The following is a 57,509-nucleotide window of genomic DNA, read 5'->3' as shown; positions in this document are numbered from 1 at the left end:
GCGGCCGGCGACTACGAGTCGGCGCTCCTCCGCGACGCCGACGGCACCGAGATCGTCATCCGCCGCCCCCGGAACCAGCGTGCCGAGGCGCGGCAGTCGGCCGACCTCGTCGCCATCCGCGCGCTGAGCGCCGGCATCCGCACACGCCTGCCGTTCGGCGTCGCCGAGTACCGCGGCCAGGCGCCGATCGGGTCGACGCGCGCCATCGTCACGACGCGGCTGGCCGGGGCTCACCCGACCCTCGCGTCGCTCGTCGAGCGCCCCGACCTCGCCCCCAGCGTCGGCCGTGCCCTGGCCGCGATCCACCAGCTGCCGACGAGCTTCGTCTCCGACGCCGGCCTGCCGTCGCTCACGCCGTTCGAGGTGCTCCGGTCCGCCGTCTCGGTGATGGACCGCGCCGTGGCGACCAAGCTCGTCCCCGCCGCGCTCGTCGAACGCTGGGAGGGTGCCGCCCGCGACCAGCAGCTCTGGCAGTTCACGCCGACCGTCGTGCACGGTTCGCTCGGCACCGGCGCCCTGCTCGTCGACGGCGACGCGGTGACCGGGGTCCTCGACTGGGGCGAGCTGCGGCTCGGCGACCCGGCGAAGGACCTCGCCTGGGTGCTCGCCGGCCGCCGCGACGCCTTCGACACCGTCCTCAGCGCCTACGAGGCGAACGGCGGCGGACGCGACCGCCAGCTCGCACAGCGTGCACGCGTGCACCACGAACTCGAGACGGCGCACTGGCTGCTGCACGGCGTCCAGGCGAAGAGCACCGAGGTCGTCGACGACGCCGTCGCGATGATGCACCGCCTGGTCGACGCGGTGCACGCCCCGAGTGCGGAACCACTGCAGTCCGTGTCACCCGAGACGATGGAGATCGGCGAGGTGGAGCAGCTGTTGTCCTCCACCGAACGCCGCCACGGCTGACGCTTCGTGAGCAGGAATGGTCGGGTCGCTGCGGCGCACCCGACCATTCCTGCTCATCAACGTGCGGCAGGAGTCGTGGACGCGACCGCCTGGAGGCCCGGCGCGGGTCCGGCGGACCGGCACCGGGCCTCCAGGGCGGAGCACGACACGGGCGCGGAGCACGACACGGGGGCGGAGCACGACACGGGCGGAGCACGACACGGGCGCAGCGCGCCCGCAGGACGTCAGCCGATGGCCTCGGACCACGCACGCTCGAGTCCGGCGCGGTCGAGCAGCTCGGTCGGACGGACCTCCAAGTCGTCGGCGACGAAGTAGAACACCGCGTCGACCTGGTCGAGCGGTCGCCCGGTGAACTCGGCGTAGGCGACGCGGTACAACGCGAGCTGCAGGGTTCGGCGGGCCAGGTCGTCCGCCCCCGACGGCGCCTTGCCCGTCTTCCAGTCGACCACCTCGGCGCGCCCGTCGATCTCGTACACGGCGTCGAGCTTGCAGACCACGCTGTGGCCGAGGAACGGGATGTGGATCTCGCGCTCGACCTCGATCGGCGTCAGCCCCGCCCACCGTGAGCCGGCGAACGTCGCCTGGAAGTCCGCGAGTCGACGGGCGTCGTCGTCGGTGACCACGGCGTCCGGCGACGAATCGGCCAGGTCGTCGGCATCGAGGTCGAGCTCGCCGTCCCACACGTCGAGCGTCTCGAGCGCGCCGCCGCTCCGTGCCCGCTGTTCCACCCACTGGTGGAACAGCGTGCCGAGCCGGGTGGCGCGGTACGGGCGCTCCGGCATCGGCCGGCGGAGCCGCTCGGCCACGGAGTCGGGTTCGGTCAGGTAGTCCTTGAAGCCCGACGCCGGGACCCGGTGCGGGACGGCGACCGCGTACTTCGCGTTCCGGGTGGCGTGCCGTTCGGCGAGCAGCAGGTCGATGTCCGCAGCGAAGCGCCCCGCGGCACCGGGGTTCGCGTTCCGCACCCGCTCGGCGGCAGCCAGGACCCGCGGCGCACGCTGCCCGAACGGCACGTGCGGCCAGGTCTGGGTCGCGCCGCTCTCCCCCATCGGGTTCTCGTCGTGCACCGTCGTCTCCGGGATCGCCGCACCGTCGATGACGCCGGCGTCCACCAGGTCGCGCAGGTAGCGGCTCGGCTCGGTGGGTCGGACCCCGCCCGCCCAGAACGAGCCGGACACCAGCAGGTCGTGCTTGGCACGGGTCAGGGCGACGTAGGTGAGCCGGCGTTCCTCGTCCTCGTTGCGGGCCTTCACCTGTTCCTTGAAGGCGTCGATCGCCGTGGTGACGTCCTTCTGGGTCTCCTGCCCGCGCCATGCGAGTCGCGGCAGCTCGGCGGCGTCTCCACGGAACTCGTACGGCAGTCGGCCGAACCCGAGCCAACCCGACGAGCCCTCCTGCGGACGCGCCGGCAGGCCGCCCTCGACCATCCGGGGCACTGCGACGGCGTCCCACTCGAGCCCCTTGGACCCGTGGATCGTCAGGATCTGCACGGTGCCGGCCTCGGGCTCCTCGGACCGCGGGCCCATGTCGTCCCGTCGGGCTGCGGCGTCGATCCACCCGCGGAACGAACCGAGGTCGGCGCGGTCGTCGGTCGACACGAAACCGGCGAGCTCGTCGATGAAGGCGTCGAGGTACGCGCCGCTGCCCTGTTCGTGCGCGGCGACCTCGATGTCGAGTCGCATCTCCTGCACGACGAGCGTCACGAAGTCGACCAGGTCGCTCCCCGCGCGTGAGCGGAGCATCGCGAGCTGCCCGCCGAGCGCACGCATTCGGCTGCGACCCGCGGGGGTGATGCCCTCGAGCGCGCCGTGCTCGTCGGGTGCGGTCGCGACGAAGTCGAGCGCGTCGACGATCGACCCGTGCTCCCCGGCAGCAACCGATGCACGGAAGGCCGCGGTCAGGTCGTCGTCGAGGCGCTGCTGGGTGTGGTCGCGCTGGAACAGCCACCGGGCGAGCTGGTGCAGGGCGACGATGTCCGCCGCCCCGACCCGCCACCGTGCACCCGCGAGCAGCCGGATCAGGTCGTTGCCGGCCGCCGGGTCGTGCAGGACGCGCAGGCACGCCACCAGGTCGACGATCTCCGGACGCTGGAGCAGTCCGCCGGTGCCGAGCACGTGGTACGGCACCCCACGCGCACCGAGCGCCGCCGTGAACGCCGCGAGGTCCTTCCGGGCCCGCAGCAGCAGCGCCATCGAGCCCGCCGGGTTCTGCCTGCGGTGGTCCTCGAACCACGCCGCGACCTCGTCGGCCTCTTCCGGCAGGGTCTCGGGGAACACCACCCGCACGGTGCCGGCGTCCGCACCCGGCCGGGGCGAGAGCCGCTCGACGTCAACCTCGGACGCCTCGGACAGCGGTGACACGATCGCGTTCGCCCCCGCGAGCACGTCCACCGGGTTCCGCCAGCTGGTCGACAGCGCGAAGGTGACGGGTTCGGCCACGCCGGGTTCGTCGCCGCCGAAGTCGTGCGGGAACCGGGCGAGGTTCGCGGCACTCGCACCGCGGAACCCGTAGATCGACTGGTGCGGGTCGCCGACCGCCATCACCGAGTGCCCGCGGAACAGCCGGGCGAGGAACCGGGTCTGCACCACCGAGGTGTCCTGGTACTCGTCGAGGAGCACCACGCCGTACCGGCTCCGCAGGTCCGTGACGACCCGCGGCGCCGACTCCGCCGCGGCGAGCGCCAGGGCGATCTGGTCGGAGAACTCCACGAACCCGCGGTCGACCTTCTGTCGTCGGAACTCGGCGACCAGGTCGGCCAGGGGTTCGAGGGCGCCGATCGCGGCGACCGCGTCGGTGATCGCCTTGTACGGCTTGCCGCGGTTGCCGGGGAGTTCGAGCAGCTCCGAGAACTCGATCGCGAACCGGCGCAGGTCCTCTGGCTCGACGAGGTGTTCCGAGGTGGCACCGGCGAGCGCGACCACGGCTGCTGTCAGGGTGTCGACGTCGCGGTCGAGTCCGGCGAGCCGGTCGTCGCGGGCGGCCACCACCACCCGACGGGCGAGCTGCCAGGCCGACGGTTCGGTCAGTACCTGGGACTCGCCGTCACGCCCGACGAGCAGGGCGTTCTCGCGGAAGACCGCGTTGGCGAAGGCGTTGTACGTCGAGACCGTGGGTGCCTCGAAGGCGTCCCCGGGGGTGATCAAGCCCACGTCCTCGAGCGCACGGATGCGGTCGTTGATGCGGACGGAGAGCTCGCCGGCGGCCTTGCGGGTGAAGGTCAGGCCGAGGACCTCGTCGGGGCGGACGAGTCCGTTGGCCAGCAGCCAGACGACGCGCGAGGCCATCGTCTCGGTCTTCCCGCTGCCGGCACCGGCGACGACCAGCGCCGGCACGAGCGGTGACTCGATGACGGCGCGCTGTTGGGCGGTGGGACGGGGGCGGCCGAGGGCGTCGGCGATGGCGTCGGCGCCGTGCTGGATGACGGGCGGAGCAACAGCAGTCGTGTCGGCAGCAGTAGCCGTGCCGGTCGTGTCCGCCGTGTCGGTCGTGTCCGCCGTGTCGCTCACCAGGTCACCTCCGCCACCACGTGGATCCGGCACTCGACCCCGGTCCGGGCCTTCTCGCAGTGGTCGTCCACGTTCGCCACGAAGGTCCGGCCGGCCATGCCCCGCGCCACTCCGTGCAACCGCTCGCGGTAGGCCTCGCGCGCCTCGGCGTCGAACGCGTGCTGGGTCCGCTCGGAGTACGCCTGTCCGCCGCGGGGGTTCTGGACGAAGACCAGCCGGGCGTCGGTCATCGGCGACCCCGCCGGAACGCCCTCGACCGCGCCGTCCTCGACCGCGAGTTGGTAGGCGCCGAGCTGCGGGTGTTCCGGCATGTCGTTCTTCTCGCTGGGCATCGAACGGCCGGTCTTCAGGTCGACGACGCTCACCCGCCCCTCGGGGTCGACCTCGATGCGGTCGATGCTCCCCCGGATCCGGGCGGGCCCGGTCACGAGCGCGAACGAGGTCTCGGCGCCGAGCAGTCGGCGGCCGGCGCTGGCGAAGGTGCGGAGGTAGTCGCTCAGCCCCTCGATCATCCGCCGGGTCCGGGCACGTTCGCGGTCGGCGACCCAGGGCGACTCGAACGTGAGCTCGTCCCACCGCGCCTCGACCCGCTCCCACAGCGACTCGACGTCGATCTCGGTGGCGTGCTCCATCGCTTCGTGCACGATCGTGCCGATGCCCATCGCCGGGCTCGGGGCACCGCCGCCGAAGGTCTGCGCGAACCAGTGCACCGGGCACTCCTCGAAGGTGCCGATCCGCGACGGCGACACGGATACTGCCGGGGCGACGGGCTCGCCGCCCTCGACTTCGGGCGCGGGCTCGGCGTCGAGGTCCACCAGGGGGTCGTCCGTGGTCGGCTCGGCGAGCCCGTACCACTCGTCCGGGTCCGCCCCGGGGACCTCGGCCTCGGCCAGGCGGGCCAGCGCGGACGCGGCCTCGTGGTCGCCGGAGCCCACCACGCGGCGGCGCAGCGACCCGGCGAGCCCACGCAGGGACAGCGGGTGGACGGTCGGCTGACGGTCCGGCGGCACCGGGACGAGCCGGACGAAGGGTGACGGCGACTCGTCGTCGTTCGCGACCGTGCCGATGACGACCTGGGTGGTGGCGCGCGAGACGGCCCGGGCGAACAGCCGGAGTTCGTCGGCGACCACGGCGGCACGGTCGTCGATGGGCGAACGCTCGACCCCGGCGGCAGCGCGGACCAGTCCGTCCGGGTCGAGCAGACTGCCGCGCACCCGGGTGTTGGGCCAGACGCCGTCCTGCAGACCGAGCACCACAACCACGTCGCACTCGAGCCCGATCGTCGCCGACGGCGTCAGAACCCGCACCCGGCCGGCGGTCCGGTCGGGTCCGATCGAGTCCTCTGGCAGGTCGGCGCCGAGTAGGTCGTCGACGAAGACCCGCGCGGGGGCGTCCGGCGTACGCTCGACGAAGCGCTTGGCGGCGGTGAAGAGGCCGACGACGGCGTCCAGGTGCCGATCGGCTTCCCCGGCGCCGACCCCACCGGCGGCGGACTGGGCGCCCCATGACTTCGCGAGACCGCTGCGTTCCCAGAGGCCCCAGAGGATCTCCTCGATGCTCGATCCCGCCTGGGCGTCGGCACGCGCCTGCACCAGGCTCCGGGCCAGCCGGGTCGCTCGTCGTGCGAACCCGGCGTCCACCGTCGCCAGGCGCTCCGGTGCGCCCAGGGCATGGACCAGCAGTTCGTCGGCGGTGCGGCTGCCGTCGCCCGCGAGTTCCTCGCGCCGCAGGGCGAGCCGGAGCCGACGCATCGCCAGGGTGTCGAGGCCGCCGAGGGGCCCCGTGGCGAACGCGGTGGCCAGGGCGGCGTCGAGCGGCAGGACGTCGAGCGCCACCGCGGCCGCGTCGAGCAGCGCCCGCGCCGCCGAGTCGTCGCGCGGACGGACGGGCGCGGCACCGGCGGTCGCCGGGACCTCGGCCACGGAGAGTGCCCGGACGAGTTCGGGGATGGCAGCACCGCTGCGGGTGACCACGGCCATCCGGTGCCACGGCACACCGTCGAGCAGGCGGTGTTCGCGCAGTCGACGGGCGATCGCCACGACGAGCGCGGAACGGCTGGCGGCTTCGAGGTGCACGACGGCGTCGGACCGCGCATCCTGGTCGCCCGCCGACGCGCTGCGCTGCCGACCGGCCGCCGCGGTGCCGATGCGACCCGTGACGCCGGTGATCAGGGCACGGATCGGGGCGGGGTGCCGGTGCACGGCGCCGAGGAACAGCTCGTCGACGCGGTCCACCCCGAGGCGCACGGCCAGCCGACCGAGCACGTCCGGTTCGGCGCCGCGGAACGCCGAGGCGGCGATGTCCGGATCCCCGAAGGCGACGACCTGCACGCCGGAGCGCGCGAGTGCCCCGAGCAGCGCGATCTCACCCTCCACCAGTTCCTGCGTGTCGTCGACCACGACCAGGCGCAGGGCGGCGATGCTCGCGGGGAGCTCGTGCCGCAGCACCGCGGCGGTGGCGTACGCCACGAGTTCGCCGGAGTCGAGTCCGGTCGGTCGGAACGCGGTGACCGATGCGCGGTAGTCGTCCACGAAGCCCCCGACGGCCCGCCACTCGGGCCGTCCGAGCTCGTCGCCGAGTTCCCGCATGTCGTCGGGTTCGACGCCGGCGGCCACGGCACGCATCATGACGTCGCGCAGGGCGGTACGGAACCCCGCTCGCTCACGGACGACGGCGGTGATCGGGTCGGGCCAGGCCGGTCCGGCTCCGTCGAGTTCGTGGCCCGCGAGCAGGTCGGCGATGATCCGGTCCTGCTCCCCACCGGTCAGCAGCGTCGGGGGTTCCTGCCCCTGCACCGACGCCGCGTGGGTGACGATCTGGAACGCCAGCGAGTTCACGGTGCGTGCAAGGGCACCCGGCACGACCCGGTCGACCGCCCGAGCGAGCCGGTCACGCAGCGCCGTCGCGGCCGTCCGCGCCGAGGTCAGGGCGAGCACCGTCGCGTGGCCGTCGGGGGTGATCGCGTCGGGACGGGACAGCCGGTCGGCGACGAGCCGCGCGAGCGTGGTCGTCTTGCCGCTGCCCGGCGCACCGATCACCGCGGCGTGACGGCCGTCCGGCAACGCGAGCACCGCGGCCTGCGAGGGGTCGTCGACCAGTGCGCGCGCGAACCCGGTGTCCTCGGGAGCGGGCATCAGCGTGGTCTGCGGCACGCTCGTACGGTACCCAGGACCACCGACAGCACCGCAGCGGACGCGCGGGGCACCGGTCGTCACGCCGTCGAGTGCGCCCGCGGCGAACGCCCGATGCCGCACGGGACCGCTCGGATACGCTGTGCTCGTGGACATCAAGATCGGCATCATCAACAGCCCCCGCGAGATCGCCTTCGAGACCGCCCAGACCGCGGACGAGGTCGAGAAGGCCGTGTCCGAGGCGCTCACCGCCAAGTCGACGCACCTGTCGCTGCAGGACGACAAGGGCCGTCGCTTCATCGTCCCCGTCTCGGCCCTGGCGTACGTCGAGGTCGGCGCGGAAGAGGCACGGCGCATCGGCTTCGTCGCCTGACGACGTGGAACTGCTCTTCGCCGTCCTCGGCGGCGTCATCATCGGTGCGGTCGCGCACGTGATCCTGCCGTGGCGGTCGAACCGTGGCGTGCTCGTCGGCCCAGCGGTCGGCGGCATCGCCGCAGCAGTGCTCTGGGAAGCGCTGACCTGGGCCGGGTGGCGGTACGACGGCACCTGGATCTGGGTCGTGGCCCTCGTGGGGTCCGGCGCGATCGCCCTCGTCCTCGAGTGGCTCCTCGGCACCCAGCGCGACAAGCACGACGCCGAGTACTACGAGCAGCTCAAGACGCGCGGCGCCTGACGCTCGAGCAACTCAGACGCGCGGCGCCTGACGCTCGACCGCTCAGGCCGTCAGCCCGAGCGCGTCCATCCGTCGGGTGTGCGCGGCGATGAGTTCAGTCCAGACCGGCTCGAGCCGCTCCTGGTCCTCGCGGGCGTGCGACGCCAGCGCCGACCGGGCGACGAGCAGGGTGTCGCCCACCAGACGTCGTCCCCACATCGCCAGGCGCGAACCGATCTGCGGGTCGTCCTCGATGTGAGCCGTCAGCTCCTCGACGACCGCCGCTTCCTCGCGCGCGTCGAACACCGACCGCAGCCGCTGCCGCACGTCGAGCGGCAGCGAGCGGAGCAGGTTGCCGAACAGGTCGTTCAGGATGCCGGCCGTCACGTAGCCGGTCAGCATCGACTCGTACCAGTCGGCGCCGCTCGTCCGTTCGAGGAACAGGTCGATCGCCTCGCGGTGCGGGGCCATCAGCGCCGCCGGGTCTCCGCCGCTGCGCTCGATCTCGGCCACGATCGTGCGGTGCCGCTCGAGCGCCGTGGTCGCGAGGACCCCGGTGACCAGACGGCCGGAGAGCGTCGGTGCCGAAGCACCGGCTCGTCCCATCGTCTCGTAGACGGAGAGCTGCAGGTACGCGGCCTGCCCCAGGTAGACGTCGAGCTCGGGGGTGACGTCGTCGAGCGCGAGCCGCTTGACCTGCGCAGCTCCGCGCGGGTTCCGTGACGCGAGCCATGCTGCAGCGAGCTGCGCCGCGCGCTTCCGGTTCCACCACGACACCACCCGACCAGCATAGAGGGCGCGCCCCGTGGGACCCGCCGGTCGCCCCGCTCGGCGCCCGGACCGGACCACCCGACTCCCCGAAGCACCCCGCCGCGCCCCGGAGGACGGCCCCGTCGGTAGACTGGCCCGGACTTCCACCAGAACTAAGGTGATTCTTTGACTTTCTCAGACCTCAACATCGACCAGGACATCGTCGATGCACTGGCCGGCAAGGGCATCATCGAGCCCTTCCCGATCCAGGAACAGACCATCCCGCTCGGCCTGACCGGCCAGGACATCATCGGCCAGGCCAAGACGGGTACCGGCAAGACGCTCGGCTTCGGCCTGCCGCTGATCCAGCGACTCGGTGCCGACCCGGCGCACGGCGTGAAGGCGCTCGTCGTCGTCCCGACCCGTGAACTCGCGGTGCAGGTCACCGAGGACCTCGAGCTCGCGGCCTCGAACCGTCCGACCACGGTCGTCTCGATCTACGGCGGCAAGGCCTACGAGGGCCAGGTGGAGCAGCTCAAGGCCGGTGCCCAGATCGTCGTCGGCACGCCCGGGCGACTCATCGACCTGCAGCGGCAGCGTCTGCTCGACCTCTCCCACGTGCAGGAGGTCGTGCTCGACGAGGCCGACCGCATGCTCGACCTCGGGTTCCTGTCGGACATCGAGCGCATCTTCCAGGCCGTCCCCGAGGTGCGGCACACGATGCTGTTCTCGGCGACGATGCCCGCGCCGATCGTCGCGCTCGCCCGCCGGTTCATGAGCCGTCCGGTGCACATCCGGGCGACCGATCCGGACGAGGGCCTCATGCAGGCCAACATCAAGCACCTCATCTACCGTGCGCACTCCCTGGACAAGGACGAGGTCATCGCCCGCATCCTCCAGGCCGAGGGCCGCGGCAAGACCGTGATCTTCACCCGTACCAAGCGTGCCGCGGCGAAGCTCGTCGAGGAGCTGAAGGACCGCGGGTTCAACGCCGCAGCGGTGCACGGCGACCTCAACCAGGAGCAGCGCGAGCGCGCGATGGCGGCGTTCAAGGCCGGCAAGCGCGACGTGCTCATCGCCACCGACGTCGCCGCCCGCGGCATCGACGTGGACGACGTCACGCACGTGATCAACCACACGATCCCGGACGACCCGGACACGTACCTGCACCGCGCCGGCCGCACCGGCCGCGCCGGCAAGACCGGCATCGCGGTCACGTTCGTCGACTGGGACGACCTGCACAAGTGGACGCTGATCGACAAGGCGCTCGAGTTCGGCATCCCCGAGCCCGTCGAGACCTACTCGTCGTCGCCCCACCTGTTCGAGGAACTCGACATCCCCAAGGGCACCAAGGGCCGTCTGCCCGGCTCGTCGTCGCACGCCGCCTCGGCTGGCGCCCCCGTCGAGAAGCGCAGCAGCGACCGCCCGGCCTCGGGTTCGCGTGACGCGTCGCGTTCGCGGTCGCGCAGCCGCACCCGGTCAGGAGGCTCGGAGCAGTCCGCCCCGCAGGCTCCAGACACCGAGTCGGTCGCCTCCACCACCGCGGCGGGCACCGAGGACGGCTCGGCCGTCGAAGGTGGTTCCACCGACGGCGCCGCGAAGCGTCGTCGCCGTCGCCGCCGTCGCGGAGCCGGCACCGGCGATGCCTCGGCGACCGCCTCGGCACCGCAGGGCACGTCGGACGGCGAGTAGCGCCTCCAGACCGAAGGGCCCGTCGCTGACGCGACGGGCCCTTCGTCGTCCCCGCCCGCCGACTGCCCCGCGAGGGCGACAGATCGCCGCCAACTGTCAGCGGGAATCTGTCGCTTTCGCGGATGGGTCAAGCCGCGCCGACCGAGATCTGTCGCTTCGGTGGGACGACGCGACGCGTCAGGACAGGCGCGAGCCGGGTCCGACCACGGGAGCGCTGCCCGTCGCCTCGGACACGATCGCGTCGAAGGAAACGCGTGCCGTGCGGTGCTCCCCCAGCCGGTTCGGCTTGCCGGTGCCGTGGTAGTCGCTCGAACCGGTGACGAACAGGCCGTAGCGCGTCGCCCAGTCGAGCAGGGTGCGCTTGCCGTGTGCCAGGTTCTCGCGGTGGTCGACCTCGAGCCCGCCGAGCCCGGCGTCGACCAGGTCGCGGAGCATCGGCTCGTCGATGACGATCCCGCGCGAGGACGCCGCGGGGTGCGCGATGACGGGCACGCCGCCCGCATGCCGGATGAGTTCGACGCCGCGCAGGGGCGACGGTGCCTCGTGGGGTTCGTAGTAGCCGGACGCCGGGTGCAGGATGCCGCGGAACGCCGCGGACCGGTCGGACTCGAGCCCGCGGGCGACCAGGGCGTCGGCGATGTGCGGACGGCCGATCGTGGCACCGGGGCTGGACTGGGCCAGGACGTCCGCCCAGGTGATCGGGTGGTCCTCGGCGATGCGGTCGACCATGCGGTGCGCGCGGGAGAGCCGGCCGTCGCGGATCCGGGTCGTCTCCTCGACCAGTCCGGGGTGCTCGGGGTCCACCAGGTAGCCGAGCACGTGGACGCTGCGGTAGCCGATCCGGGTGCTCAGCTCGAGGCCGGGCAGCAGGGTCAGGGGCAGCTCGCGCGCCGCGGCGGTGGCGTCCGCCCACCCCGCGGTCGTGTCGTGGTCGGTCAGCGCGACGGCGTCGAGTCCGGCGGCCGCGGCCGCTCGGACGAGCTCCGCGGGACGCTCGGTGCCGTCGGAGACACTGGAGTGCGCGTGCAGGTCGATGAACGGGTCTGGCACGTGGCCAATGCTATCCACAGGTGAGCGGCCGCACAGGCCGGGTGTCGCCCAGCGGTGCGATGATGGACGCATGGCCGACACGACTCCCCGCGCGACGAGCAACCGATCCACGACCCCCGGGTCCTCGACCTTCAAGGACTTCATCGGGTCGCAGTGGGCCGAGCGCTCGGAAGCGCAGCCCGAGCCCCGCGAGCAGGCCGCGTTCGCCGCCGAGCGTCGCGCGCGCATCTCCGAGCTGCACCCGGGCCGCACGATCGTGGTGCCGGCCGGGCAGGCCAAGGTCCGCTCGAACGACTGCGACTACCCGTTCCGCCCGCACTCCACCTTCGCGCACCTGACCGGCTGGGGCACCGACACCGTCGTCGGCTCGGTGCTCGTGATGACGCCGAACGGCTCCGGCCACGACGCCACGCTGTACTTCCGTGCCACCGCGGGCCGCGACTCGGAAGAGTTCTACGCCAACCCCGAGATCGGGGAGTTCTGGGTCGGGCCGCGCCCCTCGCTCGACGCCGTCGCCGCCGACCTCGGACTGGCCACCGCCGACCTCGGGGCGTTCACGGCCGTCGCCGATGCACTCGACCCATCGGCGCTGCTCGTGCGTGAAGCCGACGACGACCTGACCCGTTCCCTCGACGCCCGCATCGGCGCGGCCATCGGTGGCGCGGACGAGACCGAGGGGTCGCCGGCCACCGACGACCTGCTCGCCCGCGACCTGTCCGAGCTGCGACTGGTCAAGGACGCGTACGAGGTCCGTGAGCTCCGCAAGGCCGTCGACGCCACGAAGCACGGGTTCGACGACGTCATCGGCGACTTCGACGCCGTGCTCGCGCACCCGCGCGGTGAGCGCATCGTCGAGGGCACGTTCAACCGCCGGGCGCGCGCCGACGGCAACACCGTGGGCTACGACACGATCGCCGCCTCGGGCCACCACGCCTGCATCCTGCACTGGACGCGCAACGACGGTGCCGTGCAGCCGGGCGATCTCATCCTCATCGACGCCGGGGTCGAGGTCGACTCGTTCTACACCGCCGACATCACCCGCACGCTGCCGGTGAGCGGCACGTTCTCCCCCGTGCAGCGGATGGTCTACGAAGCCGTGCTCGAGGCAGCCGACGCCGCGTTCGCGATCGTCAAGCCGGGCATCACGTTCCGCCAGGTGCACGCCACCGCGATGGAGGTCATCGCGCGCAAGACCGCCGAATGGGGCTTCCTGCCGGTCTCCGCCGCCGAGTCGCTCGAGCCGGACAACCAGTTCCACCGCCGCTACATGGTGCACGGCACGAGCCACCACCTCGGGCTCGACGTGCACGACTGCGCGAAGGCTCGCCGCGAGATGTACCTCGACGGCACCGTCCAGGCCGGCATGGTCTTCACGATCGAGCCCGGACTGTACTTCCAGCAGGACGACCTGACCGTGCCGGAGGAGTTCCGCGGCATCGGTGTCCGCATCGAGGACGACATCCTGGTGACCGAGGACGGCGCCGAGAACCTGTCGGTCGGCATCCCCCGGACCCCCTCGGAAGTGGAGGGGTGGATCGCCCGCTCGGGCCGCTAGCCTGATCGGGTGACCATGCCCGAGGCCTCCCCGAACACCATCTCGATCGAGGTCGAGCACTTCGACTCCCCCGACGCCCAGCGACTCCGTGCCGCCCAGCGCCTGGAGATCGATCGGGCGCACGGCGGCGACACCGAACCGGGTGAGAAGCCGACCGCCGAGTCGATCGCGGTGTTCTTCGTCGCACGCGACGAGTCCGGGACTCCACTCGGGTGCGGGGGGCTGCGCATCGTCGACGACGGCATCGCCGAGATCAAGCGCATGTACGTCCGGCCGGAGTCCCGCGGGTCCGGCGCCGCGGCTGCTTTGCTGCGCCGGCTGGAAGAAGCGGCGCTCGACCTCGGGTCCCCGGCGCTCGTCCTCGAGACGGGCACGGAGCAGCAGCGCGCCGTCGGGTTCTACCAGCGCGAGGGGTTCCGGCGGATCGCGAACTTCGGGCCGTACGTCGGGGCACCCCTGTCGGTCTGCTTCTCGAAGGTCCTCTAGCCGGCCCGAGCCTGCCCGCACCGCGCCGCGCGCAAGCCCGGCCCGCGCGCGCCCGAGCCCGCTCGGCTCTCGGTCACGACGTGCCGTCTGCCCGAAGTCGAGCGGTCACGAACCGTCGTCTGGGCCGGCGCCGAACGACGATCTCCGACCGCTCGACGCCGTGGGCGCGGGGTGTTGCGACCACTCGGACCACCCGGACGACCGCCGAGGTCGCACGAAGTGCCGCCCGCGCAGCTCGGCGGCGACAGCTCCTGCGACCTCGGCGGACGTGAACGGCGTGTCGAGCGACCTCGCACGACCCGACCTCGCGCGACCCGATCGCGCACGACCCGAGGACGAAGCCCGGTCGCGCGAGCCGGAGCGCGGCTAGCGGCGGTCGCTGTCCCTGTCGCCCTCGCGCGGCGCATCCGGCGAGGACGACGACGAGGGCTCCGGCGGCGTCGCACCGGCGACCCGCTCGCCGTAGCGCGGCGGCTCCTCGGGTCGACGCTCCGGCACCGGCGGGGCCGCGGGGGCGGCAGCCGTCTCGGGGGTCTCCCCGTACCGGGGTCCGTCGTTCGTGCCGTAGCGCGGCGGGCCCGAAGGCGCACCCGTCTGCGCGCCGGGGGCCGACGTGCCGGGGTGGTGCGGGCCTCCCGGCTGCTGGTGCGGCGTGGCGTGCCCGCCGTACGGCGACTGCTGCTGCGGCGGGACCCCACCGGGGCCCGGACGCCACTGCTGCTGCTGCTGCTGCTGCTGCTGGGGAGCGTCGTTCCAGTGCGTGGACGGGGTCGCCCCGTGCTCGCCGAGGATGCGCTGCGCCTGCCCGGTCAGCTGCGGGTTGACGACGATCTGGTAGTTCGTGGCGAGCACCTGGTGCACGCTCGTGAAGTCGCGCTGCCGCTTCGTGATCGCGAACGAGACGATGCCGTAGAGCATGCCGAACGCGGCACCGATGATCGCGGCCGCCAGGATCAGGCCGCCGGCGCTCGGCGAGAAGAGCGTGAGCACGATGCCGAAGAAGATGCCGAGCCACAGGCCGGACAGCGCACCGGCGATGGCGGCACGGCCGTAGGTCATCTTGCCAGTGACCCGCTCGACCGTCTTCAGGTCATTGCCGACGATCGAGAGCTGGTTGACGGGGAAGTCGGCCTCGGCCAGCTTCGCCACCACGCGCTGCGCGTCGGGGTAGCTGTCGTACGTTCCCAGGACGTCGCCCTTGGGCAGCGTCGGGAACGCCTGGGCGGTCCTGCCGGCGAAGGGGCTCTGATTGCTCACACAGCCATCATTCACCGCACACCTTGCAATCGCACGTGCACTCTCAGGGAAGCAGCCGATCGCAAGCAGCCGATCGGAAGCCGCCGACCGGTGCCGTCGGCGGCGCGGGCGAACGCCCGCACCCGAGCGACTACGCTGGGTCGGGTGAGCGCCACGAAGGTCTTCGTCGCCCGCCTCGCCGGGTGCTCCGTCTTCGACCCCGCGGGCGACCGCGTCGGCAGGGTCCGGGACGTCCTGGTCGTCTACCGCCGGGCCGATCCCCCGCACGTCGTCGGGCTCATCGTCGAGGTGCCCGGCAAGCGCCGCATCTTCGTGAGCATCGGCCGCATCACCTCCATCGGTGCCGGGCAGGTCATCACGACCGGTCTGGTCAACATGCGCCGCTTCGAGCAGCGCGGCGGCGAGGTCCGCGTCATCGCCGAGATGCTCGGCCGCAAGGTGCTCATCAAGAACCAGCGGATCCGCGCCACGATCGAGGACGTCGCGATCGAGGACCGCGGGCAGGGCGACTGGGAGGTCGCGCAGCTCTTCCTCCGCAAGCCGAAGACCACGCCGTCACCGTTCGGCAAGGGCCCGACGACGTTCGCGACGTGGAACGAGGTCACCGAGGACGAGCTCCCCGGCGAGGCCCAGTCCGCCGAGCACGTCATCGCCGCCTACTCCGACCTGCTGCCCGCCGACCTCGCGTCGACGCTGCTCGACCTGCCCGCCGAGCGCCGGTTCGAGGTCGCCGAGGAACTCCCCGACGACCGCCTCGCCGACGTGCTCGAGGAGATGCCCGACCAGGAGCGCATCGAGATCCTCACCCGGCTGGTGGACGCCCGCGCCGCCGACGTCCTCGACCAGATGCAGCCGGACGACGCGGCCGACGTCCTCGCCCAGTTCTCCGACGAGCGGAGTGAAGCCCTCCTGCAGCTCATGGAGCCGGAGGAGGCGCAGGACGTCCGCATGCTCCTGGAGTACGAGCCGGACACCGCCGGTGGTCTGATGACCACCGAACCGGTGATCGTCTCGGCCGACGCCACCGTGGCCGAGGGTCTCGCGCTGGTCCGCCGCCACGAGCTCGCACCGGTGCTCGGCGCCGCCGTCTGCGTCACCCTGCCGCCGTACGAGCCGCCGACCGGTCGGTTCCTCGGGCTCGTGCACTTCCAGCGGATGCTCCGCTACCCGCCGAACGAGCGGCTCGGCACGCTCATCGACCAGCAGACCGAACCGGTCCGGGTCGACGCGAGCGCCGCCGAGGTCACCCGCATCATGGCGACCTACAACCTGCTGTCCGTCCCCGTGGTCGACGACGCCCACCGTCTCGTCGGGGTGGTGACGATCGACGATGTCCTCGACCACGTCCTGCCGGACGACTGGCGAAGTCAGGGCGAGGGGGAACCCTCACCGCTTCCACGCCAACGCCCGCGCAGGACACCCGTGACGACGGGAAGGAGGACCACCCGTGGCCCGAACGGATGACAACCGTCGCGACCGTGACCGCCAAGAGGTCCGGCTCGACTCCCCGAAGGGCATGCGCACGCGTGTGCTCCCCAGCCGCCGCCGTGGTCGCGGGGACACCTTCGGTCGTGCGACCGAGGGCATCGCCCGCGGGATGGGCACGCCGTGGTTCCTCATCGGCCTCACGCTGTTCTGCGTGGTCTGGATGGGCTACAACACCCTGGCGCCGAAGCCGTGGCAGTTCGACTCGGCGGCGATCGGCTTCACGGCTCTGACGCTCGTGCTCTCGCTGCAGGCCTCGTACGCCGCCCCGCTGATCCTGCTCGCGCAGAACCGGCAGGACGACCGCGACCGCGTGCAGTTCGAGCAGGACCGCCAGCGCGCCGAACGCAACCTGGCCGACACCGAGTACCTGGCCCGCGAGGTCGTGGCCCTGCGCCTGGCGATGCGGGACATGGCGTCGAAGGACTTCATCCGCGCCGAGCTCCGCTCCCTGCTCGAGGAGCTCGACCGCCGCGACGCCGACGAGGCCGGCTACGCGGACGAACACGACAGCTCCACCCGTGGCTGACGCCGTCCCCACCGACGAACAGCTCGGCACGGCGGTCCTCGCCGCGCTCGGCCGCGTCATCGACCCCGAGATCCGCCGCCCCGTCACGGAGCTCGACATGATCCGTGGTGTCGACGTGCAGCCAGGAGGCGCGGTGCGCGTCGACCTGCAGCTCACGATCGTGGGGTGCCCCGCCGCCGACACCATCGAGCGCGACGTCCGCGTCGCCGCCGGGTCCGTCCCGGGGGTCGTCGCAGTCGACGTCGACGTGTCCGTGATGGACCCGGCCACTCGTGCCGCGCTGACCGAGCGGCTGCGCGCCGGCCGTCCCAAGGGCGTCCAGTTCACCGCGGACTCGCTCACGCGCGTCATCGCCGTCACGAGCGGCAAGGGTGGCGTCGGCAAGTCCACCGTCACCGTGAACCTCGCCGTCGCGCTCGCCCGCCGGGGCTTGCGGGTCGGGGTCGTCGACGTCGACGTGCACGGCTTCAGCGTCCCCGGCCTGATGGGTCTGACCGACGAGCACGGGGTCGCACCCCGCCCGACCCGCGTGGACAGCATGATCCTGCCGCCGGTGGCGCACGACGTGAAGGTCGTCTCGATCGGCATGTTCGTCGACGACGTCTCGACCGCGGTGTCGTGGCGTGGCCCGATGCTGCACCGCACCGTGAACCAGTTCCTGACGGACGTGTTCTTCGGCGACCTCGACGTCCTGCTGCTCGACCTGCCGCCGGGCACCGGCGACGTCGCGATCTCGGTGGGGCAGCTGCTGCCGCACGCAGAGGTCCTGGTCGTCACGACCCCGCAGGCCGCCGCGGCCGACGTCGCCGAGCGCAGCGGGATCGTCGCCCGGCAGACCGGGCAGCGGGTCATCGGCGTGGTCGAGAACATGGCCGGGCTCGTGCAGCCCGACGGCTCGGTGCTGCACCTGTTCGGCGAGGGTGGTGGCGCCGAGACCGCCGCACGGCTCTCCCGCGGGCAGGACACCCCCGTCCCGGTGCTCGGCAGCGTGCCGCTGTCCGTGCCGCTGCGCGAGGGCGGCGACGCAGGCGTCCCGGTGGTGCTCGGCGCCCCGGAGGACCCGTCCGCCGTGGCCCTGACGGCGATCGCCGACCGGATCACCACGATGGGACGCGGACTCGCCGGCCGGAAGCTCGGGTTGTCGCTGTCCTAGGCTCGAGGTCATGAGCACCGATCACGTCGATGTCGACTGGGACCACGCACGCGCCACCAACCGCGCGAACTGGGACGACCGGGTGCCGATCCACGAGGGTGCCTACGCGATCGACGCCCTCGCCGACCCCGGCCATCGCTCGGACGTCGTCCGTGAGGACCTGCCGGCCCTGACGCCCTGGTTGCCGAACGGCTCGCTCGCGGGCCTCGACGTCTGTCACCTGCAGTGCCACATCGGCACCGACACGGTGTCGCTCGCCCGCGAGGGTGCCCGACTGACCGGTGTCGACTTCTCCCCCGCCGCCCTCGCCTCGGCCGCCGGACTCGCATCGCGCCTCGGGCTCGACGTCACCTGGGTCGAGACCGACGTCCTCGATGCCCGGGCCGCCGTCACCGGCGACTTCGACGTCGTGTACACGAGCATCGGCACGATCTGCTGGCTCCCCGACCTCGACCGCTGGGCTGCGCAGGTCGCCGGGCTGCTGCGCCCCGGCGGGGTGTTCTTCATCCGCGACGGACACCCGGCGCTGTACGCCCTCGACGAGGACGCCGACGAGCTCGTCACCAGGTACCGGTACTTCCCGGACGGCACCGCGCAGCAGTGGGACGACGCCGGCACCTACGCCGGCGACGGCACGGTGGCGAACGCCCGCACCTTCGAGTGGCCGCACCCGCTGTCCGAGATCGTGAACGCCCTGCTCGGTGCCGGGCTGCGGCTCCGACGGCTCGACGAGGGCCGGACCCTGCCGTGGCGCTTCAGCTCCCGCATGGTCGAGACCGACACCGGCTCGTGGGCCTGGCCGGAACACGACCGCGACCGGATGCCGACGACCTACACGATCGTCGCCACCCGCGACTGACGACGCGACCCCCAGACGGACTGGAGGCCCGGTGCCAGCTGGCACCGGGCCTCCAGTCCGTCACGTGGGGACGTGACGGGCGTCAGGTCGCCTCGGCGTCGAAGGGTGCCGGTTCACCGGCGGCCAGGGGCACGACGGGAGCCGTCGCGCGCACCTTCGAGGCCGTGACCTGCGCGGTCTGCACGGCGGCCGCACTGGAACCGGAGTCGAGCAGGGCGTCTCGGATGATGCGGCGCGGGTCGTACTGGCGCGGGTCGAGCTTCTGCCACTCGATGTCGTCGAACTCGGGGCCCATCTCGTCGCGCATCCGCTCCTTCGCGGTGTCGGCGAAGCGACGGACGGCCTTGACGAACTCGGCCAGCTTCTGGGCGTACATCGGCAGGCGCTGCGGCCCGAGCAAGAGGACGCCGATGACCCCGATGATCAGGATCTTGTCGAGCGGGATGTCCACGCGAGCGAGCCTAACGCGTGCTGCTGCGTTGCACCTCTAGAGTTGTCTCCCGAACGGAGTGTGCGTGTCAGAGAAAGAGTCGAACTGGAAGTTCGCCGAGGACATCGTCTCGGAGACCGAGGCGATCGCCCGTGCTCGTGAGCACTCCCTGGAACTCGGGGTCGAAGCGATCTCGCCCGCGATCGGTGCGCAGATCGGGGTCATCGCGGCAGCCTCGCGAGCCACGAGCATCATCGAGATCGGCACCGGCCTCGGGGTCTCCGGCCTGTACCTGCTCGCCGGCGCCCCGAACGCGACCCTGACCACGATCGACGTCGAGGTCGACCACCAGCAGTTCGCCCGCGACGCCTACATCAGCGCCGGCACCGCTCCCGCACGGATCCGGCTCATCCCCGGTCGGGCGAACCAGGTGCTCCCCCGCATGAACGAGGCCTCGTACGACGTCGTGCTCGTCGACGCCGACCCCGAGCACGTGATCGAGTACGTCGAGCACGGTCTGCGGCTCGCCCGCCTGGGTGGCACCGTCCTGGTGCCGCACGCCCTGTGGCGCGGACGCGTGGCCGACCCGGTGAAGCGCGACCGCGCCACCACGGACTTCCGCCTGCTCCTGACCGAGGTGTCGACCTCGGGTGCGGTGCGCAGCGCGCTGTCGCCCGCCGGTGACGGGCTGCTGCAGTTGACGAAGGTCACCAACTAGCGCTCGACCCGCGGGCGCTCGCGCAGGTCAGTCCAGGTGCCGCAGGTACCGCTCGGGCGACTCGAGGAACGCACGCTCGTTCCGCACCAGGTCGAGGTCGCGCCACTCGGTGCGCCGCAGGCCCCACTCGCCGACTTCGTGGATCGTCGCGCCCGGGAAGGCGGCGAGCACGGGCGAGTGGGTCGAGAGCACGACCTGGCCGACGCCGCTCTCGACGATCGAGCGCAACAGTGCGATCAGGGTGAGGCAGCCCGAGAACGACAGGGCGGACTCCGGCTCGTCGAGGATCCAGAGGCCGGGCCAACGCGCCCGGTCGATGACGAAGTCCAGGAATGCCTCGCCGTGGCTGCGCTCGTGGAACACCGGCTCGGGGCGACTGCGGTTCGGGTGCTCCTCGAGGTAGGTGAAGAAGCCGTGCATCGTCTCAGCACGCAGGAAGAAACCACCGCGGGGCGCACCGAAGTCACGTCGCAGGGCGATGTGCTGCCACAGGTCCGACTCGGACGGACGGGTCGAGTGGTGTGCCCCGGTCGAGCCGCCTTCCGGGGACATCCCGAACGCGAGCGCGATGGCCTCGATCAGGGTCGACTTGCCGACACCGTTGTCCCCGACGAACACCGTCACCGGGTCCAGGTCGAGGCCCTCGTCGAGCAGCTGCCGGATCGGCGGGAGCGTGGCCGGCCACTCGTCGCGCGGCATCGGGTCCGGGTCGCGGTACTCCTCGACGCGTCGGATGGGCAGGTGGGTCCTCGGCACGGCCTCATCCTGCCGGAGCCGACCGACACCGCGTGTGGACGCCCGCTACCGGCGGGCAGACGGAAGGCCCGGAGCGTACACGCTCCGGGCCTTCCGTTCTGGTGCTTCGACGTACTAGGCCGAGACGACCTCAGCGAGTGCGTCGTGGAGTTCCTTGGCCTCGGCATCGTTGACCGAGACGACCAGGCGGCCTCCACCTTCGAGCGGAACCCGCACGATGATGAGTCGACCCTCCTTAACAGCCTCCATCGGCCCGTCACCGGTCCTCGGCTTCATGGCTGCCATCAGATGTCCCCTTTCGTGCAGTAAATGCAGCCCCATTATCCCGTATGGAGGGGGCAACTGCGAAACCGCCCAGGTTGGGGGTGTCGGATGTGTCGTTCTGATGCTCCGCAGAACGCGGATCCACGGGCCTCCGGCGCCCCGCATCGATCACGGTGGGGTCCAGTCGTAGCCGTCGATCCACCACGTGTAGTACAGCCAGACCCACTGCAGCCCGACGAACGCGACGACGACGGCCACGCGGTACACCCGCGACCGCGGCAGCGCCACGATGCCGAGCAGCGGTGCGATCGGCACGAGGATGCGCCAGGTGCTCGACTGCGGGAAGAACACCGCGAGCAGGTACACCAGGTACGCCACGCCCCAGAGTCGGAGCTCGATGCCGATCCGGCGCGCAGCGGGCATGCACACGAACGCGGCGAACCCGATGAGCACGACGACGAGCAGCACCGGGCCGGCCGGCTGCCCGAACCACCACCCGAACCCCTGCACCCACGGCGCGAACGGCACGAGTTCCTTCCACCCGATGTACGACGACCGCCAGGCGAGCTCGGTGTCCGTGTAGGCCTTCGGCACGCCGGTGACCGCCCACGCGATGGCAGGCCAGGCCAGACCGACCAGACCCGACACCGTGGCGACCACCGCGGGTGGGACGAGCCGGCGGAGGGTCAGCGGTTCCGACGAGCGCACCCACGCCGGGCGGATCGCCCACGCGGCCACGAAGAGCACCACCAGGAACGCGAAGGCGAGCCCCGTCGGTCGGGTCATGCCGAGCAGGAGCACGACGGGCAGCATCGCCCACCACCGTCGATCCACCATGAGCAGCAGCGCGACGAGCAGCAGGAACAGGCCCATCGACTCCGCGTAGGCCACCTGGAACATCGCCGACACCGGTGCGACGCAGAACAGCACCGTGGCGAACGTCGCCCGTGCGGGGTCGAGGAACCGTCCCATGAGGCGGCGGAACACCAGCGCGGCCCCGAGTCCGGCGAGCAACGACACCGAGACCGCGACGAACTCGAACGACGCTCCGGTGAGCAGCGTGAGCGCGCGCACCAGGAACGGGTACGCGGGCATGAACGCCCACGCGTTCTCGGTCACGTGCCCCGCGGCGTCGACGGGCAGCGTCGACGGGTACCCGCCCGTGGCGATCACGCGGTACCAGGCACCGTCCCAGATCGACGCGAACGACAGGTAGCCCGGGCTCTGCACGGTGAACGAGTTCGCCGCCTGCACGCGGGCGAACGCGAGCATCATCGCGCCCGTGACGAGCCGCGCCAGCACGTAGACGACCGTGATGCGTACCCACCACGGGACGACCCGGTACCGGGCCCGCCAGCGGTTCCGGGCAGGGGTCCTCCGGGCGGCCCCCGCCGTCGTCAGGCCGTCAGCCACCGACGCAGCCCGGCCTCGACCGCGGTGATCTGCGCGACCGGGACCTGCTCGTCGTCGTGGTGGGCGAAGACCGGCTCGCCGGGGCCGTAGTTGACCGCGGGGACCCCGAGCGCCGAGAAGCGTGCGACGTCGGTCCAGCCGTACTTCGGACGGGGCTCCGGTCCGCCGACGGCCGCGACGAAGTCCTGCGCGAGCGGGGCGTCGAGTCCGGGGCGGGCACCGGCGGCGAGGTCGACGATCGTGACCTCGTACCCGTCGAACAGCTCGCGGATGTGGGCGACGGCTTCGTCGGCCGAGCGCGAGGGGGCGAACCGGTAGTTCACGTGCACCATCGCCTCGTCGGGGATGATGTTGCCCGCGATGCCGCCGCTGATGCCGACCGCGTTCAGGCCTTCGCGGTACTCGAGCCCGTCGACCGTCACGGTCCGCGGTTCGTAGGCGGCCAGGGTGGCCAGGATCGGGGCGGTCTTGTGGATCGCGTTGTCGCCGATCCAGCTCCGGGCGCTGTGCGATCGCTTGCCGAACGTGCGGATCTCGGCGCGGAGGTTGCCGTTGCAGCCACCCTCGATCTGCGCCCCGGACGGCTCGCCCAGGATCGCGAAGTCGGCGGTGAGCAGTTCGGGTCGCGTCCGGGCCAGGCGCCCGAGGCCGTTCAGGGCGTCGCTGACCTCCTCGTGGTCGTACCAGACCCACGTGACGTCGACCGAGGGGTCGACCAGGTCGTACGCGAGCTTGAGCTGCACCGCGCAGCCCGCCTTCATGTCGACGGTGCCGCGGCCCCAGAGGATCTCGGTGCCGTCCTCGGTGGTCCGGAACTCGGTCGGCAGGTTGTCATTGAGCGGCACCGTGTCGATGTGACCGGCGATGACGACGCGGCGGTCGCGGCCCAGGTTCGTCCGCGCCACGATCGCGTCGCCGTCGCGGATCACCTCGAGGTGCGGCAGCGGTGCGAGCACGGCCTCGATCGCGTCGGCGAGGGCCTGCTCGTTGCCGGACACCGACTCGATGTCGCAGATGGCACGGGTGATGTCGATGGACGAGGCGGTGAGGTCGAGGTGCTCCGGCATGCGGGCAGCCTACCGGCCGCCCCTTGCACCGCCCCGGCAGTCCGGACGGACGGTGCCCGCAGACCGGCTCTCGGTACCCTGGAGCCGTGACCGACACGACTGCCTCCGACCGCCCGACCCACGCCTGGGGCCACGGCCTCGCGACGATCGCCGCCGACGGCACGACGCTCGACACCTGGTACCCGGAGACACACCTCGGCGCGCTGCCCGCCGACGCCGTGTTCCCCGCCGAGCTGCAGGCGCACGTCGGTGACGACCCCCGCCGCGAGGTCCGGATCGAGGCCGTCACCACCGAGATCACGATCGACGCCGCTCCGACGGACACCCCGGACGCGTACCTCCGCCTGCACCTGCTGAGCCACCTGCACGTCCGCCCGAACGAGGTCTCCCTCGACGGCGTCTTCGGCCACCTGCCGATCGTCGCGTGGACGAACGCCGGCCCGGTGCACCCCGATTCCCTGACGCGCCTGCGCCCGTCCCTGCAGCGCGCCGGCATCGCCGTGCACGCCATCGACAAGTTCCCGCGCCTGCTCGACTACGTCGTGCCGGACCGCGTCCGCATCGGTGACGCCAACCGCGTCCGCCTCGGCGCACACCTGGCGCCGGGCACCACAGTCATGCACGAGGGCTTCGTCAACTTCAACGCCGGCACCCTCGGTGACGCCATGATCGAGGGCCGCGTCTCGCAGGGCGTCGTCGTCGGCAACGGCACCGACATCGGCGGCGGCGCCTCGATCATGGGCACGCTGTCCGGCGGCGGCACCCACCGCGTCTCGCTCGGCGAACGCGCGCTGCTCGGCGCGAACGCGGGCCTCGGCATCTCGCTCGGCGACGACTCCGTCATCGAGGCCGGTCTCTACGTCACGGCCGGCACGAAGGTGGTGCTGGTCGGCGCGGCACCGAACCCCGACGGCACCCCGAAGACCGTCAAGGCCGCGGAGCTCTCCGGCACCCCGAACATCCTGTTCCGCCGCAACAGCATCAGCGGCGCCGTCGAGGCACTGCAGCGCAAGGGCGAGGGCATCCAGCTGAACACCGCGCTGCACGCGTAGCGCCCGGCCAGCGGTCACGACGCGCCGCCTGCGCGCGCCGAGGTCGCACGAACTGTCGCTCCGGCACCTGCCGGACGACAGTTCGCGACCACTCGGCGGGAGGTGAGCGGCGCGTCCCACGATCGCGCACCCACCGACGCACCCGCCTGGAGGCCCGGTGCCGGTCCACGAGACCGCCACCGGGCCTCCCGGCGGTCGCGTCCAGAGCCGCAACCCGCCCCGCGAGTGGTCACAACACGCCGTCCGCGTGCGCCGAAGGCGCACGAACCGTCGTTTCGACACCCTCCCGACGACCGTTCGCGACCACTCGGCGGAGGTGAGCGGCGCGTCCCGCCACGCCGCGCCCGACGCACCCGCCTGGAGGCCCGGTGCCGGTCCACGAGACCGCCACCGGGCCTCCAGGCCGTCGCGTCCAGGGCCGCACCCCGCCCCGCGAGTGGTCACAACACGCCACCTGCGCGCGCCGAAGGCGCACGAACCGTCGTTTCGACACCCTCCCGACGACAGTTCGCGACCACTCGGCGGAGGTGAGCGGCGCGTCCCGCCACGCCGCGCCCGACGCACCCGCCTGGAGGCCCGGTGCCGGTCCACGAGACCGCCACCGGGCCTCCAGGCCGTCGCGTCCAGGGCCGCACCCCGCCCCGCGAGTGGTCACAACACGCCACCTGCGCGCGCCGAAGGCGCACGAACCGTCGTTTCGACACCCTCCCGACGACAGTTCGCGACCACTCGGCGGAGGTGAGCGGCGCGTCCCGCCACGCCGCGCCCGACGCACCCGCCTGGAGGCCCGGTGCCGGTCCACGAGACCGCCACCGGGCCTCCAGGCCGTCGCGTCCAGGGCCCCACCCCGCCCCGCGAGCGGTCACAACACACCGTCCGCGTGCGCCGAGGGCGCACGAACCGTCGGTACGGCGCCCTCCGAACGGCAGTTCGCGACCACTCGGCGGAGGCGAGTGGCGTGTCCAGCCGGACGGCGGCACGCGGCGCACACGCACGAGCGCCCCGCGCCACGGAACCGTGGGGCGGGGCGCTCGGAGTCGATCAGCGCTCGGGGACGTCGCGCTCGGGCGCGCCCACGTAGAGCTGCTGGGGGCGACCGATCTTGTTGAGCGGGTCGTTGTTCAGCTCGCGCCACTGGGCGATCCAGCCCGGCAGGCGACCGATGGCGAACAGGACGGTGAACATCCGCGGCGGGAAGCCCATCGCCTTGTAGATGATGCCGGTGTAGAAGTCGACGTTCGGGTAGAGCTTGCGGCTGACGAAGTACTCGTCCTCGAGTGCGATCTGCTCGAGTTCCATCGCGATGTCGAGCAGGTCATCCTGCACGCCGAGGGACTCGAGGACCTCGTGCGCGGACTCCTTGACGAGCTTCGCGCGCGGGTCGTAGTTCTTGTAGACGCGGTGCCCGAAGCCCATGAGCTTGACGCCCTGCTCCTTGTTCTTCACCCGCTCCACGAAGCGCGTCACGGGCTCGCCCGAGTCCTTGATCTGCTGGAGCATCTCGAGCACGGCCTCGTTCGCGCCGCCGTGCAGCGGGCCGTACAGGGCGTTGATGCCGGCCGAGATCGAGGCGAACATGTTCGCCTTCGTCGAGCCGACCATGCGCACCGTCGAGGTCGAGGCGTTCTGCTCGTGGTCCTCGTGCAGGATGAGGAGCCGCTCGAGCGCCTTCGAGAGCACCGGGTTCGGCTTGTAGGTCTCGGCCATGGTGCCGAAGTTCAGCCGCAGGAAGTTGTCGACGAACGACAGCGAGTTGTCCGGGTACAGGAACGCCTGCCCGATGGCCTTCTTGTGGGCGTAGGCCGCGATCACCGGGAGCTTGGCGAGGAGCCGGACGGTCTGCAGCTCGACCTTCTCGGGGTCGTCCACGTCCATGTCGTCCTCGTAGTACGTGGACAGGGCGCTCACGGCGCTCGAGAGCACGGACATCGGGTGCGCCGAGTGCGGCAGGGCGTCGAACAGGCGGCGGAGGTCTTCGTGCAGCAGGGTGTGCCGACGGATGCGGGCGTCGAACTGCTCGAGCTCGGCGGGGGTCGGCAGCTCGCCGTAGATCAGGAGCCACGCGACCTCGAGGAACGTGCAGTTCGCGGCGATCTGGTCGATCGGGTACCCGCGGTAGCGCAGGATCCCCTGGTCGCCGTCGATGTAGGTGATCGCGCTCTTCGTCGCACCGGTGTTCACGAACCCGTAGTCGAGCGTGTTCATCCCGGTCTGCTTCTTGAAGGTCGAGATGTCGATCGCGGACGCGCCGTCGACGCTCTGCAGGATCGGGAACTCCGCCGTGCCACCCGGGAACGTCAGCGTCGCGGTCGCGCCCTGCTGTTCGGCGGCGGGACTCACGGGGACGGGCGTGGTGGGCGGTGTGGCCGTCTTCTGAGCGTCATTGGCAGTGTCAGTCACGAGGACAGCCTAATCGCGGCACCTGTCGGTCGTGCACACATCCCAGGTGACGATTTGGTGGTTCCCAGGGATTGCGGGCACCACCGGAACGACTCGTGTCCGTGCTACGCGGTGCCGAGGCGACGGCTGCTCGCCAGTCGCTGCGACGCTGCGGCGATGCGTTCGTCGGTCGCCGTCAGGGCCACGCGGACGTGCTCTCCCCCTGCTGCGCCGTAGAACGTGCCCGGTGCGACGAGGATCCCGCGGTCGGCGAGCCAGGCCACGGTGTCGAGTGCGGGTTCGCCGCGGGTGGCCCAGAGGTAGAGCCCTGCCTCGCTGTGGTCGATTCGGAACCCGGCATCCTCGAGTGCTCGCCGGAGCATGTTCCGTCGCGCTCGGTAGCGGCCCTTCTGCTGCTGCACGTGGGTCTCGTCCTGGAGCGCGACGACCATGGCCTGCTGCACGGGCAGCGGCGGCATGAGCCCCGCGTGCTTCCGGACGGCCAGGACGTCGGCCAGGATCGCGGCGTCACCGGCGACGAAGGCCGCACGGTAGCCAGCGAGGTTCGACTGCTTCGACAGCGAGTACACGCTGAGCACGCCGTCGAGCGAGTCACCGACCACACGGGGGTCCAGGATCGTGGGCGTCGGGGTGGTGGCGTACTCCGGGTCCCACCCGAGCTCGGCGTAGCACTCGTCGCCGACGATGACGGCTCCGAGCTCGCGGGCGCGCACCACGGCGGCGCGGAGCTCGTCGATCGTCAGCACGCGGCCGTCGGGGTTGCCCGGGGAGTTCAGCCACACGAGCTTCGTGCTGGACGGCCACGCCGCCGGGTCGTCCGACGCGAGGGCCTCGGCGCGGACCAGTGCGGCGCCGAGCTCGTACGTCGGGTACGCGGCGGCCGGGAACACCACCGTGTCACCGGGGCCGATGCCGAGCCAGAGCGCGAGGCCCGCGATGAACTCCTTCGAGCCGATCGTCGGCAGCGCGTTCGCCTCGGTCAGGGCGACGCCGTGCCGACGGCCGTACCAGTCCGCGATGGCCTGCCGCAGCGCCGGGGTGCCAGCGACCTGCGGGTAGGCGTGCGCATCGGTCGCGGTGGCCAGGGCGGTGCGGACGACCTCGGGCGTGGGGTCGACGGGCGATCCGACGCTGAGGTCGACGATGCCGCCCTCGTACGCCGCAGCGCGCTGCTTGAACGGGACGAGCTGGTCCCAGGGGAAGTCGGGGAGGTCGAGCGCCACGAGGGGGTCCGGTCAGCCGCGGACGGGCTCGGCCGCGACGACGGGGTGGTCCTTGTGGATCACGCCGACCTTCGCAGCGCCGCCGGGCGACCCGACCTCGTCGAAGAACTCGACGTTGGCCTTGTAGTAGTCGGCCCACTGGTCGGGCAGGTCGTCCTCGTAGTAGATGGCCTCGACGGGGCAGACCGGCTCACACGCACCGCAGTCGACGCACTCGTCGGGGTGGATGTAGAGCGAGCGGTCACCCTCGTAGATGCAGTCGACCGGGCATTCGTCGATGCAGGCACGGTCCTTGACGTCGACACAGGGCTGGGCGATCACGTAGGTCACGGTTCGGGTGCTCCCTTCGACGAGCGGGTTCGAGTCTACTCGCGGCCCGGGGCCGTCCGGGACCGCAGCCCCGACAGGTCCGGCCACGCGAGGACCAGGGCGGCGATCACCGCGGGGGCGAAGGTCCACACGTACCCGGCCGCGTTGGCGAGGACGAGCGGCGAGCTCTCCCCGCCGACCGACACGAGCACCTGCGTCGCGACGAGGATCCCGATGCCGATCGCGGCGACCATCGTCCGTGAGCGGTAGACGAGCCGCACGCCCACGGTCAGGCCGAGCACGATGAGGGTGGTGATGACGAGTCCGACCGGGAACGCGCCGAGCGTCTGCTGGTGCGTGACCGTCCCGAGCCCGCCGGCGAGCAGCCCGAGCAGCAGCGAGACGACGACCGCCGCGGCCTTGCCCTGGCCGGACATCTCGGCGTAGGTCTGCGGGGCCGCCGGCTGCGGGGCCGCGTCGTGCCGGAACGCCTCGACCGCCGGGGCGTGCTGCCGGACGCCGTGCGGCATCACCCACGACAGGGCACTCGGGTCGGCGGGGTCCACGGGGTCGACAGCGACCTGGGAGCGGTACTGCTCGACGGCCGCCCGCACCTTCGCCCGGACCGGCATGACGTCGACCGTGACGTCGGCCTGACCGCTGGCGGGGTCGACGATCATCGAGAACGGGACCTCTTCGGCTCGGGCCGCGTACTGCGCCGCGTGGTGCATCCGCACGTGGTCGGGGTGCCCGTAGCCCCCGTCGTCGGCGTAGCTGATCACGGCGTCGGCACCGGTGGAGCGGATGGCGGCACGGACGTCGTCCACCACCTCGCCCAGGTCCGCTGCGGTGAGCGAGTCGGCCGGGGCGTCGTCCGCGGCGGTGGCCCGCCCGTCCGGGCCCCACTGCATGCCCGAGTCGACGTAGCGACGCTCCGGCAGGTCGGTCGGCCGGGCACCGCGCCCGCCGAGCCACAGGTGCTGCGGACCGCCGAGGGCGGCGAGGGCAGCGGCGATCTCGGTCTCCCGGTGCCGTGCCACCCGCGCGGGGTCGCCAGCCAGCGGGGCCAACTGCTCCGTGAGCATCTCACCGCGCTCGCCCCGGGTCGCGGTGAGCACGGTCACCTCGGCGCCGCGCTCGAGCAGGGTCGCGATGGTCCCGCCCGACGAGAGCGTCTCGTCGTCGGGATGGGCGTGCACGATCAGGACGCGCTCGGGGCGCGTGGCGGGGGCCTTCGACATCGTCCCCAAGGGTACGGGACTAGCGGGGCGTGACGATGTAGGTCGCCGTGACGCCGCCGCTCTCCTTGGTCTCCGAGAAGGTCAGGACGACGCGGTAGGCGTCGCTCCGGAACATGCCGAACGCGCTCGACGAGTCGGCACGCTTGGCCGACTCGGTGTACCCGGCGTCGGTGAGCTGCTGCACGGCGGCCTGGAAGTCGTCGACGGAGGCCGCCCGGACCTGCGCGACCCACCCCGAGCCGTTCGGTCCGGCTCCCCCACCGAGCACGGTGCCGTCGACGAGCGGGACGTCGGCCGACGGGAACCCGTCCGGCACCTTTCCGTCGGAGGTCACATCGGCACCCTTGAGCGCCGTGTCGAGCGCGCCGTCGATGCCGCCGGCGACCGAGGACATGCCGTCCTGGATCGCCTTGCCGTCGATGCCCGCGACCCCGTCGGCCACGTTCGACGCGACGGAGGACCCGAGGTCGGTGGCCTGCTGCACGGCCTGGGTCGAGCAGCCGGTGAGTCCGGCCAGGGCGATGCCGGCAGCGACGGCGGCGATCAGCGGGGTACGGAGGGAACGCATGGCGCGACCGTAACGGACGAGCCGGGAGGCCCGGCGCGAGTTGGCTGTGAACGTGCCGTCCCCGGGGCGGTCACGTGCGCGGCGGGGCCGCCCCGGGCCTCCTTCCCGAAGAACGTGTCAGGCGACGTAGGCGCGCGTCGCCGCGACCAGGGCATCGACACCGACCGGGATCGCGGTCTCGGCCTGCGGCGCGTAGAACGGCGAGTGGTTGCTCGGGATCTCCTCGCCGCGGCGGAAGCGGTCCGGGTCGGTGATGCCCGTGAACCAGTACACGAGCGGCGCTCCGGCGGCGGTGGCGAGCTGGCCGACGTCCTCCGACGCCATGGCGAGCCCGATCTCCAGGTCGCGGGCTCCCGGCACCTCGGCGCGGATGGCCTCGAGCACGGTGGCGGCGGCCTCGGCGTCGTTCACGGTGACCTCGGCGCCCGGTGCGCGCACGATCGTCGGCTCGGACAGGCCACCGGCCGTGCTCTCGGCCCGGACGATGCGCTCGATCGAGGCGATGATGCGCTGGCGGGTCTCCTCGTTGCGGGCCCGTGTCGAGATCTCGATGACGGCCTCGTCGGGGATGATGTTCGCCCGCGTGCCGGCGTGGAAGCTGCCGACGGTGACGACCCCCGCGTCGCTCGGCGAGACCTCGCGGGCGACGACGGTCTGCAGCCGCACGACGGCCGAGGCCGCGGTGACGACCGGGTCGAGCGAGGCCTGCGGTGCCGAACCGTGCGCCCCACGACCGTTGAAGGTCACCGTCAGCCGGTCGCTCGACGCCATCACGGGGCCGGTGCCCACCGCGACGATGCCGACCGGTGCGGGTGCGGAGTGCTGCCCGAGCACGACGTCCGGCTTCGGGAACCGCTCGACCAGGCCGTCCTCGACCATCGCGCGGGCGCCGGAGATGACCTCTTCAGCGGGCTGGAAGACGGCGACGACCGTGCCGCGCCAGTCCCCCGTGGTGGCGACCAGGCGCTCCAGTGTGCCGAGCAGCCACGTGACGTGGATGTCGTGGCCGCAGGCGTGCATGGTGGGGACCTCGCGGCCCTCGTCGTCGGTGCCGACGTGCTCGCTGGCGTAGGACAGGCCGGTGCGTTCCTGCACGGGCAGGCCGTCCATGTCGGCGCGGAGCCAGACCACGGGTCCCTCGCCGTTCGACACGACACCGACGACGCCGGTGCCGCCGACGCCCGTCGTCACCTCGATCCCACCGATCTCGGCGAGCTTCGCAGTGATGACACCGGCGGTGCGGTGCTCCTGGAAGCCGAGCTCCGGGTGGGCGTGCAGGTCCTGGTAGATCGAGAGCAGGTCGAGAGTCACGCTGACCACGGTACAACCGCGAACGGCCCGGCCACCTGTTGCAGGTGACCGGGCCGTCGGACGGAGGACGGGCCTCCGCGCGTGTTGCTCGTGCTGGTGCTTACGCGTCCTGGCGCTTGAGACGCGCGTAGGAGCGCTGGCGAGCCGACGCGTCCAGCTCGACCTTGCGGATGCGCACGGCGGCGGGGGTGACCTCGACGCACTCGTCCTCACGGGCGAACTCGAGGCACTCCTCCAACGAGAGCTGACGCGACGGCGTCATCGACTCGAACGTGTCGGCGTTGGCCGACCGCATGTTGGTGAGCTTCTTCTCCTTGGTGATGTTCACGTCCATGTCGTCGGCGCGGGAGTTCTCGCCGATGACCATGCCCTCGTAGACCTCTTCGGTCGGGTTGACGAAGAACGACATCCGCTCCTGGAGGTTCGTGATGGCGAACGGCGTCACCACACCGGAGCGGTCGGAGACGATCGAGCCGTTGATGCGGGTCTGGATCGCGCCGGCCCACTCGTCGTAGCCGTGGAAGATCGCGTTGGCGATGCCGGTACCGCGGGTCTCCGTGAGGAACGACGTGCGGAAGCCGATCAGGCCGCGCGACGGGACGATGAACTCCATGCGCACCCAGCCGGTGCCGTGGTTCGTCATGTTCTCCATGCGGCCCTTGCGAGCGGCCATGAGCTGCGTGATCGCGCCGAGGTACTCCTCCGGCGTGTCGATCGTCATGTGCTCGTACGGCTCCTGCAGCTTGCCGTTCTCGTCACGCTTCGTGACCACCTGCGGCTTGCCGACGGTGAGCTCGAAGCCCTCGCGACGCATCTGCTCGACCAGGATGGCGAGTGCGAGCTCGCCACGACCCTGGACCTCCCACGCGTCGGGGCGGCCGATGTCGAGGACCTTGAGCGAGACGTTGCCGACGAGCTCGCGGTCGAGGCGCTCCTTGACCATGCGGGCGGTCAGCTTGTGGCCCTTGACCTTGCCGACGAGCGGGCTGGTGTTCGTGCCGATCGTCATCGAGATCGCCGGGTCGTCGACCGTGATGGTCGGCAGCGGGCGGACGTCCTCGGGGTCGGTCAGGGTCTCGCCGATGGTGATCGTGTCGAAGCCGGCGACGGCGACGATGTCACCGGGGCCCGCCGACTCGGCCGGGTAGCGGTCGAGCGCCTTCGTGATGAGGAGCTCGGTGATGCGGGCGTTGACGACGGTGCCGTCGTGCTTGACCCACGCGACCGTCTGGCCCTTCTTCATGGTGCCGTGGAAGATGCGCAGGAGCGCCAGGCGACCGAGGAACGGGGAGGCGTCGAGGTTCGTGACGTGCGCCTGCAGCGGGTGCTCGTCGTCGTACTTCGGGGCCGGGACGTGCTGGAGGATCGCTTCGAACAGCGGCTCGAGGTCGTCGTTGTCGGGCAGCTCGCCGTCGTTCGGCTTGTTGCGCGACGCGGCGCCGTTGCGACCCGAGGCGTAGACCACCGGGACGTCGAGGATCGCGTCGAGGTCGAGGTCGTCGACCTCGTCCGACAGGTCGGAGGCGAGGCCGAGGAGCAGGTCCTGGGACTCGGAGACGACCTCGTCGATGCGGGAGTCGGGCCGGTCCGTCTTGTTGACGAGCAGGATCACCGGGAGCTTCGCGGCGAGCGCCTTGCGCAGCACGAAGCGGGTCTGGGGCAGGGGACCTTCGGAGGCGTCGACGAGCAGCACGACACCGTCGACCATGGAGAGGCCGCGCTCGACCTCACCACCGAAGTCGGCGTGACCGGGCGTGTCGATCACGTTGATGGTGATGGGGCCGTCCGCGCCGAACTCGGTCGCGTGCTTGCCGTTGTAGAGCACCGACGTGTTCTTCGCGAGGATCGTGATGCCCTTCTCGCGCTCGAGGTCGTTCGAGTCCATCATGCGGTCTTCGCCCTCGAAGTGGGCGTCGAACGAGTTGGTCTGCGTGAGCATCGCGTCGACGAGGGTGGTCTTGCCGTGGTCGACGTGTGCCACGATGGCGACGTTGCGCAGGTCGGACCGGGTGGCGAGCGCCATACAGGACATCCTTCAATTTCTGGGAGAGTGTCGGGCCAGTGTTTTCACAGCACCGCACCCGTGGGCAGAACGCCCGACACGCCAGTCTACCGGTAGTTCGCAAGCGACAGGAGTACAGCGCATGAGCCGTCGGCGAACGTGGGTCGAGATCACCATCGTCCTGCTGCTCTCGCTCGGTGCCAGCGCCCTCTACTCGATCCTGCAGATCATCGACGACCTGTCCCAGACGACCCCGCTCGGCGAGCAGTCGACGGCGCTGAACACCTCGTCGACGACGGTGCAGTACGTCGACCTCGCCCGGCAGCTCCTCGGCATCGCGGTGGACCTGGCCCCGGTGGCGCTCGTCTGCTACCTGCTGTGGAGCACGTCGCGACCGCACCTCGGCCGGCTCGGGATCGACCGGTTCCGGGCGAAGCCGGACCTGGGCGGCCCGGCGCTCATCGCCCTGTGCATCGGCATCCCGGGGCTCGCGCTGTACTTCGCGGGGCGGGCGCTCGGCATCACGGTCGCGGTCGACCCCGCCGCGCTGAACTCGTACTGGTGGACGGTCCCGGTCCTGCTCCTGTCCGCGATCCGCTCGGGCCTGCAGGAAGAGGTGATCGTGATCGGGTACCTCTACGCCCGACTCGGCGACCTCGGGTGGGGCCGCTGGCAGATGATCCTGTCGACCGCCCTGCTGCGCGGCAGCTACCACCTGTACCAGGGGTTCGGGGCGTTCATCGGCAACGCGGTGATGGGCATCGTGTTCGGCTGGATCTACACGAGGTGGGGCCGGCTCCTGCCGCTCGTCATCACGCACGCCCTGCTCGACGCGGTGGTCTTCGTCGGGTACCCCTGGGTGGCGCACGCGTTCCCGCAGTTGTTCTCGTAGGCCGCGGAGCGCATCCACAGCCCCCGCTCAGCGCGCCGAGGGGCAACCACCGCCGGGCCGCCCTACCGTGAGACGCATGAGCATCCCCGCGATCGGCGAGTCCGCCCCGTCGTTCACCCTGCCGGGGATGGTCGTGCGCGGCGGCGTCCGCTCCGACGACGAGTACGACCTGTCCGCCGAGATCGGCCGCACCGTGGTACTGGCGTTCTACCCGGGCGACGCGACGGCGGTCTGCACGGCCCAGCTCTGCAGCTACCAGGCCGAACTCGACGAGTTCACCGACCTCGGCGCGACCGTGTGGGGCATCAGCCCGCAGGCACTCGACTCGCACGAGGGGTTCGCCCGCGGGTCCTCGCTCGCGTTCCCGTTGCTCAGCGACACCGCGGGCTCGGTGATCCGCGCCTACGGGGTGCAGGCACCGGGTATCGGCCTGCGCCGATCGGTCTTCGTGATCGGCCCCGACGGCGTGGTCCGGTGGCGACACGTCGGCCTGGTCGGTCTGCGGTTCCCGAAGGCCGAGACCATCCGCGAACAGATCGAACTGCTCGTTTCGTAGTCCTCGGCGTGGGATTCCCCTGAATGCGTCGCGATGGGGTATTGACACCCCAACTGGGGGCGACGACCATTGACGGCACGAGGGTCCGTCCAGGATCTGCCTCCCCGGGGAATCGGGTCGTCCGGAGATACGCGCCGGTGTGTCACACCCGCTCCCCGGGCGTCTCCGGGGAGGCATCTCGTACCCTCGTCCGGTGCCCACCACCATCGTCGCCCCCGGCCTGCGCGCCCTCGCCGTCGTCCTCTGGGTCGTGGCCGTCGTGCTCGTCCCACTGGCCCTGCTCGGCGGCGGCGCCCCCTGGCTCGTGCCGATCCCGAGCATCGCCGTCGCGTTCGTCGCCTGGGCAGCGCTGTGGCGTCCCCGGATCGAGCTGACGCCGGAGCACCTGCGCATCGTGGACGTCCGGCGGACCAGCACCTACACCTGGTCCCGCATCAGCGAGGTGCGCACGAAGTACGGCATCGAGGTGGTCACCAGCGAGGGCGTCCGCCGCGTCTGGATCGCGACCCGCCCGACGGCGCGTCTCGCCGCGCACACCGGTGACCGGCCGGGAGGCCCGGACCGCCTGGACGTCGACGCTGCGGCCGCGCGGATGCTGGCCCACGTGCCCGCCCCGGCCGAGCAGGACGGCCCGCCCCCGTCGACCGTGACGGCTGCGCCGATCACGCACCGCACCCACGGCTGGACGATCCTGGCGATGGTCGTCCTCGGGGTCACGGCGTCGCTGGCGGCGGCACGGTTCTAGCGGTCACGACGCAGAACGACACCCCCGACGTCGTGCGACGTCGAGGGTGTCGTTCGTGAACGGTGTCGTTCGTGAACGGTGTCGTTCGTGAACGGTGTCGTTCGTGAACGCGGTGCCGACTACTTCGTGTAGCCGACGTCCTGCCACTTGACCGAGGACTGCTGGAACTGCGCCGGACCGTAGTTCACCAGGTCCTTGCGCACACCCCAGGCGTACGGCTCGGCGAACAGCGGGATGGTGCCGGCGACCGCGACGATCTTCTTGTCGATGGCCTGCGCGTCCTTGATGCGGGCATCCGGGTCGAGCTCGCCGTTCGCCTTGTCCCACGCGGCACCGAGCGAGTCGTCCGTCACGCCGGTGTAGTTCTGGCCGGCGTCGGCGGGGTAGTAGATCGACTTCAGCGACGAGATCGGGAACGGGGTGCCCTGCCACGCGAAGTACGTGGCGTCGAAGTCACGGGTCGTCGTGGTGATGTACTTCGTGAAGAAGTCGTCGGTGGGCACGGTGTCGATGGTCACCTTGAAGCCGGCGAGCTTGGTCTGCTGCTGCACGAGCTGCGCGACGTTCGCCGAGTTCGGGTTGTCCGACGGGATCACGAAGCGGACGTCGAGTTCCTTGCCGCCCTTGGTCGCGTAGCCGTCCGAGCCGATCTTCCAGCCGGCGTCCTCGAGCTTCGACTTCGCCTTGTCGGTGCTGTAGCCGTAGACGCTCGACGCGTCGTCCTCGTAGCCCTGCTGTCCGGGCAGGTAGACAAGGTTGTTGAGCACGTCGCCCGGGCTCTTCACCGGCGACAGGATCGCCTGGGCCACGACCTTGCGGTTGATGGCCTGTGCGAACGCCTGGCGCACGTCCTGGTCCTTGAAGACGTCCGAGGTGCCGTTCAGCGTGATCTGACGCTGCGTGGTGCCGAGCGAGCGCTCGATCTTCGAGTCGGACCGCGAGTTCGCCGTCTTGAGGTTGTCGGCGCTGCCGTTCAGGTTGAACGCGTCGAGCTCCTTGTTGCCGTACGCCTGGGCGACGCCGTCACGCGAGACCGTCTTGAAGACGATCGTGTCGAGCTTGCCCTCGTCACCCCACCACTTCGAGTTCTTCTCGAAGGTCACGACGCCACCGTTGGTGTCGAAGGACTTCAGGATGTACGGACCACCGGAGACGTAGGTCTTGCCGTCGGCGGCGTACGGCGCCTTGGCCCAGGCCTTGTTGAAGTGGTCCGGGGTGTCGACGGCCCAGTACGGGTAGATGGCGGTCAAGACGCTCGCCCAGTCGGCGTTGGTCTTCGAGAACGTCATGATGACGTCACGCTCGTCGGAGCCCTGCTTGACCGAGTCCACGTCCTCCCACACGTTGGTGGACAGCGGCGCGAAGGCCTTGTCGGAGCCGTTCAGCGCCTTCCAGTTCGCGATGACGTCCTTCGCGCTGATCGGGGTGCCGTCCGACCACACGGCCTTCGGGTTGATCTTGATCTCGACGGTCTGGGGCGAGTCCTTGGTCAGCTCGACGGACGTCGCGTAGTCCTTGTTCGCCTCCCACTCGCCGTTCTCCTTGAACTGGATGAAGCTCGGCAGGTAGGTCTGCGAGATCGTCGTGTCGTCGACGGTCCCCGAGTCCAGGTTGAGCAGCTGCCAGTTCGCCGGAGCGGTGTCGATCGGCAGGGTGATCGACCCGCCGTCCTTGACGTCGGCGCGGTCCGCGACGGTCCAGCCGGTCGACTTCAGCGACGACTCGGCGACCGCGGAGTTGTCGCCGCCCGCTTCTCCGCCGCCGGAGCAGCCTGCCAGCACGACGGCAGCTGCCGCAGCGGTGGCCAGGACGGCGATGCCCTTGATCCTCTTTCGCATGGCGAGGATTCCCTTTCGTTGTGGTTCGCGCAGATCGCGCTGGACCGCGGCGGCCCCCGCCGTCGCGCCTGTTGGTTGAGAACCCTAGCCACATCCGAAGGCGACACAAGGGTCTGTGCGATGAATCGAAACACGCTCGTAACGAATGTTGCATAGCGTCACTTCCGTTGTCCCACCCAGTCGCTCGAACGGCTAGCCTGTCGCCACCGACAACGCCGTCCGGTCGGACGGCCGCACCCAGAGGTCACGAACCACATGCTCGCCTTCATCGCAAAGCGGATCGTCAACTACATCGTCCTGACGATCGTGGCGACCACGCTCGGGTACATCCTCGCCAGCACGACGCTCAACCCGGCAGCCCGGTTCCTGGGGCGCAACCCGGCCGTGCCGCCGGGCACCATCCAGGCGTCGCTCCGCAAGCTCGGCGCCGATCCGGACACCCCGCTCCTCGTCCGCACCTGGGACTGGTGGGTCGGGCTGGTGACGCACGGCTCGCTGGGCATGAGCACCCGCGGCACCGAGGTGACGGCCGACATCATCGCCCGCTCCGGGACGAGCCTGCGGCTGCTCGTGATCGGCACACTGCTCGGCGCGATCCTCGGGGTGCTCCTCGGCGTCTGGAACGCGGTCCGGCAGTACCGCACCTCCGACCAGGTGTCGACGTACCTGTCGTTCGCGGTGCTCGCCACCCCGACCTTCGTCATCGCGGTCGTGCTGATGATCCTCGCGACCACGCTCAACCAGGGCGTCGGGACGCAGGTGATCCGGTTCACCGGCGAGTACACGCCGGGCGTGACCGGGTTCTTCCCGGTGCTCGGCGACCGGCTCGTGCACCTGTTGTTACCGACGATCTCGCTGACCATCGGCGCCGTCGCCACCTACTCGCGCTACCAGCGCTCGGCGATGCTCGACGTGCTGTCGAACGACTTCATCCGGACCGCACGGTCGAAGGGTCGCACCCGCGGCTCGGCGATCATGCGCCACGGTGTGCGGGTCGCCCTCATCCCGATGTCGACCTTCTTCGCGTACTCGTTCGGACTCATCCTGACCGGCGCGAGCATCACCGAGCTGGTCTTCAGCTGGCACGGCATGGGCGAGTACTTCGTCCAGAGCATCAGCAACAACGACATCAACGCGGCGTCGGGCACGATCCTCTTCACGGCGATCCTCGTGCTCATCGCAGGGACCCTCGCGGACCTGCTGTACGCCGCGCTCGACCCGCGAGTGAGGGTGTGACCCGTGTCTGTTCTCGACCCCACGACCACGACCACCGCCGGTGACCCCGGCGACGGCAACGCCGGGACGCCGGCGCACGTCATCGAGGTGAAGGGCGGCCGCACCCCGCTCTGGCGCAAGGTGTTCGGCACCTGGCGCGCACGCATCGGTGGCAGCGCCCTGCTCCTCATCATCCTCTGGGCGTTCCTCGGCCCGTACCTGTACCACTGGAACGCCGTCGACTCCGACGGGCTGGCGTTCGGCATGCCGCCGAGCGCTGCGCACTGGTTCGGCACGAACGACATCGGCCAGGACATCTACGCGCAGACCCTGGTCGGCCTGCAGAAGTCGCTGCTCATCGGCCTGATCGCCGGACCGGCAGCGACCCTGATCGCCGGCATCGTCGGCGCGATCGCCGGGTACTTCGGCGGCCTCACCGACCGGCTGCTCGTGTGGGTCATCGACCTGCTGCTCGTGATCCCGTCGTTCTACGCGCTCGTGCTGCTCAGCCCGGTGTTCAAGAACCTGACGTGGGTGGCCCTCATCGTCGGGCTCGCGGTGTTCAGCTGGATGGTGATGGCCAGGGTGATCCGCGGGCAGACGATGTCCCTGCGCGAGCGCGACTACGTCAAGGCCGCCCGGTTCATGGGCGTCCCGGCGTTCACGATCATCCGGCGGCACATCCTGCCGAACGTCGCGTCGCTGCTCATCATCGACGCCACGCTCGGCGTCGGAGCCGCGATCCTGGCGGAGAGCTCGCTGAGCTTCTTCGGCTTCGGCATCCAGATCCCCGACGTCTCGCTCGGCACCCTGCTCGCCGCCGGCAGCCAGTCCGCCGTCACCCGCCCGTGGCTGTTCGTCCTGCCCGCCGCGACGCTCGTCGCGACCGTGCTCTCGACCAGCCTGCTCGGCGACGCCCTGCGCGACGCCATCGACCCCACCTCCGGAGCCAACCGTGACTGAGCCGCTGCTCACCGTGTCCGACCTGTCGGTCACGTTCAACCCGAAGACCAAGCCCGTCTACGCGGTCCGGGGTGTCGACTACTCGGTGGCCCCCGGTGAGTTCCTCGGCATCGTGGGCGAGTCGGGTTCCGGCAAGTCGGTGTCCTCGATGGCCGTGATGGGGCTGCTGCCGTCGTCCGCCCAGGTGCAGGGCAGCATCCGGTTCGACGGGCAGGAGCTCGTCGGTAGGAACGATCGCGAGATGTCGGCGCTGCGCGGCCGGGACATCGCGATGGTGTTCCAGGACCCGCTGTCCGCATTGACGCCGGTGTACACGATCGGCCAGCAGATCATCGAGGGCCTGCGCCTGCACGACCGCTCCCTCACCCAGCACGCCGCACGCACCCGCGCCGAGGAACTCCTGCGCATCGTCGGCATCCCGAACCCGGCGCGACGACTCGACGCGTTCCCGCACGAGTTCTCCGGCGGCATGCGCCAGCGCGCGATGATCGCCATCGCCATCGCGAACGACCCGAAGCTGATCATCGCGGACGAGCCCACCACGGCGCTCGACGTGACGATCCAGGCGCAGATCCTCGACGTGCTGCAGACCGCCAAGGACATGACCGGTGCGGCCGTCGTGCTCATCACGCACGACCTCGGCGTCGTCGCCGGCAACGCCGACCGCGTCGCCGTGATGTACGCCGGCCGGATCGTCGAGACGGCGCCGGTGCTCCCCCTGTTCCGCGAGCCGGTGATGCCGTACACGATCGGGCTGCTCCGCTCGATGCCGAACATGACGTCCGCCCGCACCGAGCGGCTCGTCCCGCTCGACGGCCGCCCGCCCCTGCTCACGCAGAAGCCGACCGGCTGCCCGTTCGCCGACCGCTGCCCCGCCGTCATCGACGCGTGCCGCGACGGCGAACCCGCCCTCGTCGCACCGACGGTGCCGCAGAGCGCCGACAACCCGGTCCTGACCGGTGCCGTCCAGACGATCGGCAACGGCACCCTGCTCGACGACCACACCGCCGCGTGCATCCGTCGCGACGAGATCGCCGCGGGCACCCTCGAGCGCTCGGAGATCTTCCCCCGCCCCGAGGACGTCCCCGAGGCAGCGGTCGACCACGGCGACGAGGTCGTGCTCGAGCTGCAGGACGTCGTCAAGACGTTCCCGCTCACCAAGGGCGCGCTCTTCCGCCGGCAGATCGGCGAGGTGCACGCGGTGGACGGCATCTCCCTGACGCTCAAGCGCGGCCAGGTGCTCGGTCTGGTCGGCGAGTCCGGCTGCGGCAAGACGACCACCATCATGGAGATCCTCGAGCTCGCCGGGGCCCAGCACGGCACCATCCGGGTGAACGGCGTCGACACCGCCTCGCTGTCCAAGAAGGACCGTCTGGCACTGCGCCGCGACATCCAGGTCGTGTTCCAGGACCCGATGGCGTCGATCGACCCGCGCCTCGACATCGGCTCGGTGATCGGTGAACCCCTCACCGTGCACGGCGTCGCGAAGGACGAGATCCGCCGGCGGGTGCGCGAGGTCCTCGAGCTGGTCGGGCTCGAGCCGAGCTACATCGACCGGTACCCGCACGAGTTCTCCGGCGGCCAGCGGCAGCGCATCGGCATCGCCCGAGCACTCATCGTGGAGCCGAAGATCCTGGTGCTCGACGAGCCGGTCTCCGCGCTCGACGTCTCGGTGCAGGCCGGTGTGATCAACCTGCTCGAGGACCTCAAGCACCGCCTCGGGCTGTCCTACCTGTTCGTGGCGCACGACCTGTCCGTCGTCCGGCACATCGCCGACGACGTCGCGGTCATGTACCTCGGCCGCATCGTCGAGTACGGCGACGGCGACGCGGTCTTCACGGACCCGCAGCACCCGTACACCCGGGCCCTGCTGTCGGCCGTGCCGGTGCCGGACCCCATGGCCGAGGCCGCCCGCGGGCGCATCCTGCTCGACGGCGACCTGCCTTCCCCCACGGAGCGCATCGACGGCTGCCGGTTCCGCACGCGCTGCCCGCTCTACCAGCTCCTCGACGAGGGCCGGCAGGAGCAGTGCCGCACGATCGACCCGGGTCTCGAGCACGTGCACGGCCGCGGTGTCGCCTGCATCCAGACCGACCAGGAGCACCTGCTCACCGAGCGGGTGGGCGCGGTCGTCTGACGACGCCGGTCACGCCGTGGACGTGACCAGCAGACGGACGGGAGGCCCGGCACACGTCGTGCGCCGGGCCTCCCGTCCGTCCTGTCGTCGCGATCGCGAGCCGCGTCAGGCCCCCAGCCACAGGCTGAGCAGCGAAGCGGCGAGCAGCGCCACCGCGGCTGCGCCGACCGCCAGGGCCGGCACGTCCCAGCCGCGCACGGCGTCGCCGGCGCCGGTGCCGTCGCGGTGCTCGGACCAGCGGTCGAGCAGCACCGTCATCTCGTCGGGCTGTCGCAGGACGGCCCGCTCACCGCGCCGGGCCGGTTTCGGCCGCGGCAGCGACGGCCCACCCCAGCACTGGACCTTGCGGCCGGCGACCGTCTCGATCACGATCTGCCAGCGGAGCCGGACGTCGGCGACGGCCTGCCACGGCACCACGGTGCGGCGGAGCGGGTTGACCACGGTGACCGCGCGCTCGTCGATGACGATGCACGGACGGTAGGTCAGGACCCAGAGCGCCCAGACGAGCACGGCGATCGGGCCGGCGGCACGGAGGACGACGTCCCAGCTCCCCCGGAACGCCGCATCGCCGAGCAGGAACAGGCCCAGGACGGCGACGAGGCCGGACGCCACCGCGCCCCCGCGACCAGCGCGGAGGACGACGGGGCGTCCGGCCTCGTTCGTGTCCAGGTGGATCAGCGTCCGAACTCGAACCCGGCGCCGGGGATGGCGGCCAGGAGGTCCTTCGTGTACTGCTCCTTCGGGGCGGCGAAGACCTCGTCGGTCGTCGCCTTCTCGACGATCTGCCCACGGCGCATGACGCACACGTTGTCCGCGACGAGGCGGACGACCGCGAGGTCGTGCGTGATGAACAGGTACGTCAGGCCGAGCTCGGTCTGCAGCTCGGTGAGCAGGTCGAGGATCTGCCCCTGCACGAGCACGTCGAGCGCGGAGACGGCCTCGTCGAGGACGATGACCTCCGGCTTGAGCGCCAGCGCACGAGCGACGGCGATGCGCTGTCGCTGGCCGCCGGACAGCTCGTTCGGGTAGCGGTTCACCATCGACTTCGGCAGCGCGACCTGGTCGAGCAGCTCGAGCACCCGGGCGCGACGCGAGGCCTTGTCGCCCACCTTGTGCGTGGCGAGCGGCTCGGCGATCGTGTTCCCGACGTTGTACATCGGGTCCAGGGAGCCGTACGGGTCCTGGAACACCGGCTGCACGCGGCGGCGGAAGTCGAAGAGGTCCTTGCCCTTCAGCGCGCCGATGTCGATCCCGTCGAACTGCACGGTGCCGCTCGTGATGCTCTCGAGCTGCAGCACCAGCTTGGCGACGGTCGACTTGCCCGAACCGGACTCGCCGACGAGCGCCGTGGTGGTGCCCTTCTGGATCGAGAACGACACGTCGTCGACGGCCTTGAGCTCACGGGTGGCGAGGCTCTTGCCGCGCAGCTTGTAGACCTTCTCGAGGTTCTTCACCACGATGAGGTCCTCGGCCGGACGGTGCTCGCGTTCCTGGGCCCGGGCGATCAGCTCGGCGTCGTCGTTGCCGGCGTCGGCGATGTCGACGCGCGCGTGCTGCACCTTCGACTGGATGCGACGGCTGGCCAGCGACGGGGCCGCCGCGACGAGCCGCTGCGTGTACGGGTGCTGCGGGTTGGCCAGGATCTCCTTCGAGGGACCGGCCTCGACGACCTGGCCCTTGTACATCACGACGAGCTTCTCGGCACGCTCGGCGGCGAGGCCGAGGTCGTGCGTGATGAACAGCACCGAGGTGCCGAAGTCGCGGGTCAGGCTCTCGAGGTGGTCGAGGATGACGCGCTGGACGGTGACGTCGAGCGCACTCGTCGGCTCGTCGGCGATGAGCAGCTGCGGGCGGCTCGACAGACCGATGCCGATGAGCACGCGCTGGCGCATGCCGCCGGAGAACTCGTGCGGGTACTGCTTCAGGCGGGTCGAGGCGTCGCCGAGGCCGGCCTCCTGCAGGACCTCGACAGCACGGTCACGGACGGCCTTCTTGCCGGTCGCCATGCCGTTCGCACGGATCGCTTCTTCGACCTGGAAGCCGATCGACCACAGCGGGTTGAGGTTCGACATCGGGTCCTGGGGGACGTAGCCGATCTCCTTCCCGCGGATCTCCGACATCTCCTTGTCGCTCAGCCCGACGAGCTCGCGCCCGTTGAACTTGATCGAGCCACCGGTGACCTCACCGGTGCCGGGGAGCAGCTTGATGATCGCCTGGGCGCTCGTCGACTTGCCGGAACCGGACTCGCCGACGATGGCCAGGCGCTCGCCCTGCTCGAGGGTGAGGTTGACGCCGCGGACGGCCCGCACGAGGCCGCTCTGGGTCTTGAAGCCGACCTGCAGGTCGGTGATCTCGAGCAGTGGGGCGCCGGAACCGCCGGTGCGGCTGCTGTTCGTCTGGGTCAGCGTCTCGCTCATCGGCGGGCCCTCGCCTTCGGGTCGAGCGCGTCGCGCACCACGTCACCGAGGAGCAGGAACGCGAGCACGGTGATGGACAGGGCTGCCGACGGCCAGAAGATCGTCGACGGTGCCGTTCGGATCGAGACCTGTGCGGTTCCGATGTCGAGGCCCCAGCTGAGCGCTGAGTCCGGGAGCCCGATGCCGAGGAACGACAGGGTCGCCTCAGCCACGATGAACGTGCCGAGCGACACCGTCGACACGACGATGACCGGGGCCACGGAGTTCGGGATCACGTGACGGACCAGCGTCTTGAAGCGGCTCACGCCGAGCGCGGCCGAGGCCATCACATAGTCGGACTGCTTCGCGCTGAGCACGGCACCACGCATGATGCGAGCGATCTGCGGCCAGGCGAACGCGGCGAGGACCAACGCCACTGTGATCGCGTTCCGCGCCGGGATGACCGACATGATCACGATTGCGCCGAGCACGGTGGGGATGGAGAAGAAGATGTCCGCGATGCGGGACACGATCGTGTCGAGCCATCCGCCGTAGAAGCCGGCGAGAGCGCCGATGATGACACCGACGATCGTGACCAGCACCGTGGCGACGATGCCGACGATCAGCGAGTTCCGTGCACCCCAGATGACACGTGAGTACACGTCGTAGCCCTGGCGGTTGTACCCGAAGATGTGGCCTGCTTCCGAGCCTTCGTTGCTCTTGGCGAGGATCGCCTTCCTCGGGTCGATGTGCGTGAAGAGGCCAGGGAACAACGCCACGACGACGATGAGCAGGATGAGCACGGCGGACACCCAGAACATCGGGCGGACACGCATGGAGTCCCAGGCATCGGTCCAGGTGGACCGGGTCTTCTCGTTCTCGTCGACCTGGTCGACCGCTTGGAGCGGGGTCTCCTCGATCGGAGCGACGTAGTGCGTCGCCGAGCGGGATGCGGCGTTACTTGGCATAGCGGATCCTCGGGTCCAGGACGGCGTAGAGCAGGTCGACCAGGAGGTTGGCGAGCATGAAGATGATGACCATCACGGCGACGAACGACACGACGGTCGGTCCTTCGCCGAGCTTGACGGCCTGGAACACCGTGCCACCCACACCGTGGATGTTGAAGATGCCCTCGGTCACCACGGCGCCGACCATCAGGTTGCCGATGTCGACACCCAGGTACGTCACCACGGGGATGAGTGAGTTGCGGAAGATGTGCACGCCGACGACACGACGACGGGGCAGGCCCTTGGCCGTCGCGGTGCGGACGAAGTCAGCACTCATGTTCTCGGCGACGCTCGCGCGCGTCAGACGCACGATGTACGCAAACGACACCGAGGCGAGCACGATCGCGGGCAACACGAGTTCGTCCCACGGCGCTTCGCCGGACACCGTCACCCGGAACAGTCCGAGGTTGATGCCGAAGACGTACTGCAGCAGGAACCCGACGACGAAGGTCGGGACCGAGATGAGCAGCAGCGACACGACGAGTGCGGTGGCGTCGAACAGCTTGCCCTTGCGCAGACCAGCGATGACACCGACGACGATGCCGGCGACCGATTCGAACAGCAGCGCCAGGATCGCCAGACGGGCGGTGATCGGGAACGCCGAGGCGAGCTGCGAGCTGACCGGCAGACCCGAGTACGTCACGCCGAGGTCGCCGCGGAACACGCCGCCGATCCAGAGCAGGTACTGCACGATGAACGGCTTGTCGAGGTTGTACTGCTGTCGCAGCTGCTCGATCACCTGCGGTGTCGGCTGGCGGTCGCCGAACAGCGCGGCGATCGGGTCGCCGGGCAGCGAGAAGACCATGAAGTAGATGAGGAACGTGGCCCCGAAGAACACGGGGATGAGTTGCAGGAGGCGCTTGCCGAGGTACCAGAGCATCAGATCACTGCCCGGTCCGGAGCGATGTCGATCAGGTTCATTGTGGTGAGGGGTGGACGGTCCGAGGGTCGGCACGGAAGTCCGGTGCGGGAGGGCGCCCGCGGTGTGGGGGAAGGTCTTACCGCCGCGGTACGGGGGTTCGGGGGCCATGTGGCCCCCGAACCCCCGTCCGGTGGTCGCGAGGCAGGATACCTGCTCGCGTGGTGGTCTCTACGAGACCAGGGTCAGTTCTTGACCTCGACGTCGTAGTACAGCGGCACCGAGTTCCAGCCGAACTTGACGTTCGACACCTTGTCCGCGTTCCAGACACCGGTGACGTTGGAGTACCAGAGCGGGATCTCGGGCAGGTCCTCGAACAGGAGTTCCTGAGCCTGGTCGAAGATCTTGTTGCCCTCTTCGACAGTGGCTGCCGAACGGCCCTTCGCGAGCAGCTCGTTGTACTCGGCCGAGTCGTAGCGCGCGTAGTTGCTCGACGAGCCCTTGCCCATGGTCGGGCCGAGGAAGTTGTACAGCGAGGGGTAGTCGGCCTGCCAACCGGTGCGGCTGCCGCCCGTGAGCTTGTCGTTCGTCTGGAGGTCGAGGGCCTCCTGGAACGTCGGGATCGCGTTGCCTTCGGCCTTGATGCCGAGCGTGCTCGAGATCGAGTTCGTGACCGCGGTCACCCATGCCTGGTGGCCACCATCGGCGTTGTACGTGATGGTGAGGGTGTCGTCGTACTTCGAGATCTTGTCGGCCTCGGCCCAGAGCTTCTTGGCCTCGGACTTGTCGTACTCCAGGACGTCAGAGCCCTCGAGGTCGTCGTTCCAACCGGCGATCACCGGCGAGGTGAAGTCCTTGGCCGGGGTGCGGGTGCCGTCGAAGATCTTGTCGGTGATCTCCTTGCGGTTGATCGCCATCGAGACGGCCTCGCGACGGAGCTTGCCCTCTTCACCCTTCCAGTGGTCCAGGTAATAGGGCAGGTAGATGCCCTGGAAGATCGCGGCGGGCTGGTTGACGTTCGAGTCCGGGAAGTCGGACTTGTACGTCTGGAAGTTGGCGTCCGGCACGGCGTCGAGGACATCGAGGTTGCCGCCCTGAGCATCCGCGTAGGCGGTGTCCTGCGAGGTGTAGAACGTGATCGTCAGACCACCGTTCTTCGGCTTGCGCTTGCCCTCGTAGTCCTTGTTGGCGACGAGCTTGATGGACTGGTTGTGGGTCCAGGCCTTCTTGCCGTCGAGCTTGTACGGACCGTTGCCGATCGGGTTCTCACCGAACGCCTTGGTGTCGTCGTAGAACGCCGACGGCAGCGGCACGAAGGCCGAGTAGCCGAGCGAGAGCGGGAAGTCGGACTGTGCCGACTTCAGCTTCACGGTGAACTCGTCGTCGTTCACGACCTTGAGGCCGGTGAGCTCGGAGTCCTTCTCGGCGTTGTACCCCTCGATGTTCTCGAAGAAGTACGAGGCGCTCTGCTTGTTCGAGAACTGGGCCGCCCAGTTCCACGCCTTCGTGAAGGACTCGGCGGTGACCTTCTCGCCGTTCGTGAAGGTGTAACCCGTGTTCAGTTTGATGTCGAAGGTCTTCGAGTCATCGGTGTCGATGCTCTTCGCGACCTCGTTGACGGGCTTGCCGTCGGCGTCGTACGAGACGAGGCCCTCGAACAGCGAGTCGATGACCTTGCCGCCACCGGTCTCGGTGGTGTTCGACGGGATGAGGGGCTTCTGCGGCTCACTCCCGTTCGTGGTGACGATCCCGGACGCGTTCGCCGAGCCCGAGCCACCCCCGTCGGAGCTGTTGCTGGAGCAGGCGGTCAGGGCGAGTGCTGTGGCCCCGAGCACGGCGAGGGCTGAGAGCCCGGCGCGCTTCTTGATCAAGGTTCCTCCTGGTGCATGGGACGCGCAGGGCACAGCGGTGTCGCCCGGGCGCGTTTGACCTTTGCAGCGTAGGCAAGGTGAACAGCGGCGTCCAAACCCAGGGGCGAACGGTTACACGCCGGTAACCAACTTGCACGATCCTTGCGACAAGATGCAACATTCGCGCGCGTGCCGGTGAAGGGTGCGTTTTTGTTGCATCCGCATGAAATCCATTGCACTCCGTCACACTTCTGTGCAAGTCGGGGTACGGCCGAGCATCGCTCAGGGGTACGGCTCGGGGGCTGCGTCGAGCGGTCAGGACCTGCCGTGGGTGGCACGCCGAGTGGTCACGAACTGTCGGTTGGCGAGGGTCCGGACGACGGTTCGTGACCGCTCGGCGGAACTGAGCGGGGTGTCGTGACCAGCCGGGACGGGACCGTGCCGCCGGCCGGACACGACCGTGCCCCGCCCGGAGGACCGGACGGGGCACGGGGCGCACGGCGACGACGGGGTGTCGGCGCCGGTCGGGATCAGGCGAACGCCTCGATCGGCGGGCAGGCGCACACCAGGTTGCGGTCGCCGTAGGCCTGGTCGATCCGACGCACCGGCGGCCAGTACTTCCGGCCGCTGATGCCCGGCAGCGGGTAGACGGCCTGCTCGCGGGTGTAGGCGTGTGCCCACTCCCCCGAGATCACCGACGAGGCGGTGTGCGGGGCGTGCACGAGCGGGTTGTCGTCCGCCGGCCACTCCCCGCGCTCGACCGCTGCGGCTTCGGCCCGGATCGCGAGCATGGCGTCGACGAAGCGGTCGAGCTCGGCGAGGTCCTCGCTCTCGGTCGGTTCGACCATGAGCGTGCCCGCCACCGGGAACGACATCGTCGGCGCGTGGAACCCGTAGTCGACCAGGCGCTTCGCGACGTCGTCGACCGTGATGCCGGTGGTGTCACGCAGCGGGCGGAGGTCGAGGATGCACTCGTGCGCGACGAGTCCGTCGTCGCCCGTGTAGAGCACCGGGAACGCGTCGCGCAGACGAGCAGCGATGTAGTTCGCGCCGAGGACCGCGGCCTCGGTCGCACGGGTGAGGCCCTCGAGCCCCATCATCCGGACGTAGGTCCACGTGATCGGCAGGATGCTCGGGCTGCCGTACGGCGCCGCACTGACCGGGCCGCCGGCGTGGGCCAGGCGGTCGTCCGCCTCGGCGGCGGTCGCGCCGGAGCGCCGGTCGGCCTGCTGCGCGAACGGGTGACCGGGCAGGAACGGTGCCAGGTGCGCCTTCGCGGCGACGGGTCCCACGCCGGGGCCACCACCGCCATGCGGGATGCAGAAGGTCTTGTGCAGGTTGAGGTGCGACACGTCGCCCCCGAAGTCGCCGAAGCGGGCGTGGCCGAGCAGCGCGTTGAGGTTCGCGCCGTCGACGTAGACCTGGCCGCCGGCGTCGTGCACGGCGTCGCATATCTCGCGGATGTCGTGCTCGTAGACGCCGTGGGTGGACGGGTACGTGATCATCAGGGCCGCGAGGGTGTCGGCGTGGGCGGCGACACGGGCCCGGAGGTCCTCGAGGTCGACGTTGCCGTTCTCGTCGCAGGCCACCACGACGACCTTCATGCCGGCGAGCACCGCGGACGCGGCGTTCGTGCCGTGCGCGCTCGACGGGATGAGGCAGACCGTCCGGTCCTCGTCGCCACGAGCCTGGTGGTACCCACGGATGGCCAGCAGGCCGGCGAGCTCACCCTGGCTGCCGGCGTTCGGCTGCAGGGACACGGTGTCGTAGCCGGTGACCTCGGCGAGCCACGACTCGAGGTCGCCGATCATGTCGAGGTACCCCTCGACGTCCTCGCGCGGTGCGAACGGGTGGATGTTCGCGAACTCCGGCCAGGTCACGGCGGCCATCTCGGTCGCCGCGTTGAGCTTCATCGTGCAGCTGCCGAGCGGGATCATGCCGCGGTCGAGCGCGTAGTCCTTGTCGGACAGGTGCTTGAGGTACCGCATCATGCGGGTCTCACTGCGGTGTGCGCTGAACACGGGGTGCGTCAGGTAGTCGCTCTCGCGCTGCAGGGCGGCCGGGAGGCCCGTGGCCGCGTCGCGCACGGCGGTCTCGGTCGCGGGGACGGTGACGTCCACCGCCCCGAGCACGCCCGCCAGCGCCACGACGTCGTCGGGCGTGGTCGTCTCGTCGACGGACAGCTGGAACGTGTCGGCGTCCACGACGTGCAGCAGGTAGCCGGCGTCCTGCGCTGCCGCGACGATCGCCTCGGCGCGACCGACGGCCCGCAGCGTCAGCGTGTCGAAGAAGGCGTCGTGCGCGACCTCGACCCCGGCGTCACGCGCCACGGCGGCGAGCGCACCGGTGGTGCGTGCGACCCGGCCGGCGATGAACCGCAGCCCCTCGGGCCCGTGGTAGACCGCGTACATCGAGGCCATCACGGCGAGCAGGACCTGCGCGGTGCAGATGTTGCTCGTCGCCTTCTCGCGGCGGATGTGCTGCTCGCGGGTCTGCAGGCTGAGGCGGTAGGCCATCTGACCGTCGGCGTCGAAGGACACCCCGACCAGGCGACCGGGGAGCTGGCGCTCGAGGCCGGCGCGCACCGCGAGGTAGCCGGCGTGCGGGCCGCCGAAGCCGAGCGGGACGCCGAAGCGCTGGCTCGTCCCGACAGCCACGTCGGCACCCAGGTCGCCGGGGCTGGCGAGCAGGGTCATCGCGAGCAGGTCGGCCGCGACGACGGCGATGCCGCCACCGGCGTGGACCCGCTCGATGACGGACGACGGGTCGACGATGCGGCCCGAGGCGCCCGGGTACTGCAGGATGACGCCGAACGCGCCGTCGAGCTGGTCGTCGCTCGGGCCGTCGGCAGCGTCGAACGCGCGCAGCGTGATGCCCACGGCGTCGGCACGGTGGTCGAGCAGTGCACGGGTCTGCGGCAGCAGGTCGGCGTCGACGAGGAACGCGTCGCCCTTGACCTTGGACGCGCGGCGGGCGAGGAGCATGCCCTCGACCACGGCGGTGCCCTCGTCGAGCATCGAGGCGCCGGCGGTGGCCATGCCGGTCAGGTCGGACACCATCGTCTGGAAGTTGATGAGTGCTTCGAGGCGGCCCTGCGAGATCTCCGGCTGGTAGGGCGTGTACGCCGTGTACCAGCTCGGGTCCTCGAGCACGTTCCGCTGGATCACCGCGGGCGTGTGCGTGCCGTGGTAGCCGAGGCCGATCATGGCGCGGCGGACGGTGTTGCGGCCGGCCTTCGCGCGGAGCTCGGCGAGCGCCTCGGTCTCGCCGACGGCACCCGGGATCACCGAGTCGGCGACGGGGCCGACGTGGATGGACTCCGGGATCGCCGCACGGACCAGCGCGTCGAGCGACGGCTGCCCGACGACGTCGAGCATGGTCTGCTGGTCAGCCGGGGTGGTGCCGATGTGGCGGTCGGCGAAGGACGTCTGGAGGTTCTCGAACGCGGTCATGCGATGGAGGCCCGGTACGCGTCGTGGTCCATCAGGTCCTCGGGGAACGAGGTGCCGTCGACCTTGATCTTCACGAGCCAGCCGGCACCGAACGGGTCCTGGTTGACGGTGTCGGGGGTGTCGACGACGGCGTCGTTGACCTCGACGACCTCGCCCTCAATCGGGGCGAAGAGCTCGCCGACGCTCTTGGTCGACTCGATCTCGCCGATCTGGTCGCCGGCGGTGGTCGCGGTGCCGACGGCGGGGAGCTCGACGTAGACGACGTCACCGAGCTGCTCGGCGGCGTGGTCGGTGATGCCGACGGTGACGGTGTCGCCCTCGACGAGCAGCCACTCGTGGTCGGCCGTGTACTGGAGTGCGGTCTGGTCGGTCATGGGGTCAGCCTTTCGAGGCGCGGCGGTAGAAGGGGAACGCGGAGACCGTGCTGGGGACGGCAGTCCCGCGGACGTCGATGTGGAGGACCTGTGCCCCGTCCGACACGGCGGCGAGCGCGGCCGGGTCGACGAAGGCCATCGCGACGGGGTGTCCGAGCGTCGGCGAGAGCGCGCCCGAGGTCACGGTGCCGACGACCGTGCCGTCGAGCACGACGTCGTAGCCGGCTCGAGGAGCACGGCGGCCCTCGGTCACCAGACCGACGAGCACCCGGGCGTCCGCCGACGGGGTGACGCCGGCCGCGCCGACGAAGTCGCCGTCCTTGGCGACGACGCGGCCGAGGCCGGCCTGGGCCGGACGGACGTCGGTGCCGAGCTCGTGCCCGTAGAGGGGCATGCCTGCCTCGAGTCGCAGGGTGTCGCGTGCGGCGAGCCCGGCGGGGACGACGCCGCGGTCGGCACCGGCCTCGAGCAGGGCGTCCCAGAGCACCGGGGCGGTGTCCGGGTCGGTGTAGACCTCGAAGCCGTCCTCGCCGGTGTACCCGGTCCGCGCGACGAGCACGTCGGCACCGTCGAACACCGCGTGCAGCACGCGGTAGTAGCCGAGTTCGTCGAGCGGGTTCTCGGGCTGCAGGCGGTCGGCGACGACGAGCGCGTCGAGCGTGCCGGCAGCCGCGGGGCCCTGGATCGCGACGAGGGCCGTCGTGTCGGAGTCGTCGGAGACCTCGACGTCGAAGCCGTCGGCCCGGGCGGTGAGCGCGGTGACGGCCACGTCGCGGTTGGACGCGTTCGCGACGACGAGGAAGACGTCGTCGTCGGTCCGGTACACGACGAGGTCGTCGAGGATCCCGCCGTCCTCGGCGAGCAGCAGCGAGTACTTGGCGCGGCCGATGGGCATCGTGCCGAAGGAGCCGGCGAGCGCGTGGTCGAGGAAGGCGACGGCATCGCTGCCGGTCACCCCGATCTCGGCCATGTGCGACAGGTCGAAGACGCCGGCGGCCTGGCGCACGGCGTGGTGCTCGGCGAGGTCCGACGAGTAGCGCACGGGCATGCGGTACCCGGCGAAGTCGGTGAAGGTCGCACCGGCGGCCTCGTGCACGGCTTCGAGCGGCGACGAACGCTGACCCGGCGTGGGCAGTGGGGACGGACTCATGGCGGAGTTCTCCTGGCATCGGCAGGGCCCGGCGACGATCGCCGGGTGGAACTCCCCCTCTGTCATGGGCCTGAGAGTTTCACCGCGGCCCGTGAGGTCCGGCGGCTTTCACCGTGGGCGAGACGACCGAGCGTCTGCTTTTCAGAGTGGCCTGTCCGCTGCGGTGTGGGACCTGAGAGATTGACGGGGGGATTGCTCCTTCGGTGCCGTGCGTGCGCCCGAGGGCACGACGTACCCGAGGGCACGATGTACCCAGAGGCACGACGTACCCGGAGGTACGTGCACGGCGTCTCCCGCGACGGATGAACGGCCGGTGTGTTCAGTTGTCCGCGACGAGCATACCGAGGCCGCGTTTCGAGCGTGTGTCGCGAGCGAGCCTTCGACATCTCGTAGAATACGGGGATGGCCGGACAACGATCGCGCCCCCGCGGGCAGCTGGAGCAGGCGGTGCTCGACGCACTCCGCTCCGCCGACTCCGGGCGCACCGCACGCCAGGTGCTCGACGCGTTCCCGGAGCCCCGCCCCGCGCTGACGACCGTCCTCACCGTGCTCGACCGCCTCGGCCGGAAGGGCCAGGTGGAACGGGAGCAGCACGACGACGCTCCCCTGACGTTCCGCGCCGTGCACAGTCGTGACGAGCAGACCGCGTCGCTGATGTCGAGCGCGTTGGCCGCGTCGTCCGACCGTGAGGCCGCACTGCTGCAGTTCACCGGCTCGCTCGCCTCGGACGACCTCGAGGCCCTGCGCCGCGCCCTCGACGCCCGCGCCCGCTCCTGACCGGCTGCGCACCGTGGTCGTCGCAGGCATCGCGCTCATCGTCCTCGCACTCGCGGTGGTGGTGTTCGCGCCCCGGGTCCTGACCCGTTCCGCCTGGACGATCGACCTGCCCCGCACCGCGCTGGTCTGCTGGTCGGTCGCGGTCCTGCTCGGCGTCGTCGGCTTCGTGGCCGGCATCACCCTCGTGGTGCTCGCCGACCGTCCGGTCACCGAGCTGTTCGGCGGGGACGGCTCCCCCACGCACGGCTTCAACGTCGGCGTCGCGCTGCTCGCGGTCGTCGCGTTCGTCGTCGCGGTCCGGGTGCGCCCCGGCCCGGAACACGAGGCCGTCCGGCAGGCGATGCGTTCCGGCGTCGCCCCGCACCGAGAGATCGACGGCACCCCCGTCGCCGTCGTCGAGGCCGACCACGCACTGGCGTGCGCCGTGCCGGGTCGGAGCGGTGGCGTCCTCGTCAGCACCGGCTTGGCAGACCGGTTGCGCACCGACGAACTGGAGGCCGTGGTCGCCCACGAACGCGCCCACCTGACCCAGCACCACGCGGCTGCGGTCGCGGTCGCCGAATCGATCGAACGTGCGGTCCCGTGGGTGCCCGGTGCGCGCGCCATGGCGCGGTCGACGCGTGTGCTCGTGGAGTTCGCCGCGGACGACGCGGCGGCCCGTCGCGTCGGACGCGACGCCCTGCGCCGGGCGGTGCTGGTGGCGGACGGGAGCAGCGCGCTCGGCGCGATCCGCGCCTCCAGGCTGTCGTGACGCACCATGTGTCGGGGGCGAGGCATATGGTGATCGGACCGTGAAGCCACTGACCGAAGCCGACATCCGATCGTCGTTCGTGAACGCCACCCCCGACGAACTCGCACAGCTGCCCATCCCGGGCCTGCACGAGACCCTCTGGGACGAACGCGAGTTCCTGGGCTGGCGCGACCCGCAGGCCGCCCGCCGCGGGTACATCGTGTCCTGGATCGACGAGCGCCCCGTGGGCATCGTCGTCCGGTCCGCCGGTGGCTCGCTGCGCCCCGGCATCGCTGCGATGTGCTCGTTCTGTCACTCGCCGCAGCCCGCGACCCAGGTCCGGCTGTTCTCCGCAGCGCGTGCCGGCGAGTCCGGGCGCAACGGCAACACGATCGGCACGTACATCTGCGAAGACCTCGGGTGCCCGATGCTCATCCGCACCGCGCCCCCGCACCTGAACCCGCCCGCGACCATCGCGATGCGTGGCGCCTCCCTGCTGCAGCGCGTGCAGAACTTCACCGCGGACATCACCAAGACGGCGTGAGCCGGTTCGGCACCGCCCGCTGGGCCGTGGTCGAGGAGCTCGGCGACGGCCGGTGGCGGCTGACGCTGCGGGACGAGGCCGACGACGAACTCGGCGCGTTCGGTCTGGGCGTCGAGGGGCCGTGGGACCCCGACGTCGAGCCGCACGTCGGGTTCGTGCTCGTCCAGCTCGGCCTGACGCTGCGCGGCGCTCGGCCGTGGCGGCTCGACGAGCTCGGTGACCACCGGGCGCCCGTCCTGTCGCTCGGCTGAACGAGGACGCCCGAACGGCGTCCGCTCGCGCAGCAGGTCCGCTCGGTCAGCCCGCGGCGACGAAGTTGCGCAGGATCTCGCGGTCGTCGTCGGCGCGCATCGCCCAGGCGAGTTCGCTGCGGTGGTCGCTGCCCTCGAGCGGCAGGAGCGCCACCGTGTCGGGTGCGGCGAGCGCAGCACTCTCCGGCACCACCGTGACACCGAGGCCCACCCCGACCAGGTGCAGCACGGTCGCCCAGGTCGTGGCCTCCTGCACGATGACCGGGCGGCGGCCACCGGCGGTGACCGGTGCGAGGTTGCGCTCGGTCGCCAGGGCCCCCGCGACCGCCGGGAAGAACACGAACGGCTCGTCGACCAGTTCGGTGCCGCGGATGTGATCCCGATCCGCCAACCGGTGACCGCGCGGCACGGCGGCGACGAAGGCCTCGGACCGGAACGGCAACAGCCGCACGGCGGGGTCCGGGTCGGCATCACGGACGACGGCGAGGTCGAGCTCGCCGCGGGCGATCCGGGCGAGCAGGGTCGACGAGTACCCCTCGGTCAGTTCCACCCGGACCAGCGGGTAGCGCTCCCGGAACGCCTGCACGCGTTCGATCGGACCGAGGGGCAGCGCGGAGACGACGAACCCGACGTCGAGCCGACCGACCTCGCCCCGACCGACCCGCACCGTCTCGTCGAGGTCCCGTCGCACCTGCCCGAGCAGCGATCGCGCACGCCCCTGCAGCACCCGGCCGGCGGCGGTCAGGGCCACACTGCGGCTGGTCCGGACGAACAGGTCGACCCCGAGCGCGCGTTCGGTCCGCCGGATCTGCTGGGACAGCGCGGGCTGAGCGATCCGCAGCTGCTCGGCAGCACGGCCGAAGTGCAGCTCGTCGGCGACGGCGAGGAACGCCCGCAGCTGCCGGAGGTCCACGTCCGGTTCGCGATCCATGCACACAGGCTATCGATCAGCGCGAACGAGTATTGGACTCGACTGCATCATCGATCGAGGATGGATGCATGCCCGAAGCGACCTCCACCGTCACCATCGCCGACCTCGCCACCCCCGCGGACACCGAGGCGTTCCGCACGCTCAACGAGGCCTGGATCACCCGGTACTTCACCCTCGAGGACGAGGACCGCGTGTTCCTCTCCGATCCCGTCGGCCGGGTCGTGGAGCGGGGCGGGGCCGTCCTGGTCGCCCGGCTCGACGACCAGGTCGTCGGGTGCATCGGGGTCGTGCCCACGATCCCCGGCGTGTTCGAGCTCGTGAAGATGGCGGTCTCCCCCGACCACCAGGGGCACGGCACCGGGCGGAAGCTCATCACCGCTGCGCTCGACCGGGCGCGCGAACTCGGCGCACGCCGCATCGACCTGGAGAGCAACGCACAACTGGCCAGCGCCGTGCACCTGTACGAGGCGTTCGGGTTCCGGCACCTGCGCGAGGACGAGATCGCCCCGAGCCCGTACGTCCGGGCCGACGTGCACATGACCCTCGACCTGCACTGACGACGGCCCGTCCCGGTACGCTCGCGGCATGGCGACGTACGAGGTGCAGGCGGTCCGCGAGGCCGGCGCGTGGCAGGTCTTCATCGACGGCTTCATGGTGACCGAGGTGTCCCGGTGGCCGTCCGTCGGGTTCGTGGCCCGCGAGCTCCTCGCGATGGACCGTGACGACGACCTGCGCATCCGCGTCGTCGGCCGCAACCAGTACGTGGCCTGACCGCAGCGGGCTCGAGTGTGCAGAAGACATCGAGTGCGTGCCGCCGACCCGACGTCTTGTGCTCACTCGATGCTGCGTAGCCGGCAAACGACGCCGTTGCGCAGGTCAGGCGACGTGCCAGACCAGCCCCTCCTGCGCGCTCGACGGGTACGCCGAAGCGATCCGGAACACGGCCTCGCGCAGGGTCTCCGGTGAGCACGCCAGGTTGAGCCGGACGAACCCGCGCCCCTCGGACCCGAACCCCAGCCCGGAGTTGAGCGCGACGTACGCGTTCTCGCGCAGCGGCACCGCCGGGTCGTCGC

52 protein-coding genes and 1 riboswitch (2 of these 53 cut by a window edge) are annotated in these 57,509 nt (G+C 70.9%); of the genes, 24 read left to right on the top strand and 28 right to left on the bottom strand.

Annotated elements, in window-relative coordinates:
• Positions 1 to 909: the 3' portion of a phosphotransferase gene (locus tag DEJ04_RS04100; RefSeq protein WP_111046324.1), read on the top strand. It extends 90 nt beyond the left edge of the window; only the last 909 of its 999 coding nucleotides appear in the window; the start codon falls outside the window, past its left edge; it ends in the stop codon at positions 907 to 909.
• Positions 910 to 1,133: 224 nt separating this feature from the next.
• Here DEJ04_RS04100 and DEJ04_RS04095 read toward each other — a convergent pair whose 3' ends face one another.
• Positions 1,134 to 4,415: an ATP-dependent DNA helicase gene (locus DEJ04_RS04095; RefSeq protein WP_258371306.1), complete on the bottom strand. Its 3,282-nt coding sequence runs from the start codon at positions 4,413 to 4,415 to the stop codon at positions 1,134 to 1,136.
• The gene (locus tag DEJ04_RS04090; RefSeq protein WP_181437729.1) at positions 4,412 to 7,567 is read right to left on the bottom strand and encodes a UrvD/REP family ATP-dependent DNA helicase; all 3,156 of its coding nucleotides are present in this window, start codon (positions 7,565 to 7,567) and stop codon (positions 4,412 to 4,414) included. Before DEJ04_RS04090 ends, DEJ04_RS04095 begins: the two co-directional genes overlap by 4 nt.
• 127 nt (positions 7,568 to 7,694) lie before the next feature.
• Between DEJ04_RS04090 and DEJ04_RS04085 the strand changes: the two genes are divergently transcribed.
• Positions 7,695 to 7,919, top strand: coding sequence for a DUF3107 domain-containing protein (locus tag DEJ04_RS04085; protein WP_031259670.1), 225 nt, complete (start codon positions 7,695 to 7,697; stop codon positions 7,917 to 7,919).
• 4 nt (positions 7,920 to 7,923) lie between these two features.
• Positions 7,924 to 8,220 (top strand): hypothetical protein, encoded by a 297-nt coding sequence (locus DEJ04_RS04080; RefSeq protein WP_111046322.1) that lies wholly within the window; start codon positions 7,924 to 7,926, stop codon positions 8,218 to 8,220.
• 42 nt (positions 8,221 to 8,262) lie between these two features.
• Here the strand turns inward: DEJ04_RS04080 and DEJ04_RS04075 are convergent, their stop codons facing one another.
• Positions 8,263 to 8,976: a ferritin-like fold-containing protein gene (locus tag DEJ04_RS04075; protein WP_239001467.1), complete on the bottom strand. Its 714-nt coding sequence runs from the start codon at positions 8,974 to 8,976 to the stop codon at positions 8,263 to 8,265.
• Positions 8,977 to 9,135: 159 nt separating this feature from the next.
• Here DEJ04_RS04075 and DEJ04_RS04070 point away from each other — a divergent pair, with 159 nt between their 5' ends.
• A complete protein-coding gene (locus DEJ04_RS04070; RefSeq protein WP_111046321.1) occupies positions 9,136 to 10,641 on the top strand; it encodes a DEAD/DEAH box helicase in 1,506 nt (501 codons plus the stop codon).
• A gap of 177 nt (positions 10,642 to 10,818) precedes the next feature.
• Here DEJ04_RS04070 and DEJ04_RS04065 read toward each other — a convergent pair whose 3' ends face one another.
• Complete coding sequence (locus DEJ04_RS04065) at positions 10,819 to 11,691, bottom strand: PHP domain-containing protein (protein WP_111046320.1); 873 nt, start codon at positions 11,689 to 11,691, stop codon at positions 10,819 to 10,821.
• A gap of 70 nt (positions 11,692 to 11,761) precedes the next feature.
• Between DEJ04_RS04065 and DEJ04_RS04060 the strand changes: the two genes are divergently transcribed.
• Positions 11,762 to 13,246 carry an aminopeptidase P family protein gene (locus DEJ04_RS04060; protein WP_111046319.1) on the top strand — a complete coding sequence of 495 codons (1,485 nt, stop codon included), beginning with the start codon at positions 11,762 to 11,764 and terminating at the stop codon, positions 13,244 to 13,246.
• A gap of 15 nt (positions 13,247 to 13,261) precedes the next feature.
• A complete protein-coding gene (locus tag DEJ04_RS04055) occupies positions 13,262 to 13,732 on the top strand; it encodes a GNAT family N-acetyltransferase (RefSeq protein WP_071405472.1) in 471 nt (156 codons plus the stop codon).
• Between the two features lie 366 nt (positions 13,733 to 14,098).
• Here the strand turns inward: DEJ04_RS04055 and DEJ04_RS04050 are convergent, their stop codons facing one another.
• Positions 14,099 to 14,989 (bottom strand): general stress protein, encoded by an 891-nt coding sequence (locus DEJ04_RS04050; protein ID WP_111046318.1) that lies wholly within the window; start codon positions 14,987 to 14,989, stop codon positions 14,099 to 14,101.
• A 144-nt stretch (positions 14,990 to 15,133) separates the two neighbouring features.
• Between DEJ04_RS04050 and DEJ04_RS04045 the strand changes: the two genes are divergently transcribed.
• From DEJ04_RS04045 to DEJ04_RS04030, 4 genes are read left to right on the top strand one after another with little or no spacing between them, the layout of a single operon-like run.
• Complete coding sequence (locus DEJ04_RS04045; protein WP_027464574.1) at positions 15,134 to 16,453, top strand: magnesium transporter MgtE N-terminal domain-containing protein; 1,320 nt, start codon at positions 15,134 to 15,136, stop codon at positions 16,451 to 16,453.
• Positions 16,454 to 16,505: 52 nt separating this feature from the next.
• Complete coding sequence (locus DEJ04_RS04040) at positions 16,506 to 17,003, top strand: DUF1003 domain-containing protein (protein WP_042539423.1); 498 nt, start codon at positions 16,506 to 16,508, stop codon at positions 17,001 to 17,003.
• Complete coding sequence (locus DEJ04_RS04035; RefSeq protein WP_111046317.1) at positions 16,996 to 18,156, top strand: P-loop NTPase; 1,161 nt, start codon at positions 16,996 to 16,998, stop codon at positions 18,154 to 18,156. The genes DEJ04_RS04040 and DEJ04_RS04035 overlap by 8 nt, the downstream gene beginning before the upstream one ends.
• A 10-nt stretch (positions 18,157 to 18,166) precedes the next feature.
• Positions 18,167 to 19,015 carry a bifunctional 2-polyprenyl-6-hydroxyphenol methylase/3-demethylubiquinol 3-O-methyltransferase UbiG gene (locus DEJ04_RS04030; protein WP_111046316.1) on the top strand — a complete coding sequence of 283 codons (849 nt, stop codon included), beginning with the start codon at positions 18,167 to 18,169 and terminating at the stop codon, positions 19,013 to 19,015.
• Positions 19,016 to 19,097: 82 nt separating this feature from the next.
• Here DEJ04_RS04030 and DEJ04_RS04025 read toward each other — a convergent pair whose 3' ends face one another.
• On the bottom strand, positions 19,098 to 19,466 hold the full coding sequence (locus DEJ04_RS04025; protein WP_110894138.1) for a twin-arginine translocase TatA/TatE family subunit: 369 nt from the start codon (positions 19,464 to 19,466) through the stop codon (positions 19,098 to 19,100).
• Positions 19,467 to 19,530: 64 nt separating this feature from the next.
• On the opposite strand from DEJ04_RS04025, the gene DEJ04_RS04020 reads away from it, so the two are divergent.
• Complete coding sequence (locus DEJ04_RS04020) at positions 19,531 to 20,163, top strand: O-methyltransferase (RefSeq protein ID WP_017887052.1); 633 nt, start codon at positions 19,531 to 19,533, stop codon at positions 20,161 to 20,163.
• 27 nt (positions 20,164 to 20,190) lie between these two features.
• Here the strand turns inward: DEJ04_RS04020 and DEJ04_RS04015 are convergent, their stop codons facing one another.
• From DEJ04_RS04015 to dapE, 4 genes are all read right to left on the bottom strand, one after another.
• Positions 20,191 to 20,919: an AAA family ATPase gene (locus DEJ04_RS04015; protein ID WP_071404158.1), complete on the bottom strand. Its 729-nt coding sequence runs from the start codon at positions 20,917 to 20,919 to the stop codon at positions 20,191 to 20,193.
• A gap of 114 nt (positions 20,920 to 21,033) precedes the next feature.
• Positions 21,034 to 21,204, bottom strand: a complete 171-nt coding sequence (locus DEJ04_RS04010) for a DUF3117 domain-containing protein (protein ID WP_017887054.1) — start codon at positions 21,202 to 21,204, stop codon at positions 21,034 to 21,036.
• A 147-nt stretch (positions 21,205 to 21,351) separates the two neighbouring features.
• Complete coding sequence (locus DEJ04_RS04005; protein WP_111046356.1) at positions 21,352 to 22,596, bottom strand: hypothetical protein; 1,245 nt, start codon at positions 22,594 to 22,596, stop codon at positions 21,352 to 21,354.
• On the bottom strand, positions 22,581 to 23,663 hold the full coding sequence (dapE, locus tag DEJ04_RS04000; RefSeq protein ID WP_071404160.1) for a succinyl-diaminopimelate desuccinylase: 1,083 nt from the start codon (positions 23,661 to 23,663) through the stop codon (positions 22,581 to 22,583). Before dapE ends, DEJ04_RS04005 begins: the two co-directional genes overlap by 16 nt.
• Before the next feature lie 86 nt (positions 23,664 to 23,749).
• Here dapE and dapD point away from each other — a divergent pair, with 86 nt between their 5' ends.
• Complete coding sequence (dapD, locus tag DEJ04_RS03995; protein ID WP_111046315.1) at positions 23,750 to 24,715, top strand: 2,3,4,5-tetrahydropyridine-2,6-dicarboxylate N-succinyltransferase; 966 nt, start codon at positions 23,750 to 23,752, stop codon at positions 24,713 to 24,715.
• Between the two features lie 1,041 nt (positions 24,716 to 25,756).
• Here dapD and DEJ04_RS03990 read toward each other — a convergent pair.
• The 7 genes from DEJ04_RS03990 to typA all read right to left on the bottom strand — a co-directional run bounded on the left by DEJ04_RS03990 (position 25,757) and on the right by typA (position 33,790).
• A complete protein-coding gene (locus DEJ04_RS03990) occupies positions 25,757 to 27,055 on the bottom strand; it encodes a citrate synthase (RefSeq protein ID WP_111046314.1) in 1,299 nt (432 codons plus the stop codon).
• 164 nt (positions 27,056 to 27,219) lie between these two features.
• A complete protein-coding gene (dapC, locus tag DEJ04_RS03985) occupies positions 27,220 to 28,338 on the bottom strand; it encodes a succinyldiaminopimelate transaminase (RefSeq protein ID WP_111046313.1) in 1,119 nt (372 codons plus the stop codon).
• Between the two features lie 12 nt (positions 28,339 to 28,350).
• Complete coding sequence (gene fdxA / locus DEJ04_RS03980) at positions 28,351 to 28,668, bottom strand: ferredoxin (RefSeq protein ID WP_017887060.1); 318 nt, start codon at positions 28,666 to 28,668, stop codon at positions 28,351 to 28,353.
• 35 nt (positions 28,669 to 28,703) lie between these two features.
• Entirely contained in the window at positions 28,704 to 29,888 is a 1,185-nt protein-coding gene (locus tag DEJ04_RS03975; RefSeq protein ID WP_111046312.1) for a PIG-L family deacetylase, read from the bottom strand.
• A 19-nt stretch (positions 29,889 to 29,907) separates the two neighbouring features.
• On the bottom strand, positions 29,908 to 30,456 hold the full coding sequence (locus DEJ04_RS03970) for a hypothetical protein (protein WP_111046311.1): 549 nt from the start codon (positions 30,454 to 30,456) through the stop codon (positions 29,908 to 29,910).
• Positions 30,457 to 30,573: 117 nt separating this feature from the next.
• Positions 30,574 to 31,767 (bottom strand): amidohydrolase, encoded by a 1,194-nt coding sequence (locus DEJ04_RS03965; protein WP_220035546.1) that lies wholly within the window; start codon positions 31,765 to 31,767, stop codon positions 30,574 to 30,576.
• Between the two features lie 100 nt (positions 31,768 to 31,867).
• Complete coding sequence (typA, locus tag DEJ04_RS03960; protein WP_027464562.1) at positions 31,868 to 33,790, bottom strand: translational GTPase TypA; 1,923 nt, start codon at positions 33,788 to 33,790, stop codon at positions 31,868 to 31,870.
• A gap of 121 nt (positions 33,791 to 33,911) precedes the next feature.
• On the opposite strand from typA, the gene DEJ04_RS03955 reads away from it, so the two are divergent.
• From DEJ04_RS03955 to DEJ04_RS03945, 3 genes are all read left to right on the top strand, one after another.
• Positions 33,912 to 34,661, top strand: a complete 750-nt coding sequence (locus tag DEJ04_RS03955; RefSeq protein WP_071404166.1) for a CPBP family intramembrane glutamic endopeptidase — start codon at positions 33,912 to 33,914, stop codon at positions 34,659 to 34,661.
• 76 nt (positions 34,662 to 34,737) lie between these two features.
• Positions 34,738 to 35,217 carry a peroxiredoxin gene (locus DEJ04_RS03950; protein ID WP_071404167.1) on the top strand — a complete coding sequence of 160 codons (480 nt, stop codon included), beginning with the start codon at positions 34,738 to 34,740 and terminating at the stop codon, positions 35,215 to 35,217.
• A 193-nt stretch (positions 35,218 to 35,410) separates the two neighbouring features.
• Positions 35,411 to 35,962, top strand: coding sequence for a PH domain-containing protein (locus DEJ04_RS03945; protein ID WP_111046309.1), 552 nt, complete (start codon positions 35,411 to 35,413; stop codon positions 35,960 to 35,962).
• Positions 35,963 to 36,081: 119 nt separating this feature from the next.
• On the opposite strand, the gene DEJ04_RS03940 is transcribed toward DEJ04_RS03945, so the two are convergent.
• Positions 36,082 to 37,800 (bottom strand): ABC transporter family substrate-binding protein, encoded by a 1,719-nt coding sequence (locus tag DEJ04_RS03940; protein ID WP_110864438.1) that lies wholly within the window; start codon positions 37,798 to 37,800, stop codon positions 36,082 to 36,084.
• Positions 37,801 to 38,055: 255 nt separating this feature from the next.
• Between DEJ04_RS03940 and DEJ04_RS03935 the strand changes: the two genes are divergently transcribed.
• Genes DEJ04_RS03935 through DEJ04_RS03925 form a run of 3 tightly spaced genes read left to right on the top strand, consistent with a single transcriptional unit; the run spans position 38,056 to position 42,115 of the window.
• Positions 38,056 to 39,036 carry an ABC transporter permease gene (locus tag DEJ04_RS03935; RefSeq protein ID WP_110864437.1) on the top strand — a complete coding sequence of 327 codons (981 nt, stop codon included), beginning with the start codon at positions 38,056 to 38,058 and terminating at the stop codon, positions 39,034 to 39,036.
• 3 nt (positions 39,037 to 39,039) lie between these two features.
• Positions 39,040 to 39,978 carry an ABC transporter permease gene (locus tag DEJ04_RS03930; RefSeq protein WP_071404170.1) on the top strand — a complete coding sequence of 313 codons (939 nt, stop codon included), beginning with the start codon at positions 39,040 to 39,042 and terminating at the stop codon, positions 39,976 to 39,978.
• Positions 39,971 to 42,115: an ABC transporter ATP-binding protein gene (locus tag DEJ04_RS03925; RefSeq protein ID WP_111046308.1), complete on the top strand. Its 2,145-nt coding sequence runs from the start codon at positions 39,971 to 39,973 to the stop codon at positions 42,113 to 42,115. The genes DEJ04_RS03930 and DEJ04_RS03925 overlap by 8 nt, the downstream gene beginning before the upstream one ends.
• Before the next feature lie 105 nt (positions 42,116 to 42,220).
• On the opposite strand, the gene DEJ04_RS03920 is transcribed toward DEJ04_RS03925, so the two are convergent.
• The 8 genes from DEJ04_RS03920 to gcvT form a co-directional block, all read right to left on the bottom strand.
• The gene (locus DEJ04_RS03920; protein WP_111046307.1) at positions 42,221 to 42,727 is read right to left on the bottom strand and encodes a PH domain-containing protein; all 507 of its coding nucleotides are present in this window, start codon (positions 42,725 to 42,727) and stop codon (positions 42,221 to 42,223) included.
• A 62-nt stretch (positions 42,728 to 42,789) separates the two neighbouring features.
• The gene (locus DEJ04_RS03915) at positions 42,790 to 44,532 is read right to left on the bottom strand and encodes an ABC transporter ATP-binding protein (protein ID WP_111046306.1); all 1,743 of its coding nucleotides are present in this window, start codon (positions 44,530 to 44,532) and stop codon (positions 42,790 to 42,792) included.
• Positions 44,529 to 45,479: an ABC transporter permease gene (locus tag DEJ04_RS03910; RefSeq protein ID WP_111046305.1), complete on the bottom strand. Its 951-nt coding sequence runs from the start codon at positions 45,477 to 45,479 to the stop codon at positions 44,529 to 44,531. Before DEJ04_RS03910 ends, DEJ04_RS03915 begins: the two co-directional genes overlap by 4 nt.
• Positions 45,469 to 46,398, bottom strand: coding sequence for an ABC transporter permease (locus DEJ04_RS03905; RefSeq protein WP_111022607.1), 930 nt, complete (start codon positions 46,396 to 46,398; stop codon positions 45,469 to 45,471). The genes DEJ04_RS03910 and DEJ04_RS03905 overlap by 11 nt, the downstream gene beginning before the upstream one ends.
• Positions 46,399 to 46,622: 224 nt before the next feature.
• Positions 46,623 to 48,248, bottom strand: coding sequence for an ABC transporter substrate-binding protein (locus tag DEJ04_RS03900; RefSeq protein ID WP_111022606.1), 1,626 nt, complete (start codon positions 48,246 to 48,248; stop codon positions 46,623 to 46,625).
• Positions 48,249 to 48,757: 509 nt separating this feature from the next.
• A complete protein-coding gene (gcvP, locus tag DEJ04_RS03895; protein ID WP_111046304.1) occupies positions 48,758 to 51,679 on the bottom strand; it encodes an aminomethyl-transferring glycine dehydrogenase in 2,922 nt (973 codons plus the stop codon).
• Positions 51,676 to 52,053, bottom strand: coding sequence for a glycine cleavage system protein GcvH (gcvH, locus tag DEJ04_RS03890; RefSeq protein WP_017887079.1), 378 nt, complete (start codon positions 52,051 to 52,053; stop codon positions 51,676 to 51,678). The genes gcvP and gcvH overlap by 4 nt, the downstream gene beginning before the upstream one ends.
• Positions 52,054 to 52,057: 4 nt before the next feature.
• Complete coding sequence (gene gcvT / locus DEJ04_RS03885) at positions 52,058 to 53,203, bottom strand: glycine cleavage system aminomethyltransferase GcvT (protein ID WP_111046303.1); 1,146 nt, start codon at positions 53,201 to 53,203, stop codon at positions 52,058 to 52,060.
• A gap of 49 nt (positions 53,204 to 53,252) precedes the next feature.
• Positions 53,253 to 53,358, bottom strand: a riboswitch (glycine riboswitch).
• 247 nt (positions 53,359 to 53,605) lie between these two features.
• On the opposite strand from gcvT, the gene DEJ04_RS03880 reads away from it, so the two are divergent.
• The 4 genes from DEJ04_RS03880 to DEJ04_RS03865 are packed head-to-tail and all read left to right on the top strand — an operon-like array spanning position 53,606 to position 55,505.
• Entirely contained in the window at positions 53,606 to 53,980 is a 375-nt protein-coding gene (locus DEJ04_RS03880; RefSeq protein ID WP_110864431.1) for a BlaI/MecI/CopY family transcriptional regulator, read from the top strand.
• Positions 53,981 to 53,993: 13 nt separating this feature from the next.
• Positions 53,994 to 54,731, top strand: coding sequence for a M56 family metallopeptidase (locus DEJ04_RS03875; RefSeq protein WP_071404179.1), 738 nt, complete (start codon positions 53,994 to 53,996; stop codon positions 54,729 to 54,731).
• 40 nt (positions 54,732 to 54,771) lie between these two features.
• On the top strand, positions 54,772 to 55,254 hold the full coding sequence (locus DEJ04_RS03870; protein WP_027464546.1) for an FBP domain-containing protein: 483 nt from the start codon (positions 54,772 to 54,774) through the stop codon (positions 55,252 to 55,254).
• Positions 55,251 to 55,505 (top strand): hypothetical protein, encoded by a 255-nt coding sequence (locus DEJ04_RS03865; protein WP_111022602.1) that lies wholly within the window; start codon positions 55,251 to 55,253, stop codon positions 55,503 to 55,505. The genes DEJ04_RS03870 and DEJ04_RS03865 overlap by 4 nt, the downstream gene beginning before the upstream one ends.
• 46 nt (positions 55,506 to 55,551) lie before the next feature.
• On the opposite strand, the gene DEJ04_RS03860 is transcribed toward DEJ04_RS03865, so the two are convergent.
• Positions 55,552 to 56,436 carry a LysR substrate-binding domain-containing protein gene (locus tag DEJ04_RS03860; protein WP_111046301.1) on the bottom strand — a complete coding sequence of 295 codons (885 nt, stop codon included), beginning with the start codon at positions 56,434 to 56,436 and terminating at the stop codon, positions 55,552 to 55,554.
• Positions 56,437 to 56,504: 68 nt separating this feature from the next.
• On the opposite strand from DEJ04_RS03860, the gene DEJ04_RS03855 reads away from it, so the two are divergent.
• Positions 56,505 to 56,993 (top strand): GNAT family N-acetyltransferase, encoded by a 489-nt coding sequence (locus DEJ04_RS03855; RefSeq protein WP_111046300.1) that lies wholly within the window; start codon positions 56,505 to 56,507, stop codon positions 56,991 to 56,993.
• A 28-nt stretch (positions 56,994 to 57,021) separates the two neighbouring features.
• Complete coding sequence (locus tag DEJ04_RS03850) at positions 57,022 to 57,207, top strand: hypothetical protein (protein WP_017887087.1); 186 nt, start codon at positions 57,022 to 57,024, stop codon at positions 57,205 to 57,207.
• Between the two features lie 105 nt (positions 57,208 to 57,312).
• Here DEJ04_RS03850 and DEJ04_RS03845 read toward each other — a convergent pair whose 3' ends face one another.
• On the bottom strand, positions 57,313 to 57,509 hold the final stretch of the coding sequence (locus DEJ04_RS03845) for a MalY/PatB family protein (RefSeq protein ID WP_071404186.1). It continues 991 nt past the right edge of the window; the window shows 197 of its 1,188 coding nt (coding positions 992-1,188); its start codon lies beyond the right edge, outside the window; it ends in the stop codon at positions 57,313 to 57,315.

This window comes from Curtobacterium sp. MCLR17_044 (genome assembly GCF_003234435.1).
GTDB lineage: Bacteria > Actinomycetota > Actinomycetes > Actinomycetales > Microbacteriaceae > Curtobacterium > Curtobacterium flaccumfaciens.
Note: the sequence above shows the minus strand (reverse complement) of the source record. Positions and strands in the feature narration are given on the sequence as shown.

Bases quoted from the DNA above. Each gene is read 5' to 3' on its own strand.
- DEJ04_RS03855 (WP_111046300.1), top strand. From the start codon at position 56,505: ATGCCCGAAGCGACCTCCACCGTCACCATCGCCGACCTCGCCACCCCC.
- DEJ04_RS03850 (WP_017887087.1), top strand. From the start codon at position 57,022: ATGGCGACGTACGAGGTGCAGGCGGTCCGCGAGGCCGGCGCGTGGCAG.
- DEJ04_RS03880 (WP_110864431.1), top strand. From the start codon at position 53,606: ATGGCCGGACAACGATCGCGCCCCCGCGGGCAGCTGGAGCAGGCGGTG.
- DEJ04_RS04055 (WP_071405472.1), top strand. From the start codon at position 13,262: ATGCCCGAGGCCTCCCCGAACACCATCTCGATCGAGGTCGAGCACTTC.
- DEJ04_RS03950 (WP_071404167.1), top strand. From the start codon at position 34,738: ATGAGCATCCCCGCGATCGGCGAGTCCGCCCCGTCGTTCACCCTGCCG.
- DEJ04_RS03915 (WP_111046306.1), bottom strand. From the start codon at position 44,532: ATGAGCGAGACGCTGACCCAGACGAACAGCAGCCGCACCGGCGGTTCC.
- gcvP (WP_111046304.1), bottom strand. From the start codon at position 51,679: ATGACCGCGTTCGAGAACCTCCAGACGTCCTTCGCCGACCGCCACATC.
- dapE (WP_071404160.1), bottom strand. From the start codon at position 23,663: ATGCCGGAGCACCTCGACCTCACCGCCTCGTCCATCGACATCACCCGT.
- DEJ04_RS04010 (WP_017887054.1), bottom strand. From the start codon at position 21,204: ATGGCAGCCATGAAGCCGAGGACCGGTGACGGGCCGATGGAGGCTGTT.
- DEJ04_RS04030 (WP_111046316.1), top strand. From the start codon at position 18,167: ATGAGCACCGATCACGTCGATGTCGACTGGGACCACGCACGCGCCACC.
- DEJ04_RS04040 (WP_042539423.1), top strand. From the start codon at position 16,506: ATGCGCACGCGTGTGCTCCCCAGCCGCCGCCGTGGTCGCGGGGACACC.
- DEJ04_RS03955 (WP_071404166.1), top strand. From the start codon at position 33,912: ATGAGCCGTCGGCGAACGTGGGTCGAGATCACCATCGTCCTGCTGCTC.
- DEJ04_RS03910 (WP_111046305.1), bottom strand. From the start codon at position 45,479: ATGCCAAGTAACGCCGCATCCCGCTCGGCGACGCACTACGTCGCTCCG.
- DEJ04_RS04060 (WP_111046319.1), top strand. From the start codon at position 11,762: ATGGCCGACACGACTCCCCGCGCGACGAGCAACCGATCCACGACCCCC.
- DEJ04_RS03935 (WP_110864437.1), top strand. From the start codon at position 38,056: ATGCTCGCCTTCATCGCAAAGCGGATCGTCAACTACATCGTCCTGACG.
- DEJ04_RS03940 (WP_110864438.1), bottom strand. From the start codon at position 37,800: ATGCGAAAGAGGATCAAGGGCATCGCCGTCCTGGCCACCGCTGCGGCA.
- DEJ04_RS03975 (WP_111046312.1), bottom strand. From the start codon at position 29,888: ATGTCGAAGGCCCCCGCCACGCGCCCCGAGCGCGTCCTGATCGTGCAC.
- gcvH (WP_017887079.1), bottom strand. From the start codon at position 52,053: ATGACCGACCAGACCGCACTCCAGTACACGGCCGACCACGAGTGGCTG.
- DEJ04_RS03970 (WP_111046311.1), bottom strand. From the start codon at position 30,456: ATGCGTTCCCTCCGTACCCCGCTGATCGCCGCCGTCGCTGCCGGCATC.
- typA (WP_027464562.1), bottom strand. From the start codon at position 33,790: ATGGCGCTCGCCACCCGGTCCGACCTGCGCAACGTCGCCATCGTGGCA.
- gcvT (WP_111046303.1), bottom strand. From the start codon at position 53,203: ATGAGTCCGTCCCCACTGCCCACGCCGGGTCAGCGTTCGTCGCCGCTC.
- DEJ04_RS03860 (WP_111046301.1), bottom strand. From the start codon at position 56,436: ATGGATCGCGAACCGGACGTGGACCTCCGGCAGCTGCGGGCGTTCCTC.
- DEJ04_RS03905 (WP_111022607.1), bottom strand. From the start codon at position 46,398: ATGCTCTGGTACCTCGGCAAGCGCCTCCTGCAACTCATCCCCGTGTTC.